Below are 57,671 nucleotides of genomic sequence, written 5' to 3'. Positions count from 1 at the left end.
CGGTGAAGCAAAGCAAATAACTGCAAATATAACACCAGCCAATGCTACTAATCAGACATTGCGTTACACCTCATCTGACAGCAATGCGGCTGAAGTTTCAGAAACAGGCGTGATTACAGCCAAAGCTCAGGGCTCTGCTGTTATAACCGTTGAAACGACAGACGGAAGTAATAAAAAGGCAGAAATTAAAGTTGAGGTAACAAACAAAGACAAAGTACGTACCATCGTAACGACAGATGGTGAAGTAGATGATATGGATTCCTTCATGCGTCTGATGCTGTATTCCAACGAGATGGACCTTGCCGGATTGATTCTTACAAGCTCTACCTATCACTATGCCGGAGATCCCGATAAGGGAATTGCCCCTAAGAGATGGACAGGCACTGCATGGGCGGGCGAAGTTCTGGAAGATTACAGTGAAGTATATTCAAACTTAACTGTTCATTCAGCGGATTATCCAACCCCGGCATATCTGGAAAGCATTTTAAAAATCGGTAACATTAAGAATGTAGGCGAGATGGATGAAATCACGGAAGGCTCAGAGTTCATGAAAGAGATTCTGTTAGACGACGATGACAGAACACTTTATATTCAGACCTGGGGCGGAACTAATACCACTGCAAGAGCTCTGAAATCAATTGAAGAAGAGTATAAAGGTACAGACCAGTGGGAAGCAATCCAGCAGAAGATTTATGACAAAGCAGTTATATACATTATTTTGAACCAGGATGCTACATATTCCAACTATATTGCAAAAAACTGGCCCGGTATTAAAGTAATCAACGACGGCGGTAACTTCTGGAGATTCGCTTATATGTGGAAGAGTGTTCCCGAACCGCTGACACTAAAACTCCAGGGCGACTGGAATTATAACAATATCAAAACAGGACATGGTCCATTACTTGAAAATTACAAATTAATGGGTGACGGAACTATTCTTGAAGGCGAAGATGCCAATGAGCAGCGCGGAAGTGAAGATTATCTAATCAAAAATACGCAGTATAATCGTTACGATTTTATTTCCGAAGGAGATTCACCATCCTTCTTCTATCTGCTGGATACCGGACTTAGAAGTATGGAAGATCCGACATATGGCGGCTGGGGCGGAAGATTCGGTGTAGAAGCGGACGGCACCTATAAGAATACGGTATCAGATTACAATATTTACACCCAGAAAGAAGACAAAACATACACACTTACCCGCTGGTTCAATGATATCCAGGGTGATTTTGCGGCACGTGCCGACTGGTGTGTAGCAGATGAATTCAGCGATGCAAATCACAGGCCAACCGTAACCGTTGAAGAAGGGCTTGATCTGACGGCGCAGCCGGGAGAAAGAGTAAAATTACATGCTGACGGTGCAGACCCGGATGGTGATCTGTTAACTTATAAGTGGTGGCAGTATTATGAAGCAGATACTTATAAAGGAACAGAAGACGGCAAGTTCAAAATTATCGGTGGAGATTCAAATGTTGCAAGCTTTGTGGTACCCGCAGATGCAAAAGACGGCGATACAATCCATATGGTAGTTCAGGTTACTGACGACGGCGCTCATAATATGAACCACTACCAGCGTGTAATCCTGACTGTAGCAGGCGCACAGCAGGTAGAAAGCGTTACAGTAAACGGAGATTCCGAAATTCAGGCTGGAAGTAAAACAACATTGAATGCAGTAGTATTACCGGAAACATTAACCAATAAAAATGTAACCTGGAAGTCTGATAATGAAGCAGTAGCAACCGTTACAGACAAAGGACAGGTAACCGGCGTATCCGTTGGAACCGCTACGATTACCGCAGTTTCAAAAGTAGATAATACAATCACAGGAACATTTGAAATCACGGTGACAAGGGCGGCTAATGACCCTGCAAACCAGAATCCAAGAGCCATTATCACACAGGATGCGGAAGTAGATGACCAGAACTCCTTAGTGCATGCTCTGCTTTACGCAAATGAAATTGATTTCCAGGGAATCATCCAGACAAGTTCAAAGTTCCACTGGATTGGTGATCCGGATGTGGCAGATGCAGCTTCCCAGACCAAGTACCGCTGGCCGGGAACAGACTGGATGAATGAATATGCAGACGACTATGAAGCAGTATATGAAAATCTGCGTACCCATGACCCGAATTACCCCACACCGGCATATATCCGCAGCATTATCAAAATCGGAAATATCGGATATAAAGGCGAAGTGAAAAATGAAACAGAAGGTTCAAAATTAGTAGAAAAAGCCCTTTTGGATAACGACCCAAGAAAGCTGTACCTCATGGCATGGGGCGGAACAAACACCATCACCAGAGCGCTTATGAGTATTGAAGAAAAGTATAAAGGTACAGATGAATGGGCAGCAATCCGTGAAAAGATTGTAGATAAGTCAATGATCTGTGCATTTGGTAAACAGGATCAGACCTATGATGAATATATAGGAGAAGAATGGCCGGAGATCCCATTCCTGAATGTAGGAGGCGGAACCACATACGGATATTCCTGGTCAAAAACAGCAGGCAGCGTAGACAGTGAAGGCAAGAGAACATTGTCCGGAGCATGGATGAGAGAAAATCTCGATTACGGACACGGCGCATTGTTAGACAATTATGTAACCTGGGGCGACGGCACATACTTAGACGGCGAAGAAGACGGCAGCCAGTTCGGTACCAATGAAGACATGCTGGACAGCACAAACTGGTGGGGAAGAATGAAATACCAGCGGTATGATTTCCTTTCTGAAGGGGATTCACCAAGCTTCTTCTATCTGATGGATACAGGCTTAAGATCCTTGGAAGACCCGGCATTCGGAAGCTACGGCGGACGTTATTACCTGGATACCAGTATGAAGAACTCCAAGGGACAGCAGCTCAACTGGTACAAGACAGTACAGGATTATGATCCGTTACAGGATAAGAAGGTAAATTCTGACTGGCGCTGGATGGCAGACCTGCAGCATGAATTTGCAACCCGTGCAGACTGGTGTATCACACCGAACTATGAAGATGCAAACCACGCACCGACCCTTTCCATCAAAGAAGGACTGGACTTCACCGCAAAACCAGGGGAAACTCTGAAACTCCACGCAGAAGCAAGTGACCCGGATGGCGATTATGTATCCGTAAAATGGTCACAGTATTTTGAAGCAGATACTTATGTGGAACCGGAAGCGAATAAAGGCATTTACATCAAGGGAGCCAACTCAGATATGGCAACCATCACCGTACCGGAAGACGCAAAAGAAGGCGATACACTGATCATCTTAGTACAGGCATCGGACAATGGAACACATTCCCTGTCCCACTATCAGGAAATACTGATCACTGTAGAGGGTGCACAAGCAGTAGAAAGCGTTACTGTAGAAGGCGCTTCAGAAGTTGAAGTTGGAAATAAGGTAACATTGAATGCAGTAGTATTGCCGGAAACATTAACCAATAAAAATGTAACCTGGAAGTCTGATAATGAAGCAGTAGCAACTGTTACAGATAAAGGACAGGTAACCGGTGTATCATTTGGTACAGCAAACATAACAGCTGTTTCTCAGATTGATAAAACTGTAATGGGAACATTTGAAATAAAAGTGACCAGAGCAAAAGATGATGCAAACAGCAGTAAAGTAAGAACGATTGTAACAACAGATGGAGAAGTGGATGACATGGATTCCTTTATGCGTCTGATGCTTTACTCCAACGAAATGGATATAGCAGGCTTGATTTTGAGCAGCTCCACATACCACTACGCAGGTGATCCTGACAAGGGAATTGCACCAAAGAGATGGACCGGAACAGCATGGGCAGGCGAAGTATTAGATGATTACGAAGAAGTATATGAGAATCTGAAAGTACATTCACCGGATTTCCCGGCTCCGGAATATTTAAAGAGTATTCTGAAGATTGGTAATATCAAGAACGTGGGAGAAATGGAAGAAATTACAGAAGGTTCAGAATTTATGAAAGATATTCTTCTGGATGATGACGATCGTACCCTGTATATCCAAACCTGGGGCGGAACAAATACCACGGCAAGAGCTTTAAAATCAATCGAAGAAGAGTATAAAGGAACCGACCAGTGGGATGAAATCCAGCAGAAAATATATGACAAAGCCGTAATTTATATCATTCTGAATCAGGATGCTACTTATTCAGATTACATTGCAAAACAATGGCCTGGAATCAGAGTCATCAATGACGGCGGAAACTTCTGGCAGTTTGCTTATATGTGGAAACGTGTAGCAGAACCGCTGACAGCAAAACTCCAGGGTGACTGGTATTACAATAACATTAAGACCGGACATGGAGCATTGCTTGCAAATTATAAACTAATGGGCGATGGCACGATCTTAGAAGGTGAAGATGCAAACGAACAGAGAGGATCAGAAGATTATTTATTAAAGAATCCTCAGTATAACCGCTATGATTTCATATCAGAAGGTGATTCACCATCCTTCTTCTACCTGCTTGACACAGGACTTCGAAGCTTAGAAGATCCAACCTATGGAGGCTGGGGCGGAAGATTTGGAGTCATGGAAGACGGAACATACAAAAACACAGTAAAAGATTACAACATCTATACCAACAGCCAAGACACCGCATATACCTTAACCAGATGGTTCAATGATATTCAGAGCGATTTCGCAGCACGTGCAGACTGGTGTATAGCATCTGATTATGCTGATGCTAACCATATGCCTTCCGTAAGCGTAAAAGAAGGAATTGATCTGAGTGCAGCACCTGGAGAACGTCTCAAACTCCACGCAGAAGGTTCTGATCCTGATGGTGACAAACTGACTTACAAATGGTGGCAGTATTATGAAGCGGATACTTATGATGGTACTGCAGACGGCAATATGTCTGTTACAGGTAAAAATACCGATACGGCAAGCTTTGTGATTCCGGAAGATGCTCAGAACGGCGATACCATCCATATGGTAATACAGGTAACTGACAATGGTGCACATAATTTAAATTACTATCAGCGAGTTATTATAACTGTTACCGGCAGAGAAGAGATTCAGAATGTAGAAATAAAGACACCACAAGGCGTTGATGCAAATGCAATTGCATTAGGAACCAAGACGGCAGGAAAGGGTGGAAGCCCATACGCAGTACAGTTAACCGCAGAAGTAACACCAGCGCTTACAACAGGAAAGACATTTACATGGTCCTCAAGTGATGTAAGTGTTGCAACAGTTGACAGTACAGGAAAGGTTACACCTTTGACAGCAGGAAGTGTCAGAATCACGGCAGCGGCAAATGATGGTTCCGGTAAAGAGGCATCCATTGATCTGACAATTGTTGAGTTAAAACCAAGTGCAGTTGAAGTTACATCCGGCGGCTCTACGAAGCTTTACGTAAATGCCACTCTGTCTCTGAATGCATCTGTAAATCCAACAGATGCAGTAGACAAATCCGTTACCTGGACATCAGATAATGAAAATGTAGCAGTTGTATCCCAGGACGGTGTCGTAACAGGAATCGGTGCAGGAACCGTAGTCATATCAGCGGTATCAAATGCAGATCAGAGTGTATTCGGTGAAATTACCCTTGTGGTAGAAGAAGAAAATGTAAACCGGATGTCAGCACCAGTAACAGAAGACGCTTCTGAGGTTTCTACAGAAGCAGAAGAAGTACAGGAAGATGTAATCCGGGAAGAGGTTCCGAATGTAGAAAACCAAAATGAAGAGACACAAAACGAAGAAACACAAACCGAAGTATCATCAAACGGAGAGACACAGTTGTAATCGTATGGCTGAAGAAGCACATGCCAGACAAATCGTATGGCTGAAGAAGCACATGCCAGACAAAGATAACTCCTAAAATAATGAAAACAGGGAAGACGCTGAGAAATCAGTCTGGCTTCCCTGTTTTTCGTTCATGATCATATAATTAATGCGCTGTCCATTAAGAAGTAGCAGTCCGGTCGCAGTACAGGGAAGCATTATCAAATTCCAGAATGGCGGTAGCGGGAATAGCGGGATCACTTTGGTTTGCCTGCATTATCTGATACAGGATGCCGGCTTTGTGAGAATCGTTAATCATAAGGATACAGCGTTTCGCTTCCCGGAAATTTTGTATGCCCAAAGTGGCACCTCCTTGCAAAACTGCATCACCTTTAAAATATTTCTGTCCAACTTTCTGGGTAATGGGATCCAGAGATGAGATATGTGCCCTTCCGTATAAATCTGATCCCGGTTCATTGAGCGCCAGATGTCCATTCATACCGGCACCCAGGATCAAAAAGTCAATGCAGCCATCGCAGGAATGCTCTTTGATAAAAGTTTCGATTTCGTTGCATTCTGTAGCCATATCCTTTTTTGATGCATCCCATAAGCGTACATTTTGTGGATGGTAATTTACATGATTTAAAAAATGCTCCTTAAGAAAGCAGCCGCAGCTGTCTTTGGTGTCCGGCGACATATACAGCCATTCATCCATTGCTACAAAGGATGCTTTTGAAAAGTCAGCCCTGCCTTCTTTATATGCCTGAACCAATTCCCGGAATAATCCAAGGGAAGTATGACCGGCAGCGATGCAAAGTAATTGCCGGGGATTATCTTTTAGATCTGCCAGTATATCCTTCGCAGTTCTGCGGCACATATCCGCGTAGGAGTCAAAAATTTCTATATTCATAGAATTTCCTCCCTGGCATCAGCGATAATACGGTCTATTTCTTCACAGAGAGATTCTGATATTACAGGCTCCCGGTTCAGATATCCATCTGTAGCTGTTTCAACCAGATCATGGGCGCGTTCCAACAGTTCTTTCTGAGATCCGCCAGTCCAGTTCGTCCAGTTATCCCTTAAAAAGATCCCAGGCTGGAGGTAACTTTCGTGCATCCAGTCTAAAGTATGTTCTTCGGACAGGAAATTACCGCGGATACCTACTTCACGGATTACATCCAGACCGATGCTATCTTCCGATACCTCAAATCCTTTCGTGATATAATTGTAGTAATTAATCCATTCGTTATCCAATGCCAGCTGTTCGAGACTGATACCCTGGTCGGCTCCCACAATGCCCTGTGCGCCCATGGAACGGGTTCCGGAAAGAAAATTAAATGCTGCAGTAAGGCCCTTTTCAATACCAGCCTGAAAATCAGGCATGAGAGCATCGGTAAGGCCTGCATTAGACATGCCGGTGACCCCATAGAATCGCGACATCTGTCCAACCGCAATGCCGAACAATGCCTGGTTTGGACTGCCGAAAGAGCAAAGTGTGGTTTTGAGGTCCATCGAATGTACAGGAGCGCTATAGTTAGATATCTGCCCGTTTAACGCGAAAGCAATAAACATACTTGCAATTATCTCAGCATTTTCCAGAGTCAAAGTTCCTGCGATCGATGCAGGGGAAGTGGCAGCGCTCATGCCCATTGGACCCAGGGAAAGTGATCCGCCATTTTTGGCAAATAAAAGAGCCATTTCCAGGGTGTCTTTTTTGAAGGAAAGCGGAGTAATCGTTTCCAGAAGATAATTGCTTTCTTTACCCATAAGCTTATTCAACTCCAGTATGTATTTGGCAGACAAAGGAGTCAAAACATAAGTTCCGCCTGGTTTGCTGGAATATTTATAGATATCCTGATAATTAATCAGATCCGATATCTGATCGGGAACATCGGAAGGAACAACTACAGGACTGGAGTATGGAAAGTTTTCCAGGTGCTCAAGCAGGGCAAACCCCTTTAAATTATCTTTTCTGATTCCATAACGGCTGGTTTTCGTATTGTAATCTGTATAAAATACCTGTGTGGAAATATGTGCCTGGATATCATTTTTTAATGATTCCGTTTCAAAAGACTGTTGGTTGCGTTTTTTGATCGTGTCCAATACTGTCACCATCGCATTTTCTGGAATACGCAATATCTCTTTTTCATAATCCACGTTCCCGCCCAATTCAGAACAGAGGTCCAGTACTTCTTTACAGGGAACATGGATTCCAATGGTCTCTAAAATTTGAATTGAAGAGTCATGGATCATCTGGATCTCAGTGGGAGACAGAACCTCGATGCTGGAAATGATTTTTCTCATGAATAAATACCTCCTTAATAATAATTAACTAACTTTCTTAATTAATTGGATTATATGATTTCTTTGATTAAAAGTCAACAGTTTTTGTGAAAATATTATAATTTAAATTTGGTATTGACAAAATATTAGTCATAATATACAATTAATTAAGAAAGTTAGTTAATGAAGGTGATGTGAAATGAAAAATTATGTACCGTCTCATTTAAAAGATATGAATCGGCAGATTGTATATCAGATTATTAAAGAAAAAGAAACCACTTCGAAAGCGGAGTTAGCAAAGCTGACGGGAATCAGCTCCCCTACAGTAATTAAAATTGTTAATTTCTTAATAGAAAAAAAGCTTGTCATAGAAGTGGGACAGGGAGATTTCAGCCAGAGTGAAGTTTCTGTCGGAAGAAGGCCACGTATGCTGAAGTTGAATACCGGATTAATGTATGTTGCAGCATTTTTCCTGGAAGGTGATTTTTTAAGTATGGGCGTGGTAGATTTAGCAGAGCGTATCATATATAAAAAAAGTATGGAAATAACTCCGGACTTCTCCTTTATCATGCCGGAAATTCTGAATAGACTTGTCATGCAGCTTTTAGAAGAAGCCGGAATTTCGGAATCCCAGCTATTTGGAATAGGAATTGCCCTTCCGGTAGCATATGATGAAAATAAATGCACGATTATAACGGCGCCGCTGATTCAGGTAAATGAACCCCTTGTGATCAGAGATGAAATAAAGAAATTAGAAGATAGATACGATGCGATTGTAATGATAGAAAATGACGCAAATGCTCAGGTACTGGGAGAGTTTCAAAGGGCTGGATACAGTGAAAAGGAAGACTTGATATTTATTTCTATTGGAACCGGACTGGGCGCGGGCATTGTTCTAAATGGACAGCTTCGCAGAGGAAAACATCATATGTGCGGAGAGATTGGCTATATCTGTTTCCTTGGTGATAATATTGAAAGAAAGAAAAATGCCGGCTGGCTGGAATCCCAAATCAGCTATAGGGTACTGGAAGAAAAGTTCGGAGTGGATTTTAGTAATGGCAGCGGGCTGGATTCCGATACAAAAAAGAAACTTATAGAATATGTGGCACTTCCCATTGCGCTATGCATAAACAATACAACCATGCTTTTGGACTGTGGAAATATCGTCTTGGGGGGTATTGTAATAGAAGTTCTGGGAGAAGAATTATTAACTGAAGTGAAGAGGCACGTAGATCAGATGTCTGTAATCGGGAATTCTATCCGCCTTCAAACTTCATCTGACAGCGGACTGATTGGAATTGCATCCATGGTCACAAAGAAAAAAATAATTGACTTATTAACATTGGAGTCTGATTAATCTATTTTGGTATTGGGTAACACATACCAAAACAGGTTGAAGTATTATAATAAAAAGTTGTATTCCAAAAGGAGTATAACTTTCTATAAATGGAATTAATTAACAAAGTTAGTTAATTAATGAAAAAGAAAGGAGGAATCCTTAAATGGAAAAAGTATTAAACAGTGTAGAATCCTGTCTGGAAAATCAAACGAACGGACATTTTCAGTGGAAAGTCTTTGCCGGCTTTGACGGATATGTAGATTTACTTGTAAAACCTGTACGCTCCGGAATCAATGATCAAAAGAAGTATTTTGAAACCATCTCGGAGTTTGGAAGCTATTTAAAGACCAAGGCGAGTAAAAGCTGTTCGATTGAATTGCAGAAAATTACAGAAAAGGTTGGAGGAAACACCATAATTTTTGCCGAAGCCCTGGCGGCTTTTGGCATAAGCAGCAAATGTGTAGGCGCTTTCGGATATCCTAAAGTGCAGGAGGTATTTTCTAATGGAAACAGCAATGTAGAAATAGTGAGTATTACAAACCCGGGACACTGTACGGCATTAGAATTTCAGGACGGTAAAGTTATGCTGGCTGAAAATTCAGATATCAACGAATTGGATTATGAGGTTCTAATAAGCCGTATAGGTGAGAAAAAATTCTCAATGTATTTAGAAGAAGCAGATGTTTTGGCTTTTATGAACTGGAGCGAGATGGCGGGAGGAACGTTAATCTGGAAAGGGATATTGAAAAATATACTTCCGAAAGTGGCTGAAAAGAAAAAAAAGTCGGTTTTTATTGATATCTCGGACTGCTCCAGAAGAAGTAAAGAAGATATCGGCGAAATGTTGGAATTGGTTCGGGAATTTTCATCTTACTTTGATGTAATCATGAGTTTGAATAGAAATGAAATGGAAACCATCTGCAACACAATGCCGGAGGAGTTACAGGAAGCAGATTTTGAAAAGATGGGAGAAGTGATCAGAAACTACTGCGGGATTCAATATCTGGTAGTGCACTTACTGGATGGAGCATATGCTTTTTCAGGTGGGGAACCGTATTATATTGCGAATAAATATGTTGACAAACCTCTGATTTCCACAGGGGGCGGAGATAACTTTAACGCAGGTCTGGTATATGGAATCATGATGAATATGGATATTGAGCAGGCATTGGCAACAGCGAATGCTACCAGCGGTTTTTATGTAGTCAATGGAAAAAGTCCAGCCCCGGATGAATTAAAATCTTATATCAGTCAATGGAAAAAGGAGGTGAGAAGTCATGATAAGACCTCCAAAGAGAGAGCCTGACTTTCGCAATCTGGAATTGGTTTTAGAAAAGAAGAAACCCCAAAGACCTACGCTGTTTGAATTGTTTGTATGCGATGAAATTATTGAAAAAGTTTCAGGAAGACATTTAGCAGGGAAAAACAAGCTGGAAAAAGATGTTGCGCTGATTGAAACTTATAATAGCCTGGGCTACGATTATTCGTTAATAATGCCCACGGAATTTGCATTTATCGCAAATAATAAGCTGGAGAAAAAGTCTTTTTCTTTAAATGATGGTGCGGTTATTACAGACAGAAAATCTTTTGACCAGTACAATTGGCCGTCAGCGGGTGATTATGACTATACATATGTAGACAAACTGGCAGAATATCTGCCAAAGGGAATGGAATTTTTAGCCTGGTCCAGTGATGGACCCCTGGAAAGTGTCATAAAGCTGGTAGGTTATGAGAATCTCTGTTACATGCTCTATGATGATGAAACTTTGGCTGCTGATATTTTTGAACAGGTAGGTAAGCGTACGGTGGAAGATTACCGCCAAATGCTGGAGAATCCCCATATTAAAGGGGTGGTGGTCGGGGATGACTGGGGATTTAACACACAGACGCTGCTGCCTATAGAAGTTTATCGAAAATATCTCTTTCCATGGCATCAAGAAATTGTACGTATGGCACATGCCGGAGGCAGATATGCTATTTTGCATTCCTGTGGGCAATATCAAGGAGTGATAGAGGATATTATCCAGCATATGGGATATGATGGTAGGCACTCCTATGAAGATAATATTATTCCCGTAGAAAAGGCGTACGAAGATTTATATCCGGATATCGCGGTTCTGGGGGGAATTGACGTTCATTTTTTATCCGTTGCTTCACCTCATGAAATAGGAAGGCGTTCAGAAGAAATGCTGGAACGTACTTTTAACAGGGGAGGATATGCACTGGGGTCCGGAAACAGTATTCCCAATTACATTCCCTGGGAAAATTATAAAGCAATGATAACAAAAGCATATGAATAAGGAGGATCATTATGAGTAAGGCAAAAATTGTATTTATTGGAGCAGGCAGTATGTCGTTTGGGATTCCCACATTCAAGGATCTCTTTACCACCAGAGAATTGGCGCAAAGCACCCTTTCGCTTGTGGATATTGACGAACAGAACCTGGAAAGAATGTATCAGCTGGCATTGAAAATGAATGAGGCATCAGGTATGGAGCTTAAGATTGAAAAGACGGTAAACAGAAGGGATGTGCTGCAGGGGGCAGACTATGTGGTAAACAGTCTGGCTATTGAAAGGTGCGAGCTTTGGCGAAAAGATTTTCAGGTTCCTTTAAAATATGGCATCAAGCATTGTCTTGGTGAAAATGGAGGTCCCGGTGCTCTGTTTTTTGGAATGCGTACAATTCCCCTTATCATGGAAATCTGTAAAGATATGGAGGAGTTATGCCCCGATGCATGGTTTTTGAATTTTTCCAATCCGGAAAGCCGAATTGTACTGGCGGTTAATCAGTATACCAAGATTAAGTGTATTGGTCTTTGCCATGGAATCTTCATGGCGCAGGAAGATGTGAGTAAAGTACTGGGCAGGAAAAAAGAAAGTGTTGAAGTATCTGCAGCCGGAATGAATCATTTCCAATGGCTTCTTAGCATTCGTGACAGGGAGAGCGGAGAAGATCTGTATGAAGAATTAAGGGAAAAAGAGAAAAGCTATGACAGCAGATTTCAGCCGTTTACCCGAAAAATGTTTCGTGCAGTGGGAATTTGGCCCACCTGTTCGGATGATCATCTGGGCGAATATCTCCCGTATGGGTATGAGGCAGGTATGGAAGGCTATGATTTTGATCAGGATGAGCAGGATCGCATCCGGATGAAAAAGGATGTCCGTGAAGTAATAGGAGGAGAAGCCGGGGCAGAAAAGTGGCTGGTAAAATCGGGAGAGAAAGCAATGGAAGTAATTACCGCCCTTCATACCGGCAGGAGAACCTATATTCCATCAGCAGTAGTATATAATGGCGGAGCAATTACAAATCTGCCGGAAGATGTGGCTGTAGAGATTCCAATTATAGTGGATAAAGATGGAGTGCATAAGGTACATATCGGCAAACTGCCTCAGAACATCTGCTCGTTGCTGTCTCTTCAGGTAGGGGCACAGCAAATGGCTGTCCGTGCTGCAATGTACGGTGATAAAGAGATGGCTTATCAGGCACTCTTAGCCGATCCGGTTATAAACAGCACAGATGCTGCAAGAAATATTGTAGATGAACTTTGGGAAGTGAACAAGGCTTATATAAAAAGTACCCTATAGCGGAGATATTATGGAATGTAGCAGATCGTAAAAGGAGAAGCAGAGTATGAGGAAAAAAATAATTGTGGCAGCATTATGTGTATGCATGACAGCAGGAACGATAACGGGATGTATGGGGATTGGGAATAAAGAAAAGCAGCAGGAGAATACAAAGGAAGAAAAGGCGGAACAGGGCAGCGGGGGAGCAGAAAGCCAGGCGGGAAAATCAGAGGACATTGATTATAATGCAAGCTTTGAACTTCGGTTTACCTCATCCCTGAATGGTGAGGTGAGAACAGCACTGTTAGAGGAGGCAGCACAGAAATTAAATGAGAAGTGGCCCAATGTAACGGTGGTAAATGAGAGCACTGGTGATTATGCCCAGAAATTGAAACTGGAATTCAGTTCTGGTGACGGATATGATATGGTTTACCTGGATGATTTGAACCAGCAGGCACTGATGGAAAACAATTATCTTATGGATATTACGGATGATGTTCTTGAAAGAGGCTGGATTGAAAAATCTGTTCCTGGATCTATAGAATTTAATAATCTTCGTACACCGGATAAATATTACAGTGCGTCTTTCCTGATGGCACCGATTGTCGTGTATTACAATAAGGATATTTTTAAGGAAATTGGAGCTGAGGTGCCAAAGACTGTAGAAGAGCTGGAAGTGATCATGCAAAAAGCAAAGGAAGCGGGCTATATCCCGACGGAATGCGGTGGGGATAATTATTATCAGATTATCTGGGCGGCAGAGAGTATGATTTTAAATTCTGCGCCCAAAGATGATATTGATGATTGGTATTACAAAAGAACGTTTTCAGAAAATATGAAAAAAGCATTCACCGATGCATTTGCCCGTATCAGTGACTGGCATAAAAAAGGTTATTACAGAGAGAACTTTGAAGGGGTAAAAGGAGATGATGTTCCTGCACTTTTCAGTCAGGGAAAAACAGCGTTTACTATCGATGGAGATTGGAGTCTGGCAAATTTTGAGGCAAGCGGACTGAATATGGGCGCATTTATTTTTCCAGGGTTTTCTGCAGATTCAGAACCGTATATTGTCGATGCGACAGATGGGGCATGGGCATTAAATGCAAATCTGGATACCAATAAAAAAGCGGCGGCACTGGATTGGATTGATATATTTTTTGAAGATGATTTTGTGAAGAAGTGGTATGAAGCCAGCTTTACACCTGCAACTTTAACGGATGTATCTGATGTGGAGGCCACAGACCTGCATAAAGAAGTAGCTGAAAGTACAAAGAATGCGAAAATAGGATTCTATTTAGATAACGTGAAGCCCGGCTATCTGGATTACATGATCAAAGAAACACAGCTTCTGACACAGGGGCAGCATACACCGGAATCATTATGTGAAAGCCTTGAAAAGGAATGGAATAAGAAGTAAGTGTGACGCACAGCTGTCAGAAAGCAATTTTAAGACATGCTCTAAAGCGTTTTCACACTGCCTATTTGGAAATATTGTAAGAAAATTACGATATTTATGCGGGACAAGTATGAAAGAAGAGGTGAACGTAATGGAAGAAGCAGCGATATCGCACACGAAGAAAAAAATAAATGTAATGGCATATGTATTTATATTACCAGCATTGATTCTGTTTCTTGTTTTTGTCTGCTGGCCTTTGCTGCAGACGGTTTATCTGAGCTTTAACAGCTGGGATGGATTAGGAGAAATAGAATTTACAGGCCTTACAAACTACAAGGAATTTTTTACAGATCCGCTGGTACTGCAGGCTGCAAAAAACAATGTTTTGTGGATGCTGTGTTCATGTACCATTCCAATTGCTATTGGTTTGATACAGGCCTCTTTGCTGGTGAATTCGAATATTAGGCATGGAAAGATCTTTCAGCTGATTTTATTTCTTCCTCAGGTTTTTTCCAGTGTGGTTGCAGCAGTTATATGGGCCTGGATCTATAATCCGGCAATGGGGCCTCTAAATAAAATGTTGGAAAATATCGGACTGGGCAATTTGGCGCAATCCTGGCTTGGGGATTCAAAGTTTGTTATGATTTCTTTACTGGTTATGTCAATCTGGATGGGATATGGGTTCAGTACGGTAGTTTACAGTGCTGCCATTCAGGGCATCAGCTCAGAATTATATGAAGCAGCTACCATGGATGGCTGCGGACCGTTTAGGAAGTTCTTTTATATTACGATACCCAGTGTAAGGCTTACGACTACAACACTTTTATTGTTTGCCCTGATTGATTCGTTTAAGGTATTTGATATCGTATATCAAATGACAAAGGGAGGTCCTGGTTACAGTTCCTATGTATTGTCTTATTATTTGTATAATGAAGCATTTGTTAAGAACAGGATCGGATATAGTGCAACGATTGCTGTCATAATGACTGTATTCATTCTGCTGGTATCAAAAGGATTTCTGCGGTATCGGAAAGGTGGTGAAGAGATGTGAGGAAGAAGAAAAATTATACTCCGGCAGTATATGCGGTATTGTGTTTCTGCTGCCTATGTACCCTGGTTCCCTGCGTATTGATTGTAATTACATCTTTGCGGACAACAGCAGAAATCGTACAGTCGGGATTGTTTGGCAATATTCAGAAACTGCATTGGGAAAATTATATACAGGCATGGAAAGTGGGGCATTTTCCAAAGTATCTTTTTAACAGTATGTTTATTTCTTTATTTTCCGTAATAGGAGTGCTTTTGTTTTCGCTGCTATCATCCTATGCTATGAGCTGTCTGAAATTCAAAGGGCGGAATCTCTTTCAAACATTAATTGTCATGGGACTTGTTATACCGCTGGAAATTATCGTGATACCGTTATTTTACGATATGAAATCCATGGGGCTTATGAATACACACTGGGCAGTTATTCTTCCTACGATAGCTATGAATGTGCCGTTTGGAACCTTTCTGCTAAGCGGTTTTGTAAAGGAAATACCGGCATCCCTATTGGAATCGGCACGCATGGATGGTACAAACGAGTGGCAGACTTTATGGTATATTGTGGCACCAATTATCAAACCGGCACTTATTTCACTGCTGATCTTCACCTTTATGTGGTCCTGGAATGCATTTATGCTCCCTAATATCATGATTAAGAGTGAAACGATGCGGACATTGCCTCTGGGGCTTGATTTTTTCCGGGGGAAGAACTCACAGAACATACCGTTAATATCTGCAGCATCTAATATTATCGCATTACCTGTTATTATCGTCTATCTTACCTTTCAGAAAAACCTGATTAAAGGTATGATGGTTGGAGCCGTCAAAGGATAATGAGCAAAAAAACAAAATTTGTTACATAGTAAAGCACTGCATATTTAATGATTTTAATTTGCGGTGCTTTATTTTTAATCCCCCTGTCTTTTCATTCTATCAATTCGAAAAATATACTAATAGCTTTTTTCAACAGAATAAAATTGGCTTTTCAGGCTGCTAAAGTCTATGAAAGAATAATACTTTTGCGAAACCGGATTCGTATTATCTTCATCGTTCGCAGCGTTTTGAGCATCCTCCATAGTTTCCCAGGTTACTAAGTCAGCCCAGGTATCGCCATCGACAAGTACCTTCCAAGATATGAATCCTTTCTTCTTAGATAAAATTTCGTTATGTGTTTTTTCTGACGCAAGCAAGTAATCTGATACAGACGCTCCTTCTATTAGTTTATAAGTGATAAACCAAACTGTATTCGACATCATATTTTGTCTCCTTTCATTTTTCGTTAGTGTATCACACCTAATGCGACATGTAGCTGTCGCATTAGAAAAAAAACTTGGGACAAATTTACTCGAAGTACCAGAATATAATTCAGTTTACAAAGTCATATTTTTGCCCAGAGGGATAGGTTGTGGTGCAAAAGTATTTGGAAGTGTGATATTATAAATATAAAAAAGGGGATAAGTAATGCAGATTGAGCGTTTGGTGCAGATGGTATTTTATATAGTCAATCGGGAGCATGTCACGGCGAAAGAATTAGCTGACCATTTCAGTGTATCAACGAGAACGATATACCGCGATATAAACACGTTGACCCTTGCGGGAATCCCTGTGACATCTTCCAAGGGAACGGGTGGGGGAATATCGTTAATAGATGGATATACGATTAACAAATCATTATTCTCTAAAGAAGAACAACAGAATATATATCAGGGATTGCAGATTTTACAGGCTTCCAAATATCCGAATGCCGAAACGGCACTCAGCAAAATTGGCTCTATTTTTAGAAATGTTTTAGAACCAGAATGGTTGGAAGTCGATTTTTCATTTTGGGGTAGTGATGAAAAGCAAAAAGTGGGTATATCAGAATTGCAGCATGCCATCATCAACAAGCACATGATAACATTTGAATATATTAATAATGAAATACAAAAATCAAAGAGGGCTGTGGAGCCGTTGCGGTTAGTGTTTAAATCACACGCATGGTATATTGTGGGATTCTGCCAGAGCAAGCGGGATATACGCATTTTTCGTCTGTCAAGAATGAAACATATCCGTGTAACACCAGAAGTCTTTGAACGTGAACTGCCTACGGACTATTTATTTGCATATAGTTATAAAGAGAAAATCAATATACCTGCTATAAAATTAAAGTGTTACTCGGAAATAGTCGGGAGGGTATATGATGATTTTCTAGTTCCAGAAAACGAAGTTTTAGCATGTACAGATGGCAGCTATATGATAACGGTTCAGAACGAATTGGATAATTGGTTATTTGACCGCTTGCTGTCGTATGGGAAATATGTTGAAGTCATTGAGCCGGAAGAAGCCCGGACTATGATCAAAGAAAAGGCTCTGGAGATAGCAGGACTATATTATTGAATTGGGGCAAGTTGACACTAAGTGAAAAGGTGATACCATTATTAACGGTATTTTACCCAACGGGAGAGTATATGAAAAAGGCAATTGTTCTTATATTAACAATACTAATCTTATTTTCTGGTTTTACAACACTGGGTTATGCAGCGCCAGACGCACAGTCTGCGGAAATACAAGCGTTGCTGGATGATGCCTGCCGTATATCAGGTGTGCCGGGAATGTCACTATCAATACGGGCGGATGATGAAGTGTCCTACTTTTCTTCCGGGTATGCAGACCGTGAAAATAAAGTGTCTGCGAGCGAAAATACACTATATGAGCTGGCATCGGTCAGTAAGGCTTTCACAGGTATGGGTATTCTGCTGCTGGAAGAACAAGGGTTGCTGTCAATGACGGACCCTGTCCAAAAATATTTACCTTGGTTTACGTTAAAGTATGAAGGAAGGACTGTTGATATGGAGAGCCTTACCCTCAATCACTTTCTTCACCATACCAGCGGCCTGGTTAATATCAGGCACACACAGCTTATCCCCCAGGGCAATACGCCGGATATGCTGCGAAGGACGGTGGAAAAGCTTGCAGATGCTGAATTGGCGTTTCCACCAGGCAATCAGTATGATTATGGCACTGTGAATTATGATATATTGGGTTTAGTGATTGAGAAGGTGTCGGGACAATGCTATGAAGACTTTATGAAGGAAAAGGTATTAAAACCGTTAGGTCTTAACCAGACGTATATGTATCAGGAAGATGCCAGGGCCACCGGACAGCTGGCACAGGGCTACCGTTCCTCCTTTTTTATGACTTTTCCATATAATGCGCCGGATTATGCGGGGAATAAACCCGCCGGCTACATCATTTCCTGTACGAAAGATATGTCTCGCTGGATGGACATACAGATGGGAATTGTGCAGGATATACCCGCAATATTCCACAGGATTATCGAAAAATCACATCAGGGTGACCGGTCTGTTCCCGCTGTCGACGGTATGTATTATGCAGCGGGCTGGTCGGTAAATGCCGAACAATCAATTATAGAGCACCAGGGGGTTAATCCCAACTTCACAACGGAAGCAGCCATCCTGCCAGACGAACGGACAGCCATTTGCTTGCTGACCAATGGTGTAAATACCAATATCAGCCTGGTGCTTAAAGTTAAAGATATATTGGACGGCAATCTAACGCAGTTTTATGAAATCGGCGGAACACAGTTTATGGACATTGTTTTGTCCGCGGTCACAATTACTTTTATCATATTAGCGGCTCTGTTCTTCCTCTTGGGATTGCGAAGAAAGAAATCGAATGAGCGTCTGCCTATGATAAAAAAGACAATCTTCGTAATAGCTGTTTTGCTGACCATAGCGATTGTCCTGTGTATGATATGTCTGGTACTCGATTGGTCAACGATACTTGTCTGGCAAACTTATAGCGTCTTTACCGCTTTGATTTCATCATCTTTATTGAGCGCAAGTATTGCATGGTTTGTGTACATGCACCGCTACCATGCCACGCCGGGAAAATAAGTATATAGCCACCATGAGGAAGTATTTCTATTTAGAATCTTTTCATCTAAAAACACTATGGGATAGCTGCAGACGAATCTGTACTATTCCATAGTGTTTTTTAGATGTTGTGATTGTCTTTTATCTCTAACTGCATATAATGCAAATTCGTGCTCAAATGCTCCACCATAGCTTCTGAAGCCGCCTGCTCGTCTTGGTTAAGGATGGCGTCTACGATTTTTCTGTGGGTTTTGATCGTCTCATCTTTTAAAATACGCCGGGTAAGGGTCGTTATAAAATCAATACCGCTGCGGTCGATGATTGGGATAATGCTCTGCAGCACAATATTTCTGCTGGCACGTGCGATGCTGGCATGAAAAGCAATATCCGTTTCGGTATGATCTTTGTTGTTTTTGATTAATTGTTCTATTTTTAAACAAAGGTCACTTATTTCTCGCAGATCAGATTCGTCAGCATTGCGGGCGGCAAGCGCCGACATCTGTGGTTCTATCAGCATTCTTACGGAGATCAGATCCATTGCCAGTTGTTTTTTGTCTTTTACAAACGTAAAGCCAAGCGGATCATCTACAACACCGGGTTCCTGGCAGACAAATGTTCCGGAACCGCGCCGTATTTCCACAATGTTTCTGGATACCAGGATTTTGACCGCTTCCCGGATTGTACTGCGGCCTACCTTTAAACTTTCCGCCAACTGGAATTCGTTGGGCAGCTTTTCACCTGATTTGATCTTATTCGTTATAATTAATTCAATAATTGCATCGGAAACTTTTTCTGCCAATGGTTTATCGGCTATATTTTCAAATTCATACATAAGTAGCTTCTCCAAACTGATTTCATTAGATTATATATTATTGTTAAATTAGGAATTGATAAGCAAAGGTTAAGTTCAATTGCATTTATTGTATCATGTTTTTTTTGATTCAACAATTAGTTAATTTGGAGTTTTGGAATGAAAGAACATCATGATGCACAAACTCCCATACGAAATACTATATATATATTTTAAATAGTCAAAATATATAAAAAACCCCATTGACAAATCATTTCATTGTTGATATTATATAGTAAATACATCAGACGTCTGATGGCATGACGTATATGAAAGGAGGGAAGCGCAACTACAATATATGGTGTTATAGTATTCCTGATAAAATAGAAAAAGGGTTTTACAAAAGAATGGAGGAGAAGTATGTTTGAGAATTTGTTACAGAATCCCGTATATATGCTGGGGATAGTTGCGGCAGCAGTAATTATTTTAATTGTATTGGTTATGAAGTTTAAGGTAAATGCATTTGTAAGTTTATTGATCGTGAGTGTACTGAGTGCATTTGCAGCCGGAATGACTCCGGGAGATACGCTGGCTTCCATTACCGGGGGGATGGGAAGCACGCTGGGCGGAATTACGATTATTGTTGCATTGGGGGCAATGTTAGGTGCAATGCTGGAGGTATCCGGCGGAGCTAAGGTAATGGCGAATACTTTGATTAAGACCTTTGGAATTAACAAGGCACCATTGGCGCTGGTTGCGGTTGGTATAATTGTAGGAACACCGGTTTTTCTGGATGTGGCGTTTATCATTTTGATTCCGGTGGTTTATTCTCTGGCAAAGCAGACGAAGAAGTCGGTGTTGTTCTTCTCGCTGCCGCTGCTTGCAGGACTGGCAGTAGGCCATACTTTGATCCCGCCCACACCGGGACCTGTAACGGTTGCAAATATCGTAGGTGCGGATCTTGGAAGCGTTATTATGATGGGATTTGTAGTTGGGATACCGGCAGCAATCTGCGGCGGAATTTTCTATTCAAAATTTATTGCGAAACGAATTAATGTAAATCCACCTGAAGTTCCGGAAGTAGCAGTGGAAGACGAGCGGAAACTTCCATCGTTTGGTATTGTGGTATTGAATATTTCCCTTCCATTAATATTAATCGTAATCAGAACGGTCTGTGATCTGGTTTTACCGGAAGAAAATTCATTAAGAGTTGTGTTGAACTTTATCGGTGCACCGGAAATAGCGCTGTTGATATCTGTTCTGTTTTCATTTTTAACTTTGGGACTCCAGCGGGGAATTTCCAAATCAGTTATTGAAGAAGTATGTTCCAAAGCACTTGGTCCGGCAGGTATTATTCTTGCGGTAACCGGAGCGGGAGGTGTATTCAAACAGGTATTGATTGACAGCGGAATAGGAACAAGCCTGGCAGATATGATGTCACAGGCAAGTATCAGCCCCATTTTCATGGCATATTTAATAGCTACTATAATGAGAATTTCGGTTGGATCTGCAACGGTTTCCATGACTACGGCAGCGGGAATAATGGCGCCAGTCATTGTTGCAACAGGCACAAATCCCACTCTGATTGTAATGGCAATTGGATGTGGAGCAATCAACTTTGTGCATTTTAATGACAGCGGATTCTGGCTGATCAGCAAATATTCCGGCACTAATGAAAAAGAAACATTGAAGACATGGTCAGCAATGGCTACCATTATTGGTATTACAGGAATTATCATTGTAATGATCCTATCCATATTTATAAAATAGTAAATTAGTTATATGGTGCGGGCAGAATAAAAGCGGATGGTTTCAGAAAGTAATATTCCGTTATAAATGCAGATCTAACAGTGAATTGATGGAAAAAGGCTATGAAGTTTAAGGAAAATAATAACCTGTAATGAATTGTGGAAAAGATCGGAGGAATATATGAATTCTTATGAACGAGTAATGGCGGTATGTAAACACGAAAAACCGGACGTGGTTCCGGTAGGACCCTTCCTGGGAAATCACGCAGCGAAGATTTGTAAAGTGCCGCTGAGTAAATACTATACGGACGGAAAGGTAATGGGCGAGGTTTTGTACAAAGCCTGGGAGGAATATGGATATGATATTATTTTCGCCCACTCAGACGGTTATTACATCTCCGAAGGTATGGGGGTGGAGACTAGAAAGGAAGGCGATGACCTTCCCATTGTAACAAAGCATGGGATAAGTTCCCTTTTAGAGGGGGGAAAGATTAAAGTACCGGATCCATATCGGGATGGCAGAATGACTGTTTATCTGGAGGCAATTGCTTATCTAAAATCCAAACTAGGAGGCAAAGTTGCGATTAGGGGAACCGGAACGGGAATGTTTTCTCTGGTTTCCCACATATACGGCATACAGGAGCTGCTTCTGGACATGGCTGAAATGCAATATGCAGACGAAGATGAAGATGCAAAAGAAATGGAAAAATGCTTTCATGAATTAATGGAAACCTGTACGGAAACCCTGATCCGTTTCACTACGGCAGAGCTGGAAGCGGGCGCCAATATTATTCATCTTGGAGATTCCCTGGCATCTCTGGATGTGGTTTCGCCGCAAATCTTCCGGACATATATCTATCCGTATCTGAACAAATTTTTTACCAGGATGAAGCCGCAGTTTGAGCAGCATAATGCATTCGGACTGCTTCACATCTGCGGAAATAATACGGCAGTTCTGGATGATTATGCATCAACAGGTGCCGATATTTATGAGGTGGATTATAAAGTGGACCTTCTGGAATGCAAACAGAAAATCGGGGATCGGATCATACTGATGGGAAATGTAAACCCGGTAGAGCTTCTGCAGGATGATGAAGAAAAAGTAAAAGAACTCTGCAGAAGATGTCTGGACGTGGGAACTGCCGGAGGAGGATTTATCCTGGGAACAGGCTGCGAAACGGCGATCAATACCCCTAAGGAAAACCTGAAGCGGATGGTACAGGAAGCCCATAATTACCGTTATTAAAATATAGCTCCCGGCTTTTCGTATACCAATGAATGGGCACCCGGAAAAGAAAATGACTAAATCATATGAACTACAAAGAAAGGATACAGCAAATGAAGATTACAAATATCAAACTATATAAGGTACAGCCCAGATGGCTTTTTCTAAAGGTTGAAACGGATGAGGGAATCTGCGGATGGGGGGAGCCGGTAATTGAGGGCAGGGCGGAGTCTGTAAAGGCCTGCGTGGAAGAAATGAAAACCTATTTAATTGGCAGTGACCCAAGGAGAATAGAAGATATCTGGCAGGTGCTTTACCGCGGCGGATTTTATAGAGGCGGTCCCATTTTATCCAGTGCAATTTCCGGAATCGAACAGGCTTTGTGGGATATAAAAGGAAAATATTACAATATGCCCGTCTATGAATTTTTAGGTGGCATATGCCGGGATCATGTTGATGTGTACTGCTGGATTGGAGGCGATCGCCCGTCTGATGTAGGAATGGAGGCAAAAAGGCAGCAAGATCTGGGCTTTAAATCAATTAAAATGAATGCAACGGAGGAAGTGGCATATATCGACAGTTTCGCCAAGGTAGATGCAGTGTGTGAGCGTGTGGCGGCTATCCGTGAGAAGTGCGGGAAATATTTTGGCATTGCTGTGGACTTTCACGGCAGGGTACATAAAAGTATGGCGAAAATGTTGGTCCAGGAACTGAATCAGTTTCATCTGATGTTCATTGAAGAACCGGTTCTGTGCGAAAATTATGAAGCGCTGCGGGAAATTGCTAAATACACGGCATCCCCAATAGCCACCGGTGAACGTTTGTTTACCAGATGGGATTTCAAGAAGATCTTTGAACAGGGGGTTGTAGATATCATACAGCCGGATTTGTCCCATGCCGGAGGTATTCTGGAATGCCGGAAGATATCAGCCATGGCGGAAGCCTATGATGTAGCGGTTGCACCCCACTGTCCCCTGGGACCCATTGCGCTGGCATCCTGTCTGCAGATGGATGCCTGCACGCCCAACGCTTTTATTCAGGAACAGAGCCTTGGAATACATTATAATCAGGGAAGTGATCTGTTGGATTATCTGGCTGATCCGAAGGTATTTGAGTACCGGAATGGAGTGGTTCAGATTCCATCTAAACCGGGGCTTGGAATTGAAATAAACGAAACCTACGTAGAAAAAATGGCAGAGACCGGTCATGACTGGAAGAACCCGGTATGGCGAAACAGCGATGGAACCGTGGCGGAATGGTAGAAAGGATGTGTTTTGATGGAAATGTGCTCCAGAGTTATTAAGGACTTTAAAGATAAAATTGCAAATGGACCGGTGCTCGGACCGTTTTGCAAAACCCTTGATCCTTCCTTCATTGAAATTTTGGGATACAGCGGATTTGATTTTTGCATACTGGATATGGAACATGGTCCGGCATCAAGTTCAAATCTTGCTGATTTAATCCGGGCGTGTAATGTAACCGGGATTCTGCCGGTAGTAAGAGTGCCTGAGGTATCCGAGCAGGCAATCGGCAAGGCACTGGATCTTGGTGCCGGCGCAGTGCAGATTCCCCAGATCAGCAATGCCCTGCAGGCGAAAAAAGCAATTGAATTAGCAAGATTTTATCCCAAGGGTCAAAGGGGGGTTTGCAGATTTGTGAGAGCCGCACATTATTCAGCCATGCCCAGGGAAGAATATTTTGAAACATCAAATGAAATCCTGGTTACTCTTCAGATTGAAGGTGTAGAAGCAATCCAGAATCTGGAAGAGATCATGGAAGTGGAAGGAATCGATATTATTTTTATTGGCCCTTACGACCTTTCCCAATCACTGGGGGTTCCGGGGCAGATAGACCATCCCAGGGTATTGGAATATATGAATACCATTGTGGATATGGGTAAGCGCAAAAATATTCAGATCGGCACGTTCGTAGATACGAGAAACGGTATGAACAGATGGATTGCCCAGGGAGTAAAGTATATTTCTTATTCTGTGGATGTGGGCATTTTTATGGATGCATGTAAAGATCTGGTAGGAGATTTTAAGGCGGCGAAGATTTGAGCATTACCGCGTTTTTATAGTTATATTTTGCCGGTAGATGGAGAAGTACCTTTTTGTGTTAAGAACTTCAGCTGATATATTGAAATTAGTTGGAATCTTAAAACAAAAAGGTACACTTTGTTGTGTTCTATTATGAGCGAAATGCAAATTCTTTTATTTCCATTAACCTTCTGTCTAAATCATTTCCACGGAATGTAAGATAAAGGGTTTTGACTCCTGTTACCGGAATTAAATTGCAGGAGAAGGACTGCCATGCATCCCATCTCCCTGTTGGCTGTACAAGACAGGAGCCAATGAGCTCATCATCCGCCCATATTTCAACGGTTCCCCCGTTTATGCGGGCAGCAGCAGTAATAGTAAAGGAATGGGGTGTTTCAAATGAAAAATAGCGGTAAGCAGCCCAGGAACCATTGCAGATATGAGTTAGGATTTCACCGCTGCCGTTACCGTCAGGGCACAGGTATGGGCCATTTCTTATCTGGCAGGCAAGGGAAGCAGGATAAGTTCCTTTCGCTTTTAGCGGATTAGATGCACCTTGTGAAGTCATGGGGACTTCCGGGATTCTGCCGTTTTCATCAAAATAAATCTTTTCGATACACATTCTGCGGTTGAATTTGGAGTTCTGGGATGAACGGTGGTAGAACACATACCATTGATCTTGGAATTCTGCAATACATCCGTGATTATTCCAGGTTTGGGGATCACAGTAAATATTGTCGATAATCACACCTCCTTTTTGAAAAGGACCCAGGGGAGATCGGGAAATGGCATATGACATACAGGTTGCACGGCCTCTGGCGGTATCGGTATACACCAGGTAATAAAGCCCGTTCCGCTTGCGCATACTGGCGCCTTCATGAAAACCATGCCGTTTTTCATCAATCAGGCAGGTATTTAAAGAAGACAGATCCAAAGACCTCATGTCTGGGTTCAGCCTGGCGCCTGACAGCTGGAACTGTCCCCAATAGTAGTAAGCGCTGCCATCATCATCGATAAAAACGGAAGGATCGATGCCGGAACCGTCTGCATAAGGAATTGGTACGGGATTTGTAAACGGTCCGCAGGGAGTATCAGACACAGCCACGCCTTCATAAGCGTTGGTCATACAAAAATAAAGATAATACTTTCCGTCTTTACAGATACAGTCCGGGGCATACATCAGGGAGCCTTCTTTTGCCCAGGGGATATCGCTGCTTTGCAGACAGATGCCGTGGTCTGTCCAGTGGAGGAGATCATTCGTTGAAAATACGTGCAGCACATCGCTGCAGTATGTAGTTTCGCCGCTGATGTCATAAGAACCATAGAGATACATGCGGCCGTCCGGCATAAGGCGGGCTTCCCCGTCGGGTACAAAATGTGTTAGAGGGAGTATAGGATTCATAAAATTAATTCCTTTCTTTTTATATCCGCTACACGAATAGCGAAAAAATAGTATCTTCACAATAACATATAAAATTGGCAGATGTCAATGATCTGTTTATAGAAATAAGTGTGAAAAAAAGGGATGAAGATTTAAAATATACTCGGGTAAATTATTTAGCAATTATGTATTGACAAAAACGCATTACTCTGATAATATCTACTTATACAAAAAGATCAAATTCGATAATATTTCACATAGAATTTAAAAATAACAATACATAATATACAAAAATACCAACAGGGAATGATTTTATCATTCCATTTATTTAAAAAAATAATTTACCCGAGTAAATAGGAGATGAGTGTATGAAAGCAACCAGATCAGATGTGGCAAAGCTGGCAGGAGTTTCAACAGCTACGGTATCAAATGCTTTAAGTAATCCGGAAAAGGTAAAAGACGAAACCGTTAAGAAAGTACTCGAAGCGGTTAAGGCACTGGATTACAGGCCGGATATGATAGCGAGAAGCATGTCCACAAAAAAGACAATGCAGATAGGAATTGTATTAGAGAATATTTCAAATCCATTTTTTGGAGATATTGTCAGGGGGTTCGAAAGTGCGGCGAATGAAAAAAATTACTTTGTAAATATTTGTACCGGTTTTAATAAACTGGATGAATATTTTGACAACTTTATTACAAGAAGGCTGGATGGGGTATTTGTAACGGCAATACCTTATAAGTTCAATATGGATAAGCTGTACCATCTGGTTGACAATGGGATTAAAGTATTGGTCAGCGGCAACGTAGGAGCAGATTTCAGGAAAGTTTCTTCTATAGAAAATGACCATATGGCTGCGATGCATGAGGCAATGGAATATCTGTACAGCCTGGGACACAGGGATATTGCTTATTTGAGCGGACTTGGAAGAAATCTTCCCTATGATTTAAGAAGTATCGGTTACCGTCAGATGGTGGAACGTTTGGGACTCCCCTGCGGGGAAGATTTATTGTTTGATGGAAAGTATCCATATTCCACGGACATGACGGACGGTTATTATTACGCTAATGAATTGATGAAATCCGGCAGGAAATTTACAGCTGTGATCTGTGTCAATGATCTGATGTCCCTTGGTGCAATTAAAGCATTTAAGGAAAAAGGGTACCGGGTTCCGGAAGATGTGTCAGTTATGGGATTTGATGGGATTACTTATGGAGAATACTGGGAACCCTCTTTAACAACAATGAATCTGGATAAAGTGAAATTTGGTGAAAAAGCTTTTGAATTACTGTATTCGAATATTTCAAAAGGGAATACAGGATATTTTGAAAACAAGCTAAGCCTTATTAAGAGAATGTCAACTGCAAAATGCAGATGATATATAATGCGTGTGTAAGATCGGTGAAAGGAGGTAAAAAAACTGCTTCCCTCTGATAGGAACCGGTGGAACGATAGCCTAAAGGAAAACAGTGGATAAATTATAACATAGATACGAAAAACACGCAATGCATTCCATATAAAATTATAACAATATTAAAAAATCAACAATTAAAGGAGCGAAGTCATATGAAAAAGAGAAATAAAATGGTAGCATGCCTTTTGGCAGCAACAATGATTTTTTCAAGCTTTTTAACCGGCTGCAGCGCAAACGGAGGAGCAGGGGATACACAGAAAGAAACGTCAAAAGAATCCGCGGCAGGAAGTGAATCCGCAGCTTCTGATAAAAAGGATACAGAGAATGGCAGCGAGGGAACAACGAATGGAAGCGCATCTGACGCATCCGATGCTGGCTGGGATACCTCAAAAGAAGATACGATTACCTTAGCGGTTATTAATAATTTCTATACTGCCGGCGAGAAGAAGCTTGCAGAAGAATACATGAAGCTTCATCCGGAAACGAAAGTAGTTGTGGATGTTATATCTGACAATGATTCATACATAACAAAGATGATGACGGCAATGAGCGATGACAGAGAAAATGCACCGGATATTGTACATGGTAACTTCCTGGCTGCTGCAGTTGCAAATAATAGTGCTGATATTGCAGTGGATAAGGGGTATCTGATCGATATGACAGATATGCTGGACGAGGTAAATCCTTACAATGACGGCAAAAAAGTAAGAGAGGCTTTTGATGAAGATGATTTCTTGATTTCCATTAATTCATCCGGCGGCAGGCATCTGACATATCTTCCGTTTGATAAAATCGGTGTTGCATTTTATTACAATAAGACAATCTTTGACAAACTGGGATTATCCGTGCCCACAAGTTATGAGAATCTGATTGAAATCTGCGGAAAATTAAAAGATGCAGGTTATGATGTTCCGATTACAGCAGGAAATGAAAGCGGATGGCTGATCAATTCAATGGCTGATTCATATTACCGCACTACAGAAAATGAGTTTTTAGTTCAGCCTGGTGATGCAATCTGGGATGAAAATCTTATGAAAGCGAATATAGATTTCAAATTTGATGAAAATAATCTTGACTGCGATGCAAACGTAGTAGGCAGTGCAGAGAGACAGGCAAAATATGCAACAGAAAACGGCATTAACACAGAAGGCAACAAGAAAGTCTGGAGTGAATTCCAGAAACTGGCGCAGTATTTCCCGACAAACTGGATTGCAGCAGATGGTTCTCAGATTATTACAGACTTTGAATCACAGGTTTCCCCAATCTTATTTAATGGAAGCTGGAATGCAGGGCTGATTTTAAGTGACGTAAACCAATTGCCGGAAGATATGCAGTTTGAATGGGCAACTTTCCAGCTGCCATCATTTGAAAAAGCTCCGGAGGGCTTCAGCCAGACAATCAGAGGCCTTTACAGCCTTGGAAATGCTATCAGTATTGTTCCTAACAAAGATGATGACCATATGGCACGTGTTAAAGATTTCTACAAATTCTGGTATTCACCGGATCAGGCAAAATTATGTTTTGAAGAAACACTTGCCAATGGAAACTATGTACAGGGACCATGCGTTGTAAAAGGTGTGGAATTAAGTCCGGAATTAACATCTAAATTAGAAGGTTTTATTGCTACCGGTGTCAGCCGCGGCGCTCAGTGGGTAACCGGGCAGGACATGGTAACACAGGCTGATAAGCCAAAATACAATGATTTAATTCTTCAGTTCTCAGAAGGAAGTCTCGATGTAGACAGCTTCCTGGAACAGATGGATCCTATATACCGGAATTACTACAAAGATGTAGTAGACAGAGCCGGTTATGACTTAGATCCTACGACAGCAGATACTGCAAAATAAAGGAAAGCAGGAAAGGGTGATGGTAAGGAATTGCCTTCGCCCTTTTCCAATTGCACATTGCAGTCATGTTGCAATACTGCAAATATAAGTGGTGTGAAAATGCTTTCCTGTCACACTGCTCAATCATAAACGAGGAGGACCCTATGAATAAATCTCTGAAAATGAAATTATTGCCATATTTGTTTATTGCACCAACCTTTATATTGCTGGCGGTTTTTTCTTATTTTTCTATTGGTAATGCATTTTATACGTCATTTACAGATTCTACGTTCGGAATTTCATCAAATTTGGTGGGATTTGAAAATTATATTGCAGCATTTAAAGATGAGATGTTCTTAACATCATTCAAAAACCAGGCAATTATCACCGTTGCAGCCGTTTTCTGCAGTGTATTTTTCCCGCTGCTGGCTGCAGAACTGTTATTTTTTATTAAAAGATCAAAGGTAGCAAATATTATTAAGACAGCATTTGTAGTTCCCATGTTAGTTCCTTCTATTGTTACAATTTTGATATGGAAATACCTTTATAATCCGAACTTCGGCTTTAACTCGATTTTAAAAGCCTTTGGTATGAATGGTCTTGCTCATAACTGGCTAAATGATAAATCTACGGCGCTTTTGTGTATCATTCTCGTTGGTTTTCCATTTGTATCCGGCATGTACTTTTTAATTTTCCATTCCGGACTGAATATGATAGGCGAAGAACTATACGAAGCAGCAATTGTTGACGGGGCAACCCAGTTTAATGTGGTGAAAGATATTCATCTGCCAAATGTAAAACCATACATGAAAATTGTGGTTACACTTTCCTTAATCGGAAGCCTGTCCGGATTTGGACTGGTTGCTGCCACCACAGGCGGCGGTCCAGGATATGCAACGATGATACCCGCCATGCAGATGTATAAGATTGCATTTGGAGATGGAAAGTTTGGATATGCTTCTGCACTAGGAGTAATTTTATTTATCGTAATTATAATTTTAACTTTGCTCACCAGAAGATTCTTGAAGGAGGAAGATTAGTATGCACAGTAAAAGAAAAATCGGAGTCGGGTACGTGATCAGCAGACTGCTTATCATTGCGTTGTTGATTATAACCTTCTTTCCCTTCGTTATGCTTATAAATATGTCGCTGAAACCCAATGTTATGATTGCAAATGATTTTCTGGGGCTTCCAAGAGAAATTTATTGGGTCAATTTTGTAAAGGCATTTAAATTTGTATTCCGGCCTATTTTAAATTCCCTTTATGTATGCGGTATTTCCCTGGTATTAATCATTGTGATAGTAGCCATGTCCGGCTATGCCTTTGGAAGGATGAAGTTTAAAGGGAAGAATATTTTATTTTCCTTATTAATGGCTGTAATGATGGTTCCTTATACCTTGTTGATCATCCCTAATTATAATATTATTAAAAATCTCCATATTTTGAATACCTACTGGGGACTGATTATTCCTTATGTGGCGGGACAGCAGGTCTTTGGTATTATTCTGGCAGAGGCATTTTTCAAGGGACTGCCCAATGATATTTTTGAGGCTGCAAAGATAGACGGTGCCAGCGAGATTTATGCATTTGCCAAGGTTGCGGTGCCGTTGTCGAAGCCAATCCTGATTACAGTCGGGATTACATCGGTGGTTGCCATGTACAATGACTATATCTGGCCGACCATTGCCATGACCGGCGGAGATGAAGTGAAGACCTTCTGCCAGATCGTATTTAATAATGCGGCGGGCAAGGGAACTAACGATATGGGATTAATAGCAGCAGCATTTATAATAGGTACCATTCCTTTATTAATCGCAACATCCAGCTGCCTGAAATATTATATTCAGGGTATGATGGGTGGAGCTGTAAAAGGCTGATTGCCATGGATCATGATGACAGGAAAAAGGGAATGTTTGCCCAGGTACGGTCCTTTAATGGGAATCAGAAGAAGTTTATGGTTTCCCAAATTGTGGGGTCTGTGTATAACAGTATCGTATCCGGAGTTCTCATGACCGGATTCCTGCTCTACACAGGGGTGCCAGCCGCAGGGGTCGGCGTAATTCTGTCAATTCCCCTGTTGGCAAATGTACTCCAGGTACCTTTTGGGAAGATATGGGATTTTTTCCGCAATTCCAAGCAGGCGATTAACCGGATGGTTCTGCTTGCCAGATTATTAATATTATCCATTGTCTTTATTCCCCTGCTGGTGTCGGAGGGATCTCAAAGGATGATGGGTGTCCAGGTAGAATTTCGGATTGCAGCGATATCGGTGATTTTATTTTTTGCATATATTTTTGCATCCAGCTCCGGGATACGTTTAAACTACTGGATGGTGAATTCTATCCAGCCGGATATACAGGGTACATTTTTTGCATTCCGGGATAGGATTGTGGTGGGATTAACGACGCTGATTTCCTTTGGTGCAAGTACCTGTATTGATACACTGCAGCAAAAATCCAATGAATATATTGGTTTTGCAATTATCTTTTTTATTGCGGCTGCAATTGCGGTAATCGATTATATTGTAATCAGGAAAATTCATTATGAGGAACAGCTGGATGGGCAGTCCCGGATATCGCTGAAGCAGTGTGTCCGGATATTTCATGAAGATAAAAGATTTCTGCATTTTCTGATTTATATGTTTTTGCTTAGTTTCTCCATGAATATGGCAAATCCCTATTATAACGCCTACATGCTGGAAGAACTGCATTTAAATTATACAAATATTTTCATGCTGACAACCCTTCAGGTAGGAGTTCAGATTGCAGTTTCCTCGGGCTGGGGAAGGATCGCGCAGCATATTCCCTGGAAGAATATCCTGACGATTGTCACACTGGTTCTGGGAATCCAGTTTTTATTCTGGCCATTGGTTACGCCGGATTCCATTGGTTTAATTCTGGTCATCTTTATTACCAGCGGATTAATCGCTACGGGACTGGCGACGGCACAGTTTATGCTTCCCTATCACTATGTCAGACCGCACAATGCTATTCGGTATCTCAGCATTAATACGGCGCTTAGTGCATGCGGTGGATTTTTGGGAAGCCTTACAGGATCGAAAATCATATCGCTATTTAAAAATATGGACTTAAAAATTGGTACGGTTTCCATTGGATCTATGCAGATGAATATGATTATTTCCGGTTTGCTGATTCTGGGAACGGTATGTTACGCAAGATTAAAAATGAGGGATGAATCGTGAGGCCAGAAAACTGCAGACGGCAATGCTTTTAAGAAGTGTTTATGGTTTTGGGTACCGGGTGATTCAGGAGATTCAGGCTGGAAAAAAATAAGCAATAGAAAGGAAGCCACGATGAGTTTTTTCAGCCATTTAATGTGTGGCAGTATTACAGGCATGCCTGTAATAGGAAATGGGTATAAATATGATCGAAAACAAAGGACAGAATAATAATATTTTCCGCATACTGGATAACAGTATTCTGGAGGATTGTGAAGAAGATAATAGAAAAAGGGTGTATATGACGCCCAGGAAAATACTGTGGGAATCACAGGGAAATAAATGCCAGGTGGAGAACAGTTCTGCTTTGCTGGAAAACCGTTCTCCACAGATTTCCCTGGTTCCGGTAAATCCTTGTATCTTAAAAAATAAGGGAGAAAGTGCCGGCATCCTTTTGGACTTTGGCGTTGAAATCCATGGCGGGATTTCCCTGCTGGTATGGAAAGCAAGCCTGACGCAGGGAATGCGGGTCAGAGTTCGTTTTGGAGAATCCGCCATGGAAGCCATGAGTGATATCGGGGGCGAAACCAATGCTACCAATGACCATGCAAACCGGGATATGATCGTTGAAGTACGGGATATGAGCATGAACCGCATTGGAGAAACGGGATTTCGCTTCGTTCGGATTGATTTACTTGATGAAGGAGAACTGGAAATTAAAACGGTGAAGTCTATCTTAATCTATAAAGATATTCCCTATAAGGGAAGCTTTTCCTGCAGTGACGAGATGTTGAACCGCATTTGGGATACCGGGGCATATACCGTACATTTGAATATGCAGAATTACATATGGGATGGAATTAAAAGGGACCGCCTGGTCTGGGTGGGAGATATGCATCCCGAAGTTACGACTATACAATCTGTATTCGGATATGATGAGAGTGTGCCAAAAAGCCTGGATTTTGTCCGGGAAGAGACACCCCTGCCGGGCTGGATGAATGGTTTTCCGGCATATTCCATGTGGTGGATCATTATACAGCATGACTGGTTTGTTCACACTGGCGATCTGGCATACCTGAAAACACAGAGGGAATATCTGAAGGGGCTGTACAGACAGCTGTCAGACGGCATTGATGAAAATGGCAAAGACAATACGCCGGAAGTACGGTTTGTTGACTGGCCGTCTTTCCAGAACCAGCCGGTTGTAGATGCGGGGCTGCAGGCGCTGCATGCTATGGCAACTCAGAAATTGCAGGAAATATTCACGGTTCTGGGAGAAGAAGATCTGGTCCGCCAGTGTGAGGAAGATCTGAAGAAACTGGCATCATTTGATGCAGATTATAAGGATGCAAAACAGGCAGCGGCACTTTTGGTCATGGCGGGACTAAAAGATCCGGTGACGGTAAATGATCAGCTGTTAAAGGTTGGCGGAGCAAAGGGAATGTCTACTTTTATGGGGTATTATATTCTTACCGCCCGTGCAATGGCGGGAGATATCATAGGGTGTCTGGAATGTATCCGGGAATACTGGGGCGGTATGTTATCCCTGGGAGCAACTACTTTCTGGGAAGATTTTAATATAGACTGGCTGGAGAATGCAGCGCCTATTGACCGGATAGCAGAAGACGGGACAGAAGTTAATGTACACGGCACATACGGGGGGCACTGTTATGTGGGCTACCGTCACAGCCTCTGTCATGGCTGGGCATCGGGAGTAACTCCGTGGCTGATGGAAAATGTGCTGGGAATCCAGATTCTGGAGCCGGGCTGTAAAAAGGTAGCGGTAAAACCAAATCTGGGAGATCTGAGCTGGGCAAAGGGAAAATATCCAACCCCATATGGAGAGATCCAGGTAACTTGTATAATCCGCTCGGATGGAACTATGGATGTCCAGGTGGAGGCACCGGAAGAAATTGAAATCATTCAATAAACGGGAAAGGCAGTATTGCAGACAGCCTGCAATATAAAGGGTATCCGTATGATAACACAGAAGCTGAACGAAAACTGGTTTTTGCAGATCATGGACAGACGGGACAGGATTCCCGCCTCCGTACCCGGGTCTGTCTACAATGACCTGCTTTCTGCAGGCCAGATGGAAGATCCGTTCTGGCGGGATAACGAAATACAGGCTCTTAAAATAATGGAAAATGATTTTATTTACAGCTGTGAATTTTCAGTTACAGACGACTTATTGAAAGCAGATGCCAATATGCTGCATTTTGACGGAATTGATACTATTGCGGATATCATGCTGAATGGAAGCCACCTGGGACATGCCAGGAATATGCACAGAATCTGGGAGTATGATGTGACCGGGATATTAAAAAAAGACGGAAATCTGCTCACTGTGCATATCTATTCTCCCACCAAATTCATTAAAAAGTGTATGGAGGAAGTCATTACTTTAGGTACGCCGGATTGTATGGAAGGTTTTCCCCAGATTCGAAAAGCCCATTGTATGTTCGGATGGGATTGGGGTCCCAGGCTTCCGGATGCGGGAATCTGGAGAGAGGTATCCGTAATCGGGATATCCCGTGGGAAAATTGACAGCGTGTATATTACACAGGTACCGGAAAACGGTGGTGTGAGGCTGGACTATGAGGTGGAACTGGCAAAACTTCCAAATCAGAAAGAGGTGGAATTCACTTATGAGGTTCATATTACAGATCCCAATGGGAAAAAGACTTCATATACCCAATCGCCGAAAGAATCGTTCATAGAAGACCCCATGCTCTGGTGGCCGAACGGTTTTGGCAGCCAGCCGTTGTATACCCTGGAAGTGGTTTTATCGGCAGAGGGCTGTATAGTTGACTCATGGAAGCGCAGAATCGGTCTGCGGACTATGGGAATTCAGAGGAAAAAGGATGAGTTTGGAGAAAGCTTTGCCCACGAGGTGAACGGTATTACAATCTTTGCTATGGGGGCAGACTACATTCCGGAAGATAATATTTTTTCCAGAATAACGAAAGAGCGTACCCGGAAATTACTGGAACAGTGTGTTGCTGCTAACTTTAACTGTATTCGTGTGTGGGGTGGCGGTTATTATCCGGATGATTATTTTTTTGATATCTGCGATGAGTTGGGACTGATTGTCTGGATGGATTTTATGTATGCCTGTGCAGTGTACGAGCTGACGGATGATTTTGATGAAAATATCCGTGGGGAGATTGAAGAGAATGTAAAACGTATCCGTCATCATGCATCACTTGGGCTCTGGTGCGGAAACAATGAAATGGAAATGTTCGTAGATGCCGGGGACTGTGTGAATTCCCCAAAACAAAAGGCTGATTATATTAAAATGTATGAATATATTTTCCCTCAGATTATGAAGAAGTGTGATCCAAATACCTTCTATTGGCCGGCAAGCCCCTCTTCCGGAGGCAGCTTTGATTTCCCTAACGACCCGGACCGGGGTGATGTGCATTATTGGGATGTGTGGCACGGTGGAAAACCATTTTCGGAATATCGAAAGTTTTACTTCCGCTATGCCAGTGAATTCGGATTCCAGTCATTCCCCTGTGCCAAGACGGTGGAAAGCTTTACCTTGCCTGAGGACCGCAATATTTTCTCCTATGTAATGGAAAAGCACCAGAGGAATAATTCTGCAAATGGGAAAATTATGAATTATCTGTCCCAGACTTTTTTGTATCCAAAAGAGTTTCCCGTTTTGCTATATGCCTCCCAGCTGCTGCAGGCAGAAGCAATCCGTTACGGGGTGGAGCATTTCAGAAGAAACAGGGGAAGATGTATGGGCGCAGTCTACTGGCAGTTGAATGACTGCTGGCCGGTAGCATCCTGGTCATCGGTTGATTATTTCGGACGGTGGAAGGCGCTTCACTATGCGGCGAAAAGGTTTTTTGCTCCGGTTCTGCTGTCCTGCCAGGAAGAGGGATTTTTAACACAGAGTGCGAATATTAACGAAGAACCAAAAGAATATGAGAAGAGTATCCAGTTCAATGTCTCAAATGAAACCCTTACGGAGAAAAAACTGACTGTTGTATGGTCTGTGAGAGACGCCCTGGCTAATGTATGCAGAGAAGAGGCACTGGAACTGGTAGTTCCGGCTATGGACAGTGTATGGTGTGAAAAGATTCTCTTGCCGGATGTAAATATTTATGAGGAATATGTCAGCTATGAACTTTTGGAAGAGGGAAAAAGCGTGTCTTCCTCCAGTGTTATTTTTTCCGTGCCCAAGTATTTCCAATACAGGGATCCGAAGCTTTCCTGCCAGGTACAGGGGGATGAAATTATCGTGACGGCGTCAGCCTATGCGAAAAGCGTAGAGATCAGGAACAAAGAAGAAGATCTGATTTTATCGGATAATTACTTTGATATGGATGCAGGTATGAAAAAAGTCAGGATAATCAGCGGGGTACCGGATCAAATGGAGCTTAGAAGCGTCTATGATATCAGGTGACACCCTGTTGCCTGTTGTCTGAAAGCAACCCGGCGTACGCATCCTGGGGAATAAGAAATCCACATTCAGAAGATGCGGCTGGCTGCATCTTCTGAATGTGGCATGCTCCGATTAACCGGCTCATATTTCTAATCCGTGTATTTGCTTTGTATAATAGTGCAGCCTGTTCCGGTTTTAATTATGATGTTATGATTCCGGTTTGAAATGACAGGTGAAGGAGTTAAAGTGCCCGGTACCGGACTCGGTAAACATACCCAGATAGGTGCCTACAAAGGTTAAGGAATAAGTTCCTTCCGAGCAAAGGCCGGCAGTCATACCCTGACCCAGTGTTGTATAGGCAGAACCGTCCGTACTATATAGAAATGTATAATAGTTTCGGTCTGCGATGATTTTCAGATAAATTTGTCTAAAATCTTCTTCTATGGGCCGTGATGTGATGACTTCCATATCATGTACCTGCCTTCGCAGGCATACCTGAAAGCCGGTGTCTGATCTCTCCAGGTAGAGGTCATAGTGGTAGGAATCATTATAATAGGCTGTAATACCGGTTCTTTGTCCCGGAATGAAGTGATTTAAGACAACACACTCTGCCTCGGTACAGAATTCTTTTTGCCGGATTCCAAGAAAAGCCGGACTTTTTGTACGGGTTGACAGTGAGACACCTTTTTGATCCCTCATTTCCAGATACTGTCCGCCTGCATGGATCTGATAATCTAAGAGGTCTGGATTTCTGATAAAATTATACTGGAGATTTATCACATTGTCCCGGAAATAGTCTGTAAATACAGTTGTTTCCGGAAGCTGCGGGGATGTGATGGGTCCGTCCATGGAGTAATCTATGGTTCCGTTTGTACCAATTACGGGCCAGCCCTCGTCATCCCAATAAAGAGGAGTGAGGAAAGTTTCACGGCCCAGATTATGCAGAGAAGGGCCTAGCTGGCGGATTCCAAGACAAACCATCCACCAGTTGCCGGCGGGGTCAGTAACCATATGGCCGTGTCCGACGCACTGAATGGAGGAATCAGAATCTTTATGGGATAGAACGGGATTGCGGGGACAGCTTTCATAAGGACCATAAATGTCTTTGCTGCGCAGGATCGTTACCATGTGTCCGTAGCTGGTTCCGCCTTCTGCCATAAGCAGATAATACCAGCCGTCTTTCCGGAATATATGGGGACCTTCCGGTGCGATACCGCCGTTGCCTCTGGAAATCAGCCGGCTATCCGTAAGCATTTCCCCTGTCCGGATATCAATTTCACAGAGATAAATGCCGTGGGTTCCCCCAATTAGTGCAGAGGTAGTGAAATAAACATGTCCGTCTTCAAAGAAAAGCGAAGGGTCGATGCCACCTTGTTTTACAAAGACAGGATCAGACCAGGGGCCTTTCATGTCGCTGGCTGTTACGATAAAATTCCCGCCGTTGGAGACATTGGTGACAGTCACATAGAAAAGCCCATTTTCAAAGCACAGAGAGGGGGCATAGATTCCTCCGCTGGCATTGTCGGGGATGGGGACATAGGATGTCCGGTGCAGAAGGTCCAGCTGGGAGTCCCGGTCCAGACAGTAACTGATTAACTGCCAGTTTACCAGGTCTCTGCTGTGGTAGACTGGGATTGCAGGAAAATATTCAAAGGAAGAAGTTACCACATAGTAGTCTTCCCCGACTCTGCAGATGCTTGGATCCGGGTTAAACCCTTTTATAATAGGATTTTGATAGTTCATAGGATTTGTCCTTTCCTGTTACCGTTATACGTGTAGCGATTTTTAAAAACATAGCATATCCATAAGAGAAAGTCAATATAAAAACGAAAAAATTCTTTTGATAGTTTACTTGACGCATCCAAATCTCTCTTTTATAATAAAATAATAACGACACGTATAGCTGAAAAATCAGTGATGAATTCCGTCACATAAGTAAAGGATAAAAACCCATGAAAGTAACCAGGTCAGATGTAGCAAAAGCAGCGGGGGTAGCACCGGCAACCGTATCATATGTATTGAATAATTCCAGGCAGATTTCTGAAAAGACCAGGAAGAAAGTTATGGATGCCGTTAACGAGTTAAATTATCAGCCGGATTTAATTGCCAGGGGGCTGGTGACGAACCAGACGATGCAGCTAGCTCTGATTTTAAGTGATATCGGCAATCCTTTTTATGGAGAAATTGCCAGGGCATTTGAACAGAGTGCTTTAGAAAAAGGATACTTTGTAAGTATCTGTTCCGGTGAAGGGAATCTGGACCACTATTTGGAGAATCTGGTGCGGCGGCACGTGGACGGAGCTGTAATATTTGCAAATCCCACTCATTATCAGATGGAGAATGTAAGGAAGCTGGTTGACAATGATATTAAAGTTGTAATCAGTGGAAACCAGGTGCCTGACCAGATTGCATCGATTGAGAATGATTACATTTCGGGAATGGAGCAGGCGCTTACCCACCTGTCAAAATACGGGCATAGAAGGATTGCCTACTTCAGCTGTTTTGGAAACCAGTCACGATACGATACCAGAATCGATGGTTTTATAAGTGCAGCAGAAAAACTTGGACTGCATCAATCCGATATTCTGTTAGTAGAAGGAAAACCCCCATATCATTCCGATCTGGAAACCGGTAAGGAAATGGCACAGGAAATTATACGCAGGGGAATGCCGGTGACAGCGGCTGTTTGTACAAATGATCTAATGGCTATGGGTGCCATTCAGGAATTCCATCAGGCTGGTATTAAAGTACCGGAGGATATATCCATAATTGGCTGTGATGATATTATGCTTGCTTCAGCCATGATTCCTGCATTAACAACCATAGGAATTGATAAAGAAAAGCTTGGAAGGGGTGCTTTTGCATTATTATACCGTCAGATAAAAAGCGGAGAAATTAAACATGAAAAAGTGACTGTGGAGTTAAAGGTACGCAGTACTACATCTAAGCCGGCAGTCAGATAGACCGCCGGGCAGTACCTGACAGATGAAGATTAGAAACATATTATTTTTTTAACCAAACAGCTACACGAGTAGCGAATAATGAAATCCAGAGGGGAGAAAGCTATGACAATCAAAGAGAAACAGAACTTATTTTCAAACCCACCCGCAGAATTCCGGGGAAAGCCGTTTTGGGCGTGGAACGGAAAGCTTGAGGAACAGGAGCTTTTACGTCAGATCGATATTATGAAAGAAATGGGATTTGGCGGATATTTTATGCATTCCAGAACAGGGTTGGAGACGGAATATCTGGGAAAAGAATGGTTTGAACTTACCAATGCATGTGCCGCTTACGGAGAGAAACAGGGAATGGAGTCCTGGCTCTATGATGAGGACCGATGGCCATCGGGCAGTGCGGGGGGTATGGTGACAAAAGATGAAGCTTACCGTGCCATGTTCCTGGAGATGGTGGTAGTAACAGACCGTGATGCTCATAAGTATATGGACATGCATCATTTAGAGAAATCGTCTGGGGAACCGGATACCGTCATTCGTTTTGCCTGCAGATTAACGGAATTAGGTTACAGGGAAGAGAGAATTCTGACGGATGGAGAATTGCCATTATCAGGGGAAGCTGAGGTGATTTTTCGCATCAGGTATTCAGAATGTAAAGATGTGTATAATGGTTTTACCTATCTGAACACAATGGATAAGGCAAGTGTAGAACGTTACCTGGATGTGACCCACAACGCATATGCCAGATCCTGTGAAGGCCGTTTGGGATCATCAATAGCCGGAATTTTCACGGATGAACCCCACAGAGGCGCTTTATTTTCTACTTTTTCCGAAGGACGGGAAAATGCAGTTCCTTTTACACCGGGGTTATTTGAAGAATTCCAGAAAAGGTTTGGTTATGATTTAAAAGAACATCTCTTAGAATTGTTCCTGATCCGGAGGGAAAACCGGATACGGAAGGTTTCCAGAGACTATATCGAACTTTGCCAGGAACTGTTCCTGGAGAACTTTGCAATACCAATGCAGCGCTGGTGTCAGGAGCATCAGCTTAAATTCACCGGACATGTGCTTCATGAAGATTCTCTGACCACACAGACTGTTATGCAGGGATCACTGATGCGCTTTTATGAATATATGGATTATCCCGGGGTTGATGTGCTTACGGAAGAGAATGAATGCTGGTGGATTGTAAAACAGGTAGTGTCGGTGGCTCGCCAGCTGGATAAAAAATGGGTCCTGTCTGAACTGTATGGCTGTACAGGCTGGCAGATGGACTTTGAGGCCTATAAAAATACAGGAGACTGGCAGGCGCTGTTTGGCATCAATCTAAGATGCCCCCATTTATCCTGGTATACCATGAAAGGCGAAGCGAAGAGGGATTTTCCAGCCAGTATCTTCCATCAATCCGCCTGGTATGAAGAGTATCATTATCTGGAAGACTATTATTCCAGAATCCATGCAGTGTTATCAGAAGGAGAGCCGGATCAGGAACTATTGGTGTTAAATCCTATTGAAAGCGTGTGGGCAAGGGCTTATTCCGGTGCTTTTTCCGGTCTGGAACCCAGAGATACGGAGATATTGAAATTAGAAGAACAATACCGACAGGTCTTCCATACTTTAGTGAAGAGCAGAATAGACTTTGATTATGGAGAAGAAGATATCTTATCCCGTCATGGCAGGGTAGAAGATGGCAGGCTGATTGTTGGAAGATGTGCTTACAAAAAAGTCCTGGTTGCAGGAATGGAGATAATCCGTTCATCCACAATTCAGCTGTTAGAAGAATTTGTAAAGCAGGGAGGAACGGTTATTTTTGCCGGTGACGTGCCGGGATATGTAGACACGGTGCTTTCTGACAGGGCCAAAAAGCTTGCAGAGTCTGCCATTACCGTACCATTTCAAAGCGAAGATATTGCAGGGCAATGCAGAAGCGGAAATGAAATCGGCATACAGGGTGAAGGAGAAGAGTACATCTTTGCACAGGTGCGGCTGGATGGCTTCAGTAAGACTGTTATGCTGCTCAATGTGAACCGTAAGAAAGGATTCCGGAATCTGACAATTTGTCTGGGTAAGGGAGAATCAGCTGAATTATGGGATGCAAGAACAGGGATGGCTTCAATACCGGAACAGTACCATAAGGACGGGGAGATTTTTGTTAAGACAGATATAGAAAAAGGAGAAGAAAAGCTGTACATCCTGACTTCAAGTAAGAGAGATCTGCCGGAAGAAAAACAGAAGGATGTAAAATTGGATCGGATTTTATTAGAAAACAATAAGTTTTCCTATAAATTGGGAGAAGCAAATATTTGTGTGCTGGACATGGTATCTATAGAGACAGAAGCAGGTGATGTAATTCCATATATGGAGGTTCTGAAAGCAGATCAGGAATTGCGGGATATCTATGGTGTTCCACATCGGGGCGGCGAAATGCTGCAACCCTGGTATGAAAATAAAAATGGTGGTGCCGACGGAGCTCTTGGAAGGATCAGACTCTGTTATGCATTTGAAGCAGACTATATACCGGACAGTTTAACAGTTGCCGTGGAAGATCTGGAACATATATCCGGGATGAAAATAAACGGCCAGCCTGTTTTTACAAAATCTGTCGGAAAGTGGCTGGATATCTGTTTTGATCAAATTCATATTCCCGGTTCACTCCTTCAGACAGGGAAAAACCAAATAACAATGGAATATGACTATTACAGAATCTGCGGCGTGGAAGCAGTTTATCTGCTTGGGGAATTTGGTGTCAGGACGGATAGCAAGGGAGCATTTGCAAAGCTGACGGAATTGCCGGATAAGCTTCTCATTGGTGATATCACCAGCCAGGGACTGCCGTTCTACAGCGGCTGCCTTTCGTATTATATTGAAGGTGCGGATGAAAAATACATGCAGGTAAACATACCGAAGTGGGAAGGCGCATGCCTCAAGTGCATAGGAGATGAGGAGAAAACCATTGCATTTGCGCCTTATGAAGCAGATATCCACGGTTTAAAGGAGATTCAGCTGTATCTGACCAGGAGAAATACTTTTGGTCCCCTTCATCAGCTGCCGGCTAAATCCATTGCCTACGGCCCGGATAATTTCCTGACCAGAGGCAATGAATGGTCCGATGCCTACGTTCTCTATCCTCAGGGAATTATGGAATCCCCTGAATTTTACCTGATATCTGAAGATGGAACTAAATAAAGGTGTGGTATAAAATATATGATTGAGCATGTATGATTGAAAATATACATTGATAATGCATGATTGGAAATGCGTTATGGAAACTGATAAAGGAGAAGTGATATGGAAGAAATATTTAAAGCGGCGAAACAGATATTTATAAAAGGTATGGAGCAGCAAGCAAACACATATGCCTGCTTTTCCAAAACTTTTGAAGTTAAGGATATTCAGGAGGATCTGATTCTTCTGATCAGTGCGCACGTCTCCTACCGGGCATATATAAATGGAACATTTATCAGCCATGGGCCTGCACCGGCTCCGTTTGGATATCTGAGGGCAGACAGGATCAAGATAAACGGACAGGTGAAACTTGGGAGGAACCGTCTGTCGGTGGAAGTCATGGGATATGCGCCCAGAGAGAATAATTATGCGACTTTTGAAAGCTCCTGCCTGTGTGCAGAAGTATATCAGGGAAGTGAGATCATAATTTATACGGACAAATCATGGGATTGTAATATTTTTGAACAGAAGTATCTGAAGACGGAAACACTGTCCTTTGGAAGGAGGGTTCCGCTGGAATGGTATAGGATGGATGATGGCTATGGCAGATGGAGGGCAGATGGTATCAGCGGCGGGCTGGTATGTGAAGAGTTAGACCGTCCCTGTACCTTTTTGGAAAGAGGCGTATCCCTGCCGGAATTTAAAATAGATGATTCACCTGTTTTCTCAATGGCTGTCAGTATGATGAACGGAACCGGTGAGGGTCCGGCAGTAGATTGGTGGGAATCGGAAACATATTATGGCAGTGTAGGTGCCAAGGATCTGTGCAGGCCCTCTGCAGAATGCAGCGCATTAAAAAATACTGCATTTGACGGGACTATTTTCATAGAAGACAATTTTGACAAACAAGGTGCTGTTGTTCTTAGTGATTATACGGCGCCGGCAGGGCTGGAATTTGCATTTGAAGAAGCGGAGACAGGTTTTATCGGGATTATATTTGAAAGCAAGGAGCCTGTTCAGGTGGATATTCTCTTTAATGATTATCTTACGGAAGACGGCGGGGTTCCGGCAAAAGCAGATAGTGTCAACAGAGTAATCCGGCTGCAGACAAAAGGGGGAAAATATGCATTTGAAGGGTTTGAAGCACATTTTTTAAAGCATGTAAAGCTGATTGTAACGGGTGGAAATACGTTCACTGTGAAGAAGCTGTATCTGCGTTCATATCGCCATCCGGATCAGTACCGTGCAGATTTTCGCTGTGATGATGATCTGCTAAACCGCATTTACCAGTCCGGAAGACAGACCTTACTGACCAATTCCCTGGGATTTTTCCTGGATTCACCGGAAAGAGAACGTGCAGGATGGGCAGGAGACAGCTATTGGACCGGTAGAGCTGCGCAGGTGCTGCTGTCTGACGTAAAAATAGAACGAGCCATGCTGGAAGATTTTCTGCTGGCTGAACCTACTAAGATGATGCCCTTTTCCTTCCCTAGCTGCTGCTGTGGCGGTGACCGGCAGGAAGAAGTGATGATGCCAACCTGGAATATGTTTGTTCTTCTGGAGCTTACGGATTATTACAGACGTACAAAGGATGATGAGCTTCGGGAAAAATATAAAGCCCGTGTCTATGGCTGGATGAATGCCATTACAGATTATGAAAATGAAATGGGATTATTGGAAGATCTCCCAGGCTCCCTTTTCCTGGACTGGTCCGCTTCAAATCAGGAGGACTATAACAGACCGATATCCACAGCGATTAATGCATTCTATGCATTTTTGCTAAAACGTACTGGAGAATTGTATGAGGAAGTACGGTTTTTGGAAAAAGCAGAACGGGTTTATAAGACCTTAAGGGAGAAGTATGAAAGCATAAAGGCTGCCAGACATGAAGTATTCACCATGTATCCTTATATTGCCGATTCACTTTATACAGAAAACAATCAGCTTAAAGAGAAGAAATTTTACAGTGAAGCCGCCCAGTATTATTATTTCTGGAGCGGTATGCTGGATGAAAAACGTGCACCAGAGCTTGCAAAGAATATTCTATCCCAGCTTGGCCCTGCACCGTCAGAATTTCGTGGTACCGCCCATTTATCCCTGGGTAATGCGGGGATCTTCTTCGGGTATATGCTGCGGTTTGAGGTTCTGAGTATGCTGGGAGAATTCCAGCAGCTGAAAAAAGATCTTAAGTATCTGGGAAATTATATGGTGTCAAGAGACCCTCATACGTTCTGGGAGACTTTAGGTGGAACAGACAGCAGAAATCATGGATTTGGGGCCCATTTAGCCGTAGTCTGCGTAAGAGATTTCCTGGGCATAGAGATTCCGGACCGGGTAGAAAAAAAGGTAAAAATAGCACCGCATCCCTGTGGACTGAAATGGGCAAAGGGCGGTTATAAAACGGTTGACGGACCGGTACAGGTACAGTGGTACCAGAACAAAACAGAGTTCCGGCTGATTGCAACCATTCCACAGGATTACCAGGCAGAGATTACGCTTCCGAAAGAATTGATGTATGCAGAAAAAGTCCGGGTAAATGAAATCCTGCAGGATATGGAACAGATTGTAACCGTAAAAGGGAACGTCTCAATCTGTATACCACTGTAGAATGTATAAACCTGACACTATTTTCTGCTGCGGTATTCCGTGGGAGAGCAACCCATAAATTTACGGAATACTTTTGAAAAGTAGTTGGAATCTGCAAAACCCACCAGAAATGCTGCCTCTGTAATGGAACAATTGAAATTCATCAAATGGGGAAGACTCTTTTCAATGCGGTATCGCAGTAAATAATCAAACAGGGATTCATGCATGTGTTTTTTAAATAGACTGCAGCATTCGCTTTTACAAAGATGTATGGATCCCGCAATATCTTCCAGGGTGATTTTGGCCGGGTAGTTATCCTGTACAAAAGAAAGAATGATTTTCAAACGGTCCAGATTCTTTTCGTTAATGTAATTATCATGTAATAAATCAGAATAATGTTCTAAAATGATAAGCCACAGCTGATGCAAAATTAACTGAATCTGCATTTCAAAAAAATCCCCTTTTTGGCGGCTGTGCTGATGAATTTGGATAAGTGCTTCAATCACATCATGATGCCACGCTTCCTGTAGGTCAAAGCAGATGGAAGATAGCTTTTGGTTTTGCAGCAGCGGGGCTACGTACTTTGTGTGGAGCAGGCTTTTTTCATATCCGTAAATCAGCTTGGGGTCAAAGGTGAGGGAGATATAATGACAGTCATGCCCATCTTGCATGTATCCCGTATGTAAAGTATTTGCGTTGCCAAACAGGGCCTGCCCTGACTTTAAATGAAATTCTGATTGATTAATCCGGTAAAGCATTTCTCCTGAAACTACCAGGGTGAATTCTATTTCCGGATGCCAGTGCCACATAAATGATCCCGCTTCGTAGCGGGATAAGATCTCGTCACTTACCAGAACGGGAAAAGGAAAATTTCCATGTTCTTTTATTTCTTTTTGATCTTGGTTAATCTGTATCTGCATTCTAAACCTCTTTATATTCCTGGAAATTCATTCCCGTCATCTGCACATCCCACGTTGCGGCATATTTACCATAAAGTTAGATCACGCAGCCGTTTGCTCGATCTCCATCCGATACAAATTTTACAAACTGTGACGTACATTTTTCAGAAAGCAATTTTAACGCCCTCTTGTAATTGAGATGGTTTTCGTGTCTGCCTTTTCATTACTATTATAATAAATTCATGGATATAGTCAATAGTTCATTTTCTCAATATATTCCTTGTCTGTCCTATGATCGTCAAGGTTGTTTTTTTACATTCCTTTATAATAAATTCATAACAGATCTGAGAAATCAATTATTATGAAAGGGTTTAGGGGATGAGAAAATGACAGTGAAAAATAGAATGAAAAGCGTAATAAAAATAAATAAAAAGTGTGCGGATAAAGTAAATGATCCTCAATTATTTAAAATGTCACTTCCAATCTTTATTGAATTGATGCTGCAACTGCTGGTGGGGAACATAGACCAGGTAATGATGAGCCGGTATTCCCAGAATGCTGTGGCAGCGATCGTAAATGCCAATCAGGTAATGAACCTGGTAATCATTTTTCTAAACATGGTCAGCATGGCTGCGGCAGTGATATTATCCAGGTACCTGGGTGCTAAGGACGATGATAATGCTTCCAGAACCTGCATGTTATCGCTGGGTTTCATTAGCGTGATCAGTACGGTAATTACAGTAATTATTCTTTTTGTCAATAAGCCAATTTTTTCTTTAATGAAAATACAGCCGGAAATCATGGGTGAGGCCAGGCTGTACCTGATGATTGTCGGAGGTTTTATTCTGATTCAGGGGTTATATCTGAATTTTGCGGCAATCCTCCGCACGTATACATTAATGAAGGAGGTCATGTATGTATCAGTGGCAATGAATCTGCTTAATATTGCAGGAAATGCCGTTTTAATTAACGGATTGTTCGGTATGCCGGTGATGGGACTTGCAGGTGCTGCAATCTCCACGGTTATCAGCAAAATCATTGGCCTGCTGATACTTGTACGGATTTTCAGAAATAAGATCCGTCTGTCTTTTGGGGCAGGGCTGTTAAGGCCTTTCCCTTCCAGTTTATTAGGAAATATGTGTAAGATTGCAGTTCCCTCCGGGGCGGAATGCCTGTCCTATCAAATGTCGCAGCTTTGCATACTGGGCATTATCAATACCTTTGGAACTGTGGTAACGGCGGCAAAGGGTTATTGCAGTATTCTGGCTAATTTCTCTTATCTGTATGCTCTGGCGCTGTCACAGGCAACTCAGATCCTCACAGGTTATCTATGTGGGCAGAAACGCATGAATGAAATCAAGAAAAGAGTATTTTCTACAATGAGAGTTTGTATAGTCATATGTTTTTGCGGAACCTTTTTACTTTTTATTAACAGTGATCTGGTTCTTCGAATCTTCACAGATAACACCGAGATTCTCCAACTGGGAAAAAAGATCCTGTTTCTGGAATTCTTTTTGGAATTTGGAAGATCCATCAATAATATTCTGACCAGAAGTCTGATTGCTGTTGGTGATGTAAAGACACCAATGATCGTGGGGATTACCGGTCAGTGGATGATTGCATTTACCCTGTCATACGTGTTTGGAAAGGAACTGGGACTGGGTCTTCCTGGGGTATGGATTGCCATGGCACTGGATGAATGTATCCGTGCACTTATATATGTAATCCGGTTTGGGAAAAAGAGGTGGTAGAGATTACCGTTTAAGGACATTGAGATACTAATTACGGACATTTCGGCACAAAGGACATTTTTGAGGTAAGATTTCTTCATAAAATACATAACAGAAAAACAACAGGCTATATGAGGAGGTAATTAATGTGAAAGATGCATTGTGCGTAACGAATTTGTCAAAATCATTTGAAGATTTTACACTACAAAATATCAGCTTTTCGATTCCAACAGGCTCTGTAATGGGGCTGATTGGAAAAAATGGTTCCGGTAAAACCACAACGATTAAATTAATCCTGAATTTACTGAAATGCCAGACGGGTTTTGTATCTGTATTAGGAATGGACCACATAAAGCAGGAACAGGAATTCAAAGAGCATATAGGTGTGGTTTTTGATTCCCACTTTTTTGTAGACGAGTGGAAAATGTCAGATGTGGAAAAGTCAATGGGCATGTTTTATAAAAACTGGAACAGGAAAATATTTTACCGGTATCTGAGTGATTTTAACATTGGTAAAAACAAACGTGTAAAAGAGCTGTCAAAGGGAATGCAGATGAAACTCATGTTAGCCTGCTCCTTTTCCCACAAGGCTGAACTTTTGATTCTGGATGAACCCACCAGCGGGCTGGATCCTGTATCCAGGGATGAGCTTCTGGATATCTTAGCGGATTATACGGAGGATCAAAATCACAGTGTACTGTTTTCAACACATATAACACCGGATCTGAATAAAATTGCAGACAGCATTACGTTCATTAACAATGGCAAACTGTTGTATACCGGAGAAAAAGAAGATTTTACAGAGATGTACCTGATAGTTTCCGGTGACAAAGGACAATTAACAAAGGATATCAAATCCCTTCTTTTAAGTACAAAAATATCTGGAGATCACTTTGAAGGGCTGGTCAGAGCAGATCATCTGTCAGAAGTATCCCATTTAAAGAACAGGCATGCAGACATTGATGACATTATCATATTTATGGATAAAGGAGACTTTTAATATGGATAAGATTTATAAAGCTTCAAAACTGGATTTTATGCTGATACGCTATTATTTAAAATCAATCTGTTTCACGGTCTGCATTCCCTTTGTTTTTGTATTAGTCTACCGTTCTCTGATAACGGGTATTTCATTTGCGATGTTTATGATGGCAATGTCGTCCATTTACACCTTTACCGTAGCGGAAAAAAATGATATGCACCGACTCTATGGTACGTTACCCATTTCAACTGCTGAACTGGTATGCGGGAAATATCTGCATCTGTTCTTGCTGGGTGCAATTTCATTGGTGATATCCAGTATTGTGCAGCCCTTGATTTTAATTTCACTGGGAGTGACCATATCGATTTCGGAGGTGCTTGTGGCTGCCCTCATAGGAAGCATCCTTTTTATTACTTATACAGCTTTTCAAATTCCGGGCTATTACAAATTTGGACCTATTAAAGGAAGAGTTTTTATGTATATACCTGTTGTAGGGGTTCTTCTTACCATGTTTGTACTGGAAAAAGCAAATTTAAAAAGTATGGAAATATTGGATGCCATTGGTCAGAATAAGTTAATTCTTCCCTGTTTCATTTTGATTTATATAGTACTGATTATTGGGATATCTATAATGTCCTCTATTAAAATTGTAAAGAATAAGGAATGGTAGGTGAATCATATGGGAACCGTTTTGTTGATAGGGGCGCTTCTGGTATTTGTGGCAGTACCAAGGAGAAGGAGATATCGTGATTATTATGAGTGGAAAAAGAAGAATAGATAGAAAGGTTTCATAAATCAGTTGCTCATCCTAGCTGCTCATTGAAAGTGTCTATAAATCGGGATATAATCAGTATAAAATTATATTATGGAAAAAGGAGCATTAGATATGGAGGAATATATTGCACAACAGGTACATAAAACATGCTTGTGAAGAGATAATTGTAAATGCGATTATGTTTAGTTATAATTATATTCAGAGTATATATTAACAATTTTAAAAGAACTTGCAGAATAGTAATACTTATTCTTCAAGTTCTTTTTATTGTAAAAGGATTGAACCCAAAATAAAAGCTTTCTCCCTTCTGAGGCCAGGTTCTGCATGATATTCTATTATCAGAAATGAAACAACCAATACGTATTGTAAATAAGTAATTTCAATTTAAAGAAAAGGAGAAAATGCAATTGGACATGGAAGTGCTTTTAGAAGTGAAAAATATCCATAAGTCCTTTGGACCTACGAAAGCGCTCACAGATGTTTCTTTCCAATTAAAAGCTGGAGAGGTGAGAGGTTTGATTGGAGAAAATGGATCGGGTAAATCTACGGTTTCTTCTATTATTTCAGGAATGCAGAAGGCAGATCAGGGCGAAATGATATATCAAGGTGCGCCTTATGTTCCGGAAAACGTAATTGATGCAAGTCAAAAAGGGGTTTGTATGATCGTTCAGGAACAGAGTACGGTGGAAAATATATCCGTGGCGGCAAATATTTTTTTGGGAAAAGAGGATTTATTTTCTAACAAAGGATTTGTAGATGTCAGGAAGATGGAATCTGAAGCTGGTAAAGCATTGCAGAAGATTGGTGCAGATCACATATCGCCCCGGGAACTAACGAAGTATCTTAGCTTTGAAGACCGAAAGCTTATGGAGATTGCAAGGGCATTTTATATGAATCCCAAGGTACTGATCGTGGATGAAACGACCACTGCGCTATCCAGAATGGGAAGGGATATTTTATATAAATTAATGAGGACACTTTGTGTGGGAGGCGGTTCCGTAATTTTTATATCTCATGATATCGAAGAGGTGATTGATAAAAGCGATGCGGTAACTGTGCTAAGAGATGGGATTCTTACAGCAACTCTGGATAAGCAGGAATTTTCAGAAGACAGAATCCGAAATCTGATGGTGGGAAGAGAAATCAAAGATGATTATTATCGAATGGATATGGAATGCAAGTATAGTGATGAAGTAGTCTTAAGAGCGCAGCATGTCTCTTGTGGAATATTAAAAGATATTTCTTTAGAGCTTCATGCAGGTGAGATCTTAGGGGTTGGAGGTTTGACGGAATGTGGGATGCATGACCTGGGTAAGCTCTTATTTGGTGTAATGAGGCCGGAAAGCGGAAGGGTTTTGTATAAGGAAAAGACAGAGGTCCGAAATCCCGGCATTGCAATACGAAATCACATTGGCTATATGTCAAAAAACAGAGATAAAGAAGCGCTGATGACAGCGTCCAGCATAGAAGATAACATTTGTGTCTCAGCGTATGACTATATCAGTAACATTTTTTATATCCCAAGAAAAAAAGAAAAATCGTTTGCAATGAAATGGGCAGAAGAAATGAATGTAAAGATGCACTCCACTGCTTCTAATGTCAGCAGCTTAAGCGGAGGTAACAAGCAGAAAGTCGTTTTAGCCAAATGGATGGCAAATGAAACAGAGTTATTTATTATGGACTGCCCTACCAGGGGAATTGATGTAGGAGTTAAAGCAGCAATATACCGGCTCATGGAAAAAATAAAAAAAGAAGGGAAGGCAATTCTGATGATTTCAGAGGAATTACCAGAACTTTTGGGAATGAGTGACCGCATTCTGATTTTGAAAGATGGAAAATTGTCAGGGGAATTTCGCAGGAATGACAAATTTACGGAGCAGATCCTGATAGGATCCATGATTTAGAAGAAGGAGGCTATGAATGTGAAAAGTATTACAGGTGTTTTTAAACAGGAAGATGCAGATTTCCGCCAGTATTTTGTGACATTCGTTCCGGTGATAGTGCTTATTTTGATAACAATATTTTTTCAGGCAGTAAGTCAGGGCAGACTATTGTCGGGCAAAAATATCAATGCATTGTTAAACTCGATGTTTTCCATTGTATTGGGGGCGGCAGGCGTATCGTTTCTAATGGCGCAGGGGAACCTGGACTTTTCCCTGGGAGGAATTGTAGGGCTGACCGCAGTTTTGTCAGGCTATGCAGCTCAGTTAAATCCAATTCTGGCAATTGCAGCGGGTATTGCAGCCGGCGCGCTTTGCGGGTGTGTAAATGGCATCATTCATAGTAAGTTTGGAGTATCCTCCATAATTACTACTCTGTCTACAGCTTATATATTCAGAGGAATACAGTGTACGCTCATCACCAGTGGCTCTGTGGGACTTCCGGCATCTATGATGAAACTGGAAAATACTGCATTGAAGGTAGTGCTGATTGCTATTTTTCTGGTGGGAGGTGCCATTCTTTATACAAGAACAAGGTTTGGAAAGTATTGTAAAGCAATTGGTTCAAGAGAGGAAGCATCTTTTCAGTCTGGAATAAGGATTTCCAAAATGAAAATCGGGTGTTTTATACTTACAGGAAGTATTGCAGGATTAGTTGGATTTTTTTATCTGGTTAGAGCAGCATCTGCTTCAGCCAATACAGGAGCAGGGTTTGAATTTGACGTGCTACTGGCATTATTGCTGGGAGGTATGCCAATTTCCGGCGGAGCAGGTGCCAGGTTCCGCAGTGTACTGCTGGGAAGTCTGATTATGGCAATTTTATCAAATGGAATGATCTTATGGGGATTAGACTCAGTGCTGCAGCAATTTATCAGAGGAATTATTTTCCTGGTATCTGTGTCTATTTCGTTTGATCGCAGAAATGTAACTGTGATAGAATAAATTTGGAGGATGAAAGATGAAGAAGAAAGTTGTTTCATTATTATTAACAGTTTGTATGATGACAGTGTTATTGACAGGATGCGTAGGAGAAAGTGAAGAAAATGCAAAAGCAGAGACGACAGAAGAGAGTGCAAAAGGAACGGAAAAAGCAGGGGAATTTACTATCGGGATGCGTTTTCCAATGGCAATCGACCAGATGCAGCAGCAGACAATGGATAATGTAACGGAACTTGTTGAGACGGCAGGTGGGAGTCTTCTGGTAGAAAATGCGGCATTAACACCGGAAGGAAACATTCAGGCATATGAAAGGCTGATTGCAGCAGGAGTAGACGGGCTGGCTGTAATTCCGGCTGCAGATTCAGTACTCCCCCGAATCAAAGAAATGTGTGAGGAAGCACAGATTCCCTGGAGCATTTATTATCGTAGTATTATGGATGAAAATATAAAGTCAGAAATTGAAGCTTCGCCATATTATCTGGGAAATACATATGAAGATGAATATCAGGCAGGATATACCTTGACAAAAAAAATGGGAGAATCAGGATGTAAAAATATTGTATTATTTTCTACGGCGCTGGGAGATACCACAGGAGAACAAAGAGAGTCCGGGATGAATGATGCATGCGCAGAATACGATATGAAGGTTGTGAATGAATTTCGTGCAGTTGCTCAGGCTAGCGATGCTACACAGTCTATGGAAAGTGTTTTAACCACCCATCCGGAAGTTGATGGAATATTTATTTCAGCGGGTACATTAACTCCTGGCATTTTGCCGGCATTAACCAGTCTGTTAGATGAATATAACCGCAAAGACATTAAGATTACCATAATAGATTTCCCACAGGGATTACAGGATGCATTTGCAGAGGGGTATATGCTGGCAGCATGCGGAGGGCATAATGTAACCGATCCGTTATTTTCTGCAAGCCTCGTTATTAATAAAATAAAAGAAACACCGCTGTTTGACAAGTCAGAGTCTATTCGCATTAATCAGATGATTCTGGAAAGCGAAGAGGACGTGGTGAATTATTTTAAATATTGTGAAAATGGAATTTCAACATATACCCCAGATGAGGCGAAAGAGATGTTTTTTAAATTTGACAATAAAGACATTACATCTGAATCATTTAAAAAGACTGCAGAAGAGTATAATATTGATACTGTTGTAGAGCGGCATAAAGAACTTGTTAAATAGGCTGGACACTCTGGAAAGGAACTTACATATTATGAATAGAAAAGTAAAAGGCATTTGCCTTACACTATTTTTACCCCTGGGAATTTACATTCTATTTCTGATTTTTTCACCCGGGCGGTTTGGTAGTTTATCAGTATTACGGGCAATTTTTATCCAGTCTTTTATACCGCTGCTCTGTGCTTTTGGTATGGTATTCGGACGTTCTATGCGAATGCTGGATCTTAGCATTGGAGCCAGAATCATAGCTGCAAGTATGGCGGGGGGAATTGTTGCAATGAAGTACCATACCGGTCTTGCAGGCCTCATAATCGTGACGATAGCAGTTAGTATTGTATTAGGAATTATATGTGGACTGGTATTTAAATATTTTAAAATTCCTTCTATTGTGGTGTCTCTGGTTATTGCTATGATATTTGAAGTAATCGGTGCAAAAGTAACCGGCGGACAGGGTTTTTTGAAACTGGATAAGGATCTGACAATTTTAGGAGGAATGCCGTATAATCTGATTGTTGTAATTATAGCAGCTGTTTTGTTCTATTTAGTTTATTATAAAACAAAGTTTTGTTATAATGTTAGAGCAATCAGTGGAGATGAACTGATCGCCAAAGGTAATGGAATAAATGTGCCAAGAACAAAATTCCTGGCATATGTAATTGGTAGTTTTTTTATAGGAATTGCCGCAATTGTACAGATTAGCTATGCTTCTTCCATGTCTGCAAAGTTGAGCATGGAGAGTTTATCTATGGCATTTAAACCGCTTATGGCAATGATTATTGGGGTACAGCTTCAGAATTATGTTGGTATTCCTTTTGGTATATTTATAGGTTCATTTATGATATCAACCCTGTTTTCTGGTTTAGTGGCATTGGGCTTTCCTGCTCCGTCACAGGATATTGCGCTGGGAATATTCCTGGTAATTGTCATATCCATATCTACGAATACGCAAAAACTGTCAATGATATGGGAACGAGTGTTCAGAAAAAGAAACCAGCCGGAACATATTTGAAAATCAATAATGCGATTGCTACTAAGCACAAATTATGAAAACTTAGTTGAAAAAGAGGAGGATACTTGTGGAACAGTTAAAAGTAATGATTGTGGACGACGATATGCTGTCAGTAGATTATATAAAGAATCTGATTCAATGGGAAACTTATGGATTTGAAGTATCCCAGACAGCTTATAATGGAAAACAAGCTTTAAAATTATTTGACAAGTGTCCGGTTCAGCTGCTGATCACGGATATTAGTATGCCTCTTATGGATGGAATTGAACTGATCCGGGAGGTAAAGAAGCAATATCCAGAAACCAGAACAATTTTGCTGACAGCATACAGTGAATTTGAATATGCCAGAGCCGCAGTAACAGCAGGAGTTGACTATTATATTATTAAGGACGAGATGACTAAGGAAGTGCTGGCACAGAAACTGGCTTCCATAAAAAAGACAATTGGTAATATAAAACATATCTCCGGTATCCTTTTTCAAAAAGCATTGATTGATTTTTTTACAGAAGGGGAGGACTTTGTAGCGGAGAGATATCAGAATCAGGAAATCCTGTCTTTTTTTAGCCAGTCATATCCATGTATTCTTCTGGAACAAAATGAAGCGTGGAGATCGTGGGATGAAGGGGAAAACCATCTGGATACGTCAATGGCCGAGATCCTGAAAATTATTTTGGAAGAAATCGGGAATGATAACCTTATGCAGTATGGCATATTACCTTTTCACCAGATCTTGCTGTTTTTCAGACCGGATGGATCAGGTTATGATTATAAGCAATACCAGAGAATTATTCAAATGAGCAGTCGTTTGGTTGATCTCCTAAGAGAAGATAAAAAAGTTTTTACCGCTTATTATATGTATTTACCTGTTTCAGTAACTTATATCAATAAATTTATTAAGAACCGGTTAGACAGCTATGCTTTTCTTCATGGGTGTAAAAAAGCTTATTGCATGGAGGAATGCACGGTGACAGAGTCCCGGGAAGGAAAATCAGTTAGAGAAGAACAGGTAAAAAAGTATTTGGATGAACAGGATGAGAAAGGATTTTATTTATATGTGGAGGAGTGCCTGGCAGTACAATCCGTTGGTATAAGTATGATTTTTAAAAATCTGCAAGAGTTTATGCGTATACTGGATAAAATACTGCAGAGTGACGGTTTGGAACAGGCAGACGTATTTGAAACAAAGAGCCTGTATGATATTAAAGAGATCAGAAAGTGGATACAGGATGGATTTTCCCGTCTACTGCGAAGGCGGGGAAGCATGGGGGTTCGCTGGGAGGTCAGCGAGGCTATGCGCTATGTGAGGAAACACTATCAAAGGGAGGATCTTGCAATTTCTGAGCTGGCAGGCCATGTGGGAATCAGTAACAGCCGGCTGAGTGTTCTATTTAAACAGGATACGGGAATAACAATCAACCAGTTTATTACCGGGATACGTATTGAAAGGGCTAAGGAATTATTGCTTCAGGGTAATTATAAAGTATATGAAGTAGCGGAACAGGTGGGATATGTGACCAGTCAGTATTTGAGTAAGATTTTTTATCGGGAAACAGGCTGCTATCCGGCGGAATATAAGCGAAAGGGCTGAATAAATGTCGAAATTACAGAAGAGAGCAGTTCGAATGGTGATATGGATGTATCTGGCAGTACTGATAATCGGTACATTTTTTTCATACCTGATGATATTCAAGCCGCTGAAAAAAGAAGCAATTGAAAGATATCAGGCGCAGAATAATTATGTGTTGGAAGAAATGGATTCAAATCTAAAAATCATTGAGGAGTATGCAAACAGCATTGCCTATGCAAAGGAACTTACGAATGAATTGGAATGCTATGAGAAGGATAGCGCCAACAAGAACTATGAGTATGATTTAAGCAATACCTTAAATACGCTGGTCTATGTAAAATCAGGAGTAAGAAGCATTGCTTTACATAGTTTTGAAGCACCGGTTGTATATTCCTTGATACCTCCATCAGAAGCAGAGCAGGAAGTTCTTACAGGCAAATGGTATGAGGAACTCAGGGAGAGGAAAAGGGGCGGCGGATTTTCTCAGGGATTTTATGTCAAACAAGAGAATTCAAAAACCGTAAAGGTACTGGCTTACGGCAGGAATTTCCGGGTGCATGGACAGCGATTTACTGTAACAATTTTTCTGGACTATACAGAACTTTTTGGAAAAATAGAACGGTTCCGGGGACGGGAATTTGATAACTCGGCATGGCTGACATCCCAGAGGGAACCTCTTTTTCCAGAGCAGAATCATAAAGGGCAGGAACAGTTAGAAGAAC

General features: G+C 41.7%; 40 protein-coding genes and 1 pseudogene (1 of these 41 running past the window's edge). 33 read left to right on the top strand and 8 right to left on the bottom strand.

Features of this window, described 5'->3' with window-relative positions:
- Positions 1–5,728, top strand: partial view of a nucleoside hydrolase-like domain-containing protein gene (locus RHS_RS31110; RefSeq protein WP_395022526.1) — the 3' portion only. Its footprint begins 1,175 nt before the window's first position; 5,728 of the gene's 6,903 nt are visible here — the last part of the coding sequence; its start codon lies off the left edge, out of view; it ends in the stop codon at positions 5,726–5,728.
- A 160-nt stretch (positions 5,729–5,888) separates the two neighbouring features.
- Here the strand turns inward: RHS_RS31110 and RHS_RS15280 are convergent, their stop codons facing one another.
- Positions 5,889–6,617 carry a 6-phosphogluconolactonase gene (locus RHS_RS15280; protein ID WP_047833659.1) on the bottom strand — a complete coding sequence of 243 codons (729 nt, stop codon included), beginning with the start codon at positions 6,615–6,617 and terminating at the stop codon, positions 5,889–5,891.
- Complete coding sequence (locus tag RHS_RS15275; protein WP_027292774.1) at positions 6,614–8,011, bottom strand: trimethylamine methyltransferase family protein; 1,398 nt, start codon at positions 8,009–8,011, stop codon at positions 6,614–6,616. Before RHS_RS15275 ends, RHS_RS15280 begins: the two co-directional genes overlap by 4 nt.
- A gap of 178 nt (positions 8,012–8,189) precedes the next feature.
- Between RHS_RS15275 and RHS_RS15270 the strand changes: the two genes are divergently transcribed.
- The 7 genes from RHS_RS15270 to RHS_RS15240 all read left to right on the top strand — a co-directional run bounded on the left by RHS_RS15270 (position 8,190) and on the right by RHS_RS15240 (position 16,168).
- Positions 8,190–9,347, top strand: coding sequence for an ROK family transcriptional regulator (locus RHS_RS15270; protein WP_047833658.1), 1,158 nt, complete (start codon positions 8,190–8,192; stop codon positions 9,345–9,347).
- A gap of 145 nt (positions 9,348–9,492) precedes the next feature.
- Complete coding sequence (locus tag RHS_RS15265) at positions 9,493–10,635, top strand: PfkB family carbohydrate kinase (RefSeq protein WP_047833657.1); 1,143 nt, start codon at positions 9,493–9,495, stop codon at positions 10,633–10,635.
- The gene (locus tag RHS_RS15260; RefSeq protein WP_047833656.1) at positions 10,607–11,629 is read left to right on the top strand and encodes a uroporphyrinogen decarboxylase family protein; all 1,023 of its coding nucleotides are present in this window, start codon (positions 10,607–10,609) and stop codon (positions 11,627–11,629) included. Before RHS_RS15265 ends, RHS_RS15260 begins: the two co-directional genes overlap by 29 nt.
- Positions 11,630–11,640: 11 nt before the next feature.
- Positions 11,641–12,915 (top strand): hypothetical protein, encoded by a 1,275-nt coding sequence (locus RHS_RS15255; protein ID WP_201278742.1) that lies wholly within the window; start codon positions 11,641–11,643, stop codon positions 12,913–12,915.
- A gap of 46 nt (positions 12,916–12,961) precedes the next feature.
- Complete coding sequence (locus RHS_RS15250) at positions 12,962–14,311, top strand: ABC transporter substrate-binding protein (protein ID WP_047833654.1); 1,350 nt, start codon at positions 12,962–12,964, stop codon at positions 14,309–14,311.
- A 109-nt stretch (positions 14,312–14,420) separates the two neighbouring features.
- Positions 14,421–15,341, top strand: a complete 921-nt coding sequence (locus RHS_RS15245; protein WP_395022522.1) for a carbohydrate ABC transporter permease — start codon at positions 14,421–14,423, stop codon at positions 15,339–15,341.
- Positions 15,338–16,168: a carbohydrate ABC transporter permease gene (locus tag RHS_RS15240; protein WP_027292781.1), complete on the top strand. Its 831-nt coding sequence runs from the start codon at positions 15,338–15,340 to the stop codon at positions 16,166–16,168. Before RHS_RS15245 ends, RHS_RS15240 begins: the two co-directional genes overlap by 4 nt.
- A gap of 116 nt (positions 16,169–16,284) precedes the next feature.
- On the opposite strand, the gene RHS_RS15235 is transcribed toward RHS_RS15240, so the two are convergent.
- Positions 16,285–16,590, bottom strand: a complete 306-nt coding sequence (locus RHS_RS15235; protein ID WP_027292782.1) for a hypothetical protein — start codon at positions 16,588–16,590, stop codon at positions 16,285–16,287.
- A gap of 205 nt (positions 16,591–16,795) precedes the next feature.
- On the opposite strand from RHS_RS15235, the gene RHS_RS15230 reads away from it, so the two are divergent.
- Together RHS_RS15230 and RHS_RS15225 are read left to right on the top strand one after the other, a co-directional pair.
- Positions 16,796–17,710, top strand: coding sequence for a YafY family protein (locus tag RHS_RS15230; RefSeq protein WP_047833653.1), 915 nt, complete (start codon positions 16,796–16,798; stop codon positions 17,708–17,710).
- 71 nt (positions 17,711–17,781) lie between these two features.
- The gene (locus tag RHS_RS15225; protein ID WP_047833652.1) at positions 17,782–19,230 is read left to right on the top strand and encodes a serine hydrolase; all 1,449 of its coding nucleotides are present in this window, start codon (positions 17,782–17,784) and stop codon (positions 19,228–19,230) included.
- A gap of 100 nt (positions 19,231–19,330) precedes the next feature.
- Here RHS_RS15225 and RHS_RS15220 read toward each other — a convergent pair whose 3' ends face one another.
- A complete protein-coding gene (locus RHS_RS15220) occupies positions 19,331–20,041 on the bottom strand; it encodes a FadR/GntR family transcriptional regulator (protein WP_047833651.1) in 711 nt (236 codons plus the stop codon).
- A 378-nt stretch (positions 20,042–20,419) separates the two neighbouring features.
- On the opposite strand from RHS_RS15220, the gene RHS_RS15215 reads away from it, so the two are divergent.
- The 4 genes from RHS_RS15215 to RHS_RS15200 all read left to right on the top strand — a co-directional run bounded on the left by RHS_RS15215 (position 20,420) and on the right by RHS_RS15200 (position 25,032).
- Positions 20,420–21,769 carry a GntP family permease gene (locus RHS_RS15215; protein ID WP_242849048.1) on the top strand — a complete coding sequence of 450 codons (1,350 nt, stop codon included), beginning with the start codon at positions 20,420–20,422 and terminating at the stop codon, positions 21,767–21,769.
- Positions 21,770–21,928: 159 nt separating this feature from the next.
- Complete coding sequence (locus RHS_RS15210; RefSeq protein WP_027292787.1) at positions 21,929–22,993, top strand: uroporphyrinogen decarboxylase family protein; 1,065 nt, start codon at positions 21,929–21,931, stop codon at positions 22,991–22,993.
- Positions 22,994–23,085: 92 nt separating this feature from the next.
- Positions 23,086–24,234, top strand: coding sequence for a galactonate dehydratase (dgoD, locus tag RHS_RS15205; protein WP_027292788.1), 1,149 nt, complete (start codon positions 23,086–23,088; stop codon positions 24,232–24,234).
- A gap of 15 nt (positions 24,235–24,249) precedes the next feature.
- Entirely contained in the window at positions 24,250–25,032 is a 783-nt protein-coding gene (locus RHS_RS15200) for an HpcH/HpaI aldolase/citrate lyase family protein (protein WP_242881509.1), read from the top strand.
- A gap of 130 nt (positions 25,033–25,162) precedes the next feature.
- Here the strand turns inward: RHS_RS15200 and RHS_RS15195 are convergent, their stop codons facing one another.
- Positions 25,163–26,413 carry a family 43 glycosylhydrolase gene (locus tag RHS_RS15195; RefSeq protein ID WP_047833650.1) on the bottom strand — a complete coding sequence of 417 codons (1,251 nt, stop codon included), beginning with the start codon at positions 26,411–26,413 and terminating at the stop codon, positions 25,163–25,165.
- 347 nt (positions 26,414–26,760) lie between these two features.
- Between RHS_RS15195 and RHS_RS15190 the strand changes: the two genes are divergently transcribed.
- The 7 genes from RHS_RS15190 (at position 26,761) to RHS_RS15160 (ending at position 37,229) form a co-directional block, all read left to right on the top strand.
- A complete protein-coding gene (locus RHS_RS15190) occupies positions 26,761–27,771 on the top strand; it encodes a LacI family DNA-binding transcriptional regulator (RefSeq protein ID WP_027292790.1) in 1,011 nt (336 codons plus the stop codon).
- Between the two features lie 188 nt (positions 27,772–27,959).
- A complete protein-coding gene (locus RHS_RS15185) occupies positions 27,960–29,654 on the top strand; it encodes an ABC transporter substrate-binding protein (RefSeq protein ID WP_044295146.1) in 1,695 nt (564 codons plus the stop codon).
- A gap of 143 nt (positions 29,655–29,797) precedes the next feature.
- Positions 29,798–30,673: a carbohydrate ABC transporter permease gene (locus tag RHS_RS15180; protein WP_027292792.1), complete on the top strand. Its 876-nt coding sequence runs from the start codon at positions 29,798–29,800 to the stop codon at positions 30,671–30,673.
- Position 30,674: 1 nt separating this feature from the next.
- Complete coding sequence (locus tag RHS_RS15175; RefSeq protein ID WP_027292793.1) at positions 30,675–31,511, top strand: carbohydrate ABC transporter permease; 837 nt, start codon at positions 30,675–30,677, stop codon at positions 31,509–31,511.
- Positions 31,512–31,516: 5 nt separating this feature from the next.
- A complete protein-coding gene (locus RHS_RS15170; protein ID WP_047833649.1) occupies positions 31,517–32,836 on the top strand; it encodes an MFS transporter in 1,320 nt (439 codons plus the stop codon).
- 181 nt (positions 32,837–33,017) lie between these two features.
- Positions 33,018–34,742: an alpha-L-rhamnosidase C-terminal domain-containing protein gene (locus tag RHS_RS15165; RefSeq protein WP_081998884.1), complete on the top strand. Its 1,725-nt coding sequence runs from the start codon at positions 33,018–33,020 to the stop codon at positions 34,740–34,742.
- A gap of 48 nt (positions 34,743–34,790) precedes the next feature.
- Positions 34,791–37,229 carry a glycoside hydrolase family 2 protein gene (locus RHS_RS15160; RefSeq protein ID WP_047833666.1) on the top strand — a complete coding sequence of 813 codons (2,439 nt, stop codon included), beginning with the start codon at positions 34,791–34,793 and terminating at the stop codon, positions 37,227–37,229.
- Positions 37,230–37,415: 186 nt separating this feature from the next.
- Here RHS_RS15160 and RHS_RS15155 read toward each other — a convergent pair whose 3' ends face one another.
- Positions 37,416–38,951 (bottom strand): glycoside hydrolase family 43 protein, encoded by a 1,536-nt coding sequence (locus RHS_RS15155; protein ID WP_047833648.1) that lies wholly within the window; start codon positions 38,949–38,951, stop codon positions 37,416–37,418.
- Between the two features lie 209 nt (positions 38,952–39,160).
- Between RHS_RS15155 and RHS_RS15150 the strand changes: the two genes are divergently transcribed.
- The 3 genes from RHS_RS15150 to RHS_RS15140 all read left to right on the top strand — a co-directional run bounded on the left by RHS_RS15150 (position 39,161) and on the right by RHS_RS15140 (position 45,934).
- Entirely contained in the window at positions 39,161–40,171 is a 1,011-nt protein-coding gene (locus RHS_RS15150; RefSeq protein ID WP_027292798.1) for a LacI family DNA-binding transcriptional regulator, read from the top strand.
- 102 nt (positions 40,172–40,273) lie between these two features.
- Complete coding sequence (locus RHS_RS15145; protein ID WP_047833647.1) at positions 40,274–43,348, top strand: hypothetical protein; 3,075 nt, start codon at positions 40,274–40,276, stop codon at positions 43,346–43,348.
- Positions 43,349–43,450: 102 nt separating this feature from the next.
- Positions 43,451–45,934 (top strand): alpha-L-rhamnosidase C-terminal domain-containing protein, encoded by a 2,484-nt coding sequence (locus tag RHS_RS15140; RefSeq protein ID WP_047833646.1) that lies wholly within the window; start codon positions 43,451–43,453, stop codon positions 45,932–45,934.
- A gap of 17 nt (positions 45,935–45,951) precedes the next feature.
- Here RHS_RS15140 and RHS_RS15135 read toward each other — a convergent pair whose 3' ends face one another.
- Together RHS_RS15135 and RHS_RS31105 are read right to left on the bottom strand one after the other, a co-directional pair.
- Positions 45,952–46,833 (bottom strand): helix-turn-helix domain-containing protein, encoded by an 882-nt coding sequence (locus RHS_RS15135; protein ID WP_047833645.1) that lies wholly within the window; start codon positions 46,831–46,833, stop codon positions 45,952–45,954.
- A gap of 1 nt (position 46,834) precedes the next feature.
- Positions 46,835–46,903, bottom strand: a pseudogene (locus RHS_RS31105) (DUF6783 domain-containing protein); the annotation flags it as partial.
- Positions 46,904–47,198: 295 nt separating this feature from the next.
- On the opposite strand from RHS_RS31105, the gene RHS_RS15130 reads away from it, so the two are divergent.
- The 9 genes from RHS_RS15130 to RHS_RS15090 form a co-directional block, all read left to right on the top strand.
- On the top strand, positions 47,199–48,563 hold the full coding sequence (locus RHS_RS15130; protein WP_395022514.1) for an MATE family efflux transporter: 1,365 nt from the start codon (positions 47,199–47,201) through the stop codon (positions 48,561–48,563).
- A gap of 127 nt (positions 48,564–48,690) precedes the next feature.
- Complete coding sequence (locus tag RHS_RS15125; RefSeq protein WP_047833644.1) at positions 48,691–49,542, top strand: ABC transporter ATP-binding protein; 852 nt, start codon at positions 48,691–48,693, stop codon at positions 49,540–49,542.
- A 1-nt stretch (position 49,543) separates the two neighbouring features.
- On the top strand, positions 49,544–50,194 hold the full coding sequence (locus tag RHS_RS15120; protein ID WP_047833643.1) for an ABC-2 transporter permease: 651 nt from the start codon (positions 49,544–49,546) through the stop codon (positions 50,192–50,194).
- A gap of 518 nt (positions 50,195–50,712) precedes the next feature.
- Positions 50,713–52,203, top strand: coding sequence for a sugar ABC transporter ATP-binding protein (locus RHS_RS15115; RefSeq protein ID WP_047833664.1), 1,491 nt, complete (start codon positions 50,713–50,715; stop codon positions 52,201–52,203).
- An 18-nt stretch (positions 52,204–52,221) separates the two neighbouring features.
- Positions 52,222–53,181, top strand: coding sequence for an ABC transporter permease (locus RHS_RS15110; protein WP_027292806.1), 960 nt, complete (start codon positions 52,222–52,224; stop codon positions 53,179–53,181).
- A 16-nt stretch (positions 53,182–53,197) separates the two neighbouring features.
- Positions 53,198–54,376 (top strand): substrate-binding domain-containing protein, encoded by a 1,179-nt coding sequence (locus RHS_RS15105; protein ID WP_027292807.1) that lies wholly within the window; start codon positions 53,198–53,200, stop codon positions 54,374–54,376.
- A 31-nt stretch (positions 54,377–54,407) separates the two neighbouring features.
- Positions 54,408–55,382, top strand: coding sequence for an ABC transporter permease (locus RHS_RS15100; protein WP_047833642.1), 975 nt, complete (start codon positions 54,408–54,410; stop codon positions 55,380–55,382).
- Between the two features lie 67 nt (positions 55,383–55,449).
- A complete protein-coding gene (locus RHS_RS15095) occupies positions 55,450–56,970 on the top strand; it encodes a response regulator (protein WP_047833641.1) in 1,521 nt (506 codons plus the stop codon).
- Between the two features lie 4 nt (positions 56,971–56,974).
- Positions 56,975–57,671, top strand: a 697-nt coding sequence (locus RHS_RS15090; protein WP_395022510.1) for a hypothetical protein, incomplete at its 3' end; no start/stop codon positions are given.

It is taken from the genome of Robinsoniella sp. RHS, assembly GCF_001029355.1.
GTDB lineage: Bacteria > Bacillota > Clostridia > Lachnospirales > Lachnospiraceae > Robinsoniella > Robinsoniella peoriensis.
The sequence above is the reverse complement of the archived record's forward strand: the minus strand, read 5'-3'. Positions and strand labels throughout refer to the sequence as shown.

What these genes read in the sequence shown, in the direction of transcription:
- RHS_RS15260 (WP_047833656.1), top strand. Translation starts at nt 10,607, where the DNA reads ATGATAAGACCTCCAAAGAGAGAGCCTGACTTTCGCAATCTGGAATTG.
- RHS_RS15170 (WP_047833649.1), top strand. Translation starts at nt 31,517, where the DNA reads ATGGATCATGATGACAGGAAAAAGGGAATGTTTGCCCAGGTACGGTCC.
- RHS_RS15150 (WP_027292798.1), top strand. Translation starts at nt 39,161, where the DNA reads ATGAAAGTAACCAGGTCAGATGTAGCAAAAGCAGCGGGGGTAGCACCG.
- RHS_RS15100 (WP_047833642.1), top strand. Translation starts at nt 54,408, where the DNA reads ATGAATAGAAAAGTAAAAGGCATTTGCCTTACACTATTTTTACCCCTG.
- RHS_RS15265 (WP_047833657.1), top strand. Translation starts at nt 9,493, where the DNA reads ATGGAAAAAGTATTAAACAGTGTAGAATCCTGTCTGGAAAATCAAACG.
- RHS_RS15130 (WP_395022514.1), top strand. Translation starts at nt 47,199, where the DNA reads ATGACAGTGAAAAATAGAATGAAAAGCGTAATAAAAATAAATAAAAAG.
- RHS_RS15115 (WP_047833664.1), top strand. Translation starts at nt 50,713, where the DNA reads ATGGAAGTGCTTTTAGAAGTGAAAAATATCCATAAGTCCTTTGGACCT.
- RHS_RS15180 (WP_027292792.1), top strand. Translation starts at nt 29,798, where the DNA reads ATGAATAAATCTCTGAAAATGAAATTATTGCCATATTTGTTTATTGCA.
- RHS_RS15270 (WP_047833658.1), top strand. Translation starts at nt 8,190, where the DNA reads ATGAAAAATTATGTACCGTCTCATTTAAAAGATATGAATCGGCAGATT.
- RHS_RS15145 (WP_047833647.1), top strand. Translation starts at nt 40,274, where the DNA reads ATGACAATCAAAGAGAAACAGAACTTATTTTCAAACCCACCCGCAGAA.
- RHS_RS15165 (WP_081998884.1), top strand. Translation starts at nt 33,018, where the DNA reads ATGATCGAAAACAAAGGACAGAATAATAATATTTTCCGCATACTGGAT.
- RHS_RS15220 (WP_047833651.1), bottom strand. Translation starts at nt 20,041, where the DNA reads ATGTATGAATTTGAAAATATAGCCGATAAACCATTGGCAGAAAAAGTT.
- RHS_RS15210 (WP_027292787.1), top strand. Translation starts at nt 21,929, where the DNA reads ATGAATTCTTATGAACGAGTAATGGCGGTATGTAAACACGAAAAACCG.
- RHS_RS15135 (WP_047833645.1), bottom strand. Translation starts at nt 46,833, where the DNA reads ATGCAGATACAGATTAACCAAGATCAAAAAGAAATAAAAGAACATGGA.
- RHS_RS15280 (WP_047833659.1), bottom strand. Translation starts at nt 6,617, where the DNA reads ATGAATATAGAAATTTTTGACTCCTACGCGGATATGTGCCGCAGAACT.
- RHS_RS15160 (WP_047833666.1), top strand. Translation starts at nt 34,791, where the DNA reads ATGATAACACAGAAGCTGAACGAAAACTGGTTTTTGCAGATCATGGAC.
- RHS_RS15155 (WP_047833648.1), bottom strand. Translation starts at nt 38,951, where the DNA reads ATGAACTATCAAAATCCTATTATAAAAGGGTTTAACCCGGATCCAAGC.
- RHS_RS15275 (WP_027292774.1), bottom strand. Translation starts at nt 8,011, where the DNA reads ATGAGAAAAATCATTTCCAGCATCGAGGTTCTGTCTCCCACTGAGATC.
- RHS_RS15255 (WP_201278742.1), top strand. Translation starts at nt 11,641, where the DNA reads ATGAGTAAGGCAAAAATTGTATTTATTGGAGCAGGCAGTATGTCGTTT.
- RHS_RS15105 (WP_027292807.1), top strand. Translation starts at nt 53,198, where the DNA reads ATGAAGAAGAAAGTTGTTTCATTATTATTAACAGTTTGTATGATGACA.
- RHS_RS15215 (WP_242849048.1), top strand. Translation starts at nt 20,420, where the DNA reads ATGTTTGAGAATTTGTTACAGAATCCCGTATATATGCTGGGGATAGTT.
- RHS_RS15230 (WP_047833653.1), top strand. Translation starts at nt 16,796, where the DNA reads ATGCAGATTGAGCGTTTGGTGCAGATGGTATTTTATATAGTCAATCGG.
- RHS_RS15190 (WP_027292790.1), top strand. Translation starts at nt 26,761, where the DNA reads ATGAAAGCAACCAGATCAGATGTGGCAAAGCTGGCAGGAGTTTCAACA.
- RHS_RS15140 (WP_047833646.1), top strand. Translation starts at nt 43,451, where the DNA reads ATGGAAGAAATATTTAAAGCGGCGAAACAGATATTTATAAAAGGTATG.
- dgoD (WP_027292788.1), top strand. Translation starts at nt 23,086, where the DNA reads ATGAAGATTACAAATATCAAACTATATAAGGTACAGCCCAGATGGCTT.
- RHS_RS15200 (WP_242881509.1), top strand. Translation starts at nt 24,250, where the DNA reads ATGGAAATGTGCTCCAGAGTTATTAAGGACTTTAAAGATAAAATTGCA.
- RHS_RS15225 (WP_047833652.1), top strand. Translation starts at nt 17,782, where the DNA reads ATGAAAAAGGCAATTGTTCTTATATTAACAATACTAATCTTATTTTCT.
- RHS_RS15250 (WP_047833654.1), top strand. Translation starts at nt 12,962, where the DNA reads ATGAGGAAAAAAATAATTGTGGCAGCATTATGTGTATGCATGACAGCA.
- RHS_RS15120 (WP_047833643.1), top strand. Translation starts at nt 49,544, where the DNA reads ATGGATAAGATTTATAAAGCTTCAAAACTGGATTTTATGCTGATACGC.
- RHS_RS15175 (WP_027292793.1), top strand. Translation starts at nt 30,675, where the DNA reads ATGCACAGTAAAAGAAAAATCGGAGTCGGGTACGTGATCAGCAGACTG.
- RHS_RS15245 (WP_395022522.1), top strand. Translation starts at nt 14,421, where the DNA reads ATGAAAGAAGAGGTGAACGTAATGGAAGAAGCAGCGATATCGCACACG.
- RHS_RS15185 (WP_044295146.1), top strand. Translation starts at nt 27,960, where the DNA reads ATGAAAAAGAGAAATAAAATGGTAGCATGCCTTTTGGCAGCAACAATG.
- RHS_RS15235 (WP_027292782.1), bottom strand. Translation starts at nt 16,590, where the DNA reads ATGATGTCGAATACAGTTTGGTTTATCACTTATAAACTAATAGAAGGA.
- RHS_RS15195 (WP_047833650.1), bottom strand. Translation starts at nt 26,413, where the DNA reads ATGAATCCTATACTCCCTCTAACACATTTTGTACCCGACGGGGAAGCC.